The 57671-nt window shown below is 44.4% G+C and carries 45 protein-coding genes (1 of these 45 running past the window's edge); 24 read left to right on the forward strand and 21 right to left on the reverse strand.

Annotation, left to right across the window (positions count from 1 at the left end):
- Positions 1-534, forward strand: a 534-nt coding sequence (locus QUA45_RS09100; RefSeq protein WP_333220369.1) for a biotin--[acetyl-CoA-carboxylase] ligase, incomplete at its 5' end; no start/stop codon positions are given.
- 229 nt (positions 535-763) lie between these two features.
- Here the strand turns inward: QUA45_RS09100 and QUA45_RS09105 are convergent.
- Together QUA45_RS09105 and pdxA are read right to left on the reverse strand one after the other, a co-directional pair.
- On the reverse strand, positions 764-4378 hold the full coding sequence (locus tag QUA45_RS09105; protein WP_333220371.1) for an OmpA family protein: 3615 nt from the start codon (positions 4376-4378) through the stop codon (positions 764-766).
- Positions 4379-4498: 120 nt separating this feature from the next.
- On the reverse strand, positions 4499-5596 hold the full coding sequence (gene pdxA / locus QUA45_RS09110) for a 4-hydroxythreonine-4-phosphate dehydrogenase PdxA (RefSeq protein ID WP_333220373.1): 1098 nt from the start codon (positions 5594-5596) through the stop codon (positions 4499-4501).
- Between the two features lie 70 nt (positions 5597-5666).
- Between pdxA and petM the strand changes: the two genes are divergently transcribed.
- The 3 genes from petM (at position 5667) to QUA45_RS09125 (ending at position 7865) form a co-directional block, all read left to right on the forward strand.
- A complete protein-coding gene (gene petM, locus QUA45_RS09115) occupies positions 5667-5771 on the forward strand; it encodes a cytochrome b6-f complex subunit PetM (RefSeq protein WP_172189541.1) in 105 nt (34 codons plus the stop codon).
- 197 nt (positions 5772-5968) lie between these two features.
- Positions 5969-6946, forward strand: coding sequence for an NmrA family NAD(P)-binding protein (locus QUA45_RS09120; protein ID WP_333099641.1), 978 nt, complete (start codon positions 5969-5971; stop codon positions 6944-6946).
- A 1-nt stretch (position 6947) separates the two neighbouring features.
- On the forward strand, positions 6948-7865 hold the full coding sequence (locus tag QUA45_RS09125) for an NAD(+) kinase (protein ID WP_333220375.1): 918 nt from the start codon (positions 6948-6950) through the stop codon (positions 7863-7865).
- A gap of 79 nt (positions 7866-7944) precedes the next feature.
- Here the strand turns inward: QUA45_RS09125 and QUA45_RS09130 are convergent, their stop codons facing one another.
- From QUA45_RS09130 to QUA45_RS09160, 8 genes are all read right to left on the reverse strand, one after another.
- The gene (locus tag QUA45_RS09130) at positions 7945-8181 is read right to left on the reverse strand and encodes a hypothetical protein (RefSeq protein WP_333099639.1); all 237 of its coding nucleotides are present in this window, start codon (positions 8179-8181) and stop codon (positions 7945-7947) included.
- The gene (locus QUA45_RS09135) at positions 8174-8596 is read right to left on the reverse strand and encodes an aspartyl protease family protein (RefSeq protein WP_333099638.1); all 423 of its coding nucleotides are present in this window, start codon (positions 8594-8596) and stop codon (positions 8174-8176) included. Before QUA45_RS09135 ends, QUA45_RS09130 begins: the two co-directional genes overlap by 8 nt.
- On the reverse strand, positions 8589-8810 hold the full coding sequence (locus tag QUA45_RS09140; protein ID WP_333099637.1) for a hypothetical protein: 222 nt from the start codon (positions 8808-8810) through the stop codon (positions 8589-8591). Before QUA45_RS09140 ends, QUA45_RS09135 begins: the two co-directional genes overlap by 8 nt.
- Positions 8811-9191: 381 nt before the next feature.
- Complete coding sequence (locus tag QUA45_RS09145; RefSeq protein WP_333220377.1) at positions 9192-10184, reverse strand: DUF6602 domain-containing protein; 993 nt, start codon at positions 10182-10184, stop codon at positions 9192-9194.
- A 62-nt stretch (positions 10185-10246) separates the two neighbouring features.
- Positions 10247-10486, reverse strand: coding sequence for a DUF5615 family PIN-like protein (locus QUA45_RS09150; RefSeq protein ID WP_333099635.1), 240 nt, complete (start codon positions 10484-10486; stop codon positions 10247-10249).
- Positions 10487-10493: 7 nt separating this feature from the next.
- Positions 10494-10580, reverse strand: a complete 87-nt coding sequence (locus QUA45_RS29145) for a DUF5615 family PIN-like protein (protein ID WP_333099645.1) — start codon at positions 10578-10580, stop codon at positions 10494-10496.
- Positions 10577-10807: a DUF433 domain-containing protein gene (locus QUA45_RS09155; RefSeq protein WP_333220379.1), complete on the reverse strand. Its 231-nt coding sequence runs from the start codon at positions 10805-10807 to the stop codon at positions 10577-10579. The genes QUA45_RS29145 and QUA45_RS09155 overlap by 4 nt, the downstream gene beginning before the upstream one ends.
- Before the next feature lie 236 nt (positions 10808-11043).
- The gene (locus QUA45_RS09160) at positions 11044-11433 is read right to left on the reverse strand and encodes a hypothetical protein (RefSeq protein ID WP_333220381.1); all 390 of its coding nucleotides are present in this window, start codon (positions 11431-11433) and stop codon (positions 11044-11046) included.
- 75 nt (positions 11434-11508) lie between these two features.
- On the opposite strand from QUA45_RS09160, the gene ppsA reads away from it, so the two are divergent.
- Entirely contained in the window at positions 11509-14118 is a 2610-nt protein-coding gene (gene ppsA / locus QUA45_RS09165) for a phosphoenolpyruvate synthase (RefSeq protein ID WP_333220383.1), read from the forward strand.
- 768 nt (positions 14119-14886) lie between these two features.
- Here the strand turns inward: ppsA and QUA45_RS09175 are convergent.
- Complete coding sequence (locus QUA45_RS09175) at positions 14887-15714, reverse strand: TIGR02452 family protein (protein WP_333099632.1); 828 nt, start codon at positions 15712-15714, stop codon at positions 14887-14889.
- 90 nt (positions 15715-15804) lie between these two features.
- Positions 15805-16716: a GTPase Era gene (gene era / locus QUA45_RS09180; protein ID WP_333220407.1), complete on the reverse strand. Its 912-nt coding sequence runs from the start codon at positions 16714-16716 to the stop codon at positions 15805-15807.
- Positions 16717-17225: 509 nt separating this feature from the next.
- Between era and QUA45_RS09185 the strand changes: the two genes are divergently transcribed.
- Positions 17226-17657 (forward strand): hypothetical protein, encoded by a 432-nt coding sequence (locus QUA45_RS09185; protein ID WP_333149330.1) that lies wholly within the window; start codon positions 17226-17228, stop codon positions 17655-17657.
- A 441-nt stretch (positions 17658-18098) separates the two neighbouring features.
- On the opposite strand, the gene QUA45_RS09190 is transcribed toward QUA45_RS09185, so the two are convergent.
- Positions 18099-18371, reverse strand: a complete 273-nt coding sequence (locus tag QUA45_RS09190; RefSeq protein WP_333073661.1) for a hypothetical protein — start codon at positions 18369-18371, stop codon at positions 18099-18101.
- Between the two features lie 251 nt (positions 18372-18622).
- Between QUA45_RS09190 and QUA45_RS09195 the strand changes: the two genes are divergently transcribed.
- The 4 genes from QUA45_RS09195 to QUA45_RS09210 all read left to right on the forward strand — a co-directional run bounded on the left by QUA45_RS09195 (position 18623) and on the right by QUA45_RS09210 (position 21314).
- On the forward strand, positions 18623-19180 hold the full coding sequence (locus tag QUA45_RS09195; protein ID WP_333099630.1) for an NUDIX hydrolase: 558 nt from the start codon (positions 18623-18625) through the stop codon (positions 19178-19180).
- A gap of 191 nt (positions 19181-19371) precedes the next feature.
- Positions 19372-20127, forward strand: a complete 756-nt coding sequence (locus QUA45_RS09200) for an ATP-binding cassette domain-containing protein (protein WP_333220385.1) — start codon at positions 19372-19374, stop codon at positions 20125-20127.
- Between the two features lie 53 nt (positions 20128-20180).
- Positions 20181-20630 (forward strand): DUF29 domain-containing protein, encoded by a 450-nt coding sequence (locus QUA45_RS09205; protein WP_333220387.1) that lies wholly within the window; start codon positions 20181-20183, stop codon positions 20628-20630.
- A gap of 33 nt (positions 20631-20663) precedes the next feature.
- A complete protein-coding gene (locus QUA45_RS09210; protein WP_333099627.1) occupies positions 20664-21314 on the forward strand; it encodes an ABC transporter permease in 651 nt (216 codons plus the stop codon).
- On the opposite strand, the gene QUA45_RS09215 is transcribed toward QUA45_RS09210, so the two are convergent.
- The gene (locus QUA45_RS09215) at positions 21301-21936 is read right to left on the reverse strand and encodes a DUF1802 family protein (protein ID WP_333220389.1); all 636 of its coding nucleotides are present in this window, start codon (positions 21934-21936) and stop codon (positions 21301-21303) included. The two genes, QUA45_RS09210 and QUA45_RS09215, sit on opposite strands and share 14 nt — an antisense overlap.
- A gap of 486 nt (positions 21937-22422) precedes the next feature.
- Here QUA45_RS09215 and QUA45_RS09220 point away from each other — a divergent pair, with 486 nt between their 5' ends.
- Positions 22423-28350: an AAA family ATPase gene (locus QUA45_RS09220; protein WP_333220391.1), complete on the forward strand. Its 5928-nt coding sequence runs from the start codon at positions 22423-22425 to the stop codon at positions 28348-28350.
- The gene (locus QUA45_RS09225) at positions 28350-29897 is read left to right on the forward strand and encodes a response regulator (RefSeq protein ID WP_333099624.1); all 1548 of its coding nucleotides are present in this window, start codon (positions 28350-28352) and stop codon (positions 29895-29897) included. The genes QUA45_RS09220 and QUA45_RS09225 overlap by 1 nt, the downstream gene beginning before the upstream one ends.
- A 387-nt stretch (positions 29898-30284) precedes the next feature.
- On the opposite strand, the gene QUA45_RS09230 is transcribed toward QUA45_RS09225, so the two are convergent.
- The 7 genes from QUA45_RS09230 to QUA45_RS09260 form a co-directional block, all read right to left on the reverse strand.
- Positions 30285-31565, reverse strand: coding sequence for a glycosyltransferase family 4 protein (locus tag QUA45_RS09230; RefSeq protein WP_333073645.1), 1281 nt, complete (start codon positions 31563-31565; stop codon positions 30285-30287).
- A gap of 134 nt (positions 31566-31699) precedes the next feature.
- Entirely contained in the window at positions 31700-32428 is a 729-nt protein-coding gene (locus QUA45_RS09235) for a class I SAM-dependent methyltransferase (RefSeq protein WP_333099622.1), read from the reverse strand.
- 138 nt (positions 32429-32566) lie between these two features.
- Positions 32567-37924, reverse strand: coding sequence for a glycosyltransferase (locus tag QUA45_RS09240; protein WP_333220393.1), 5358 nt, complete (start codon positions 37922-37924; stop codon positions 32567-32569).
- Between the two features lie 46 nt (positions 37925-37970).
- The gene (locus QUA45_RS09245; protein ID WP_333099620.1) at positions 37971-39470 is read right to left on the reverse strand and encodes a methyltransferase; all 1500 of its coding nucleotides are present in this window, start codon (positions 39468-39470) and stop codon (positions 37971-37973) included.
- A gap of 15 nt (positions 39471-39485) precedes the next feature.
- Positions 39486-40898 (reverse strand): ABC transporter ATP-binding protein, encoded by a 1413-nt coding sequence (locus QUA45_RS09250; protein WP_333099619.1) that lies wholly within the window; start codon positions 40896-40898, stop codon positions 39486-39488.
- Positions 40899-41062: 164 nt separating this feature from the next.
- Complete coding sequence (locus QUA45_RS09255; protein WP_333220409.1) at positions 41063-41914, reverse strand: ABC transporter permease; 852 nt, start codon at positions 41912-41914, stop codon at positions 41063-41065.
- Positions 41915-42095: 181 nt separating this feature from the next.
- On the reverse strand, positions 42096-42635 hold the full coding sequence (locus tag QUA45_RS09260) for a hypothetical protein (RefSeq protein WP_333099618.1): 540 nt from the start codon (positions 42633-42635) through the stop codon (positions 42096-42098).
- 71 nt (positions 42636-42706) lie between these two features.
- On the opposite strand from QUA45_RS09260, the gene ruvB reads away from it, so the two are divergent.
- From ruvB to QUA45_RS09320, 12 genes are all read left to right on the forward strand, one after another.
- Positions 42707-43804: a Holliday junction branch migration DNA helicase RuvB gene (gene ruvB, locus QUA45_RS09265; RefSeq protein ID WP_333099617.1), complete on the forward strand. Its 1098-nt coding sequence runs from the start codon at positions 42707-42709 to the stop codon at positions 43802-43804.
- Between the two features lie 3 nt (positions 43805-43807).
- On the forward strand, positions 43808-44380 hold the full coding sequence (locus QUA45_RS09270; RefSeq protein WP_333099616.1) for a Uma2 family endonuclease: 573 nt from the start codon (positions 43808-43810) through the stop codon (positions 44378-44380).
- Between the two features lie 225 nt (positions 44381-44605).
- On the forward strand, positions 44606-46360 hold the full coding sequence (gene recN / locus QUA45_RS09275; protein ID WP_333220395.1) for a DNA repair protein RecN: 1755 nt from the start codon (positions 44606-44608) through the stop codon (positions 46358-46360).
- A 603-nt stretch (positions 46361-46963) separates the two neighbouring features.
- Positions 46964-50146 carry a GAF domain-containing protein gene (locus tag QUA45_RS09280; RefSeq protein WP_333099614.1) on the forward strand — a complete coding sequence of 1061 codons (3183 nt, stop codon included), beginning with the start codon at positions 46964-46966 and terminating at the stop codon, positions 50144-50146.
- A 453-nt stretch (positions 50147-50599) separates the two neighbouring features.
- A complete protein-coding gene (locus tag QUA45_RS09285) occupies positions 50600-51148 on the forward strand; it encodes an inorganic pyrophosphatase (RefSeq protein WP_333099613.1) in 549 nt (182 codons plus the stop codon).
- A 160-nt stretch (positions 51149-51308) separates the two neighbouring features.
- Positions 51309-52652 carry a serine/threonine-protein kinase gene (locus tag QUA45_RS09290; protein ID WP_333099612.1) on the forward strand — a complete coding sequence of 448 codons (1344 nt, stop codon included), beginning with the start codon at positions 51309-51311 and terminating at the stop codon, positions 52650-52652.
- A 20-nt stretch (positions 52653-52672) separates the two neighbouring features.
- On the forward strand, positions 52673-54070 hold the full coding sequence (locus QUA45_RS09295; protein ID WP_333099611.1) for a serine/threonine-protein kinase: 1398 nt from the start codon (positions 52673-52675) through the stop codon (positions 54068-54070).
- Positions 54061-54255 (forward strand): hypothetical protein, encoded by a 195-nt coding sequence (locus QUA45_RS09300; protein ID WP_333099610.1) that lies wholly within the window; start codon positions 54061-54063, stop codon positions 54253-54255. The genes QUA45_RS09295 and QUA45_RS09300 overlap by 10 nt, the downstream gene beginning before the upstream one ends.
- Before the next feature lie 66 nt (positions 54256-54321).
- Complete coding sequence (locus QUA45_RS09305; RefSeq protein ID WP_006634582.1) at positions 54322-54834, forward strand: inorganic diphosphatase; 513 nt, start codon at positions 54322-54324, stop codon at positions 54832-54834.
- Positions 54835-55358: 524 nt separating this feature from the next.
- Positions 55359-56267 carry an MBL fold metallo-hydrolase gene (locus QUA45_RS09310; RefSeq protein WP_333099609.1) on the forward strand — a complete coding sequence of 303 codons (909 nt, stop codon included), beginning with the start codon at positions 55359-55361 and terminating at the stop codon, positions 56265-56267.
- Between the two features lie 20 nt (positions 56268-56287).
- The gene (locus QUA45_RS09315) at positions 56288-56854 is read left to right on the forward strand and encodes a diheme cytochrome C (RefSeq protein ID WP_333099608.1); all 567 of its coding nucleotides are present in this window, start codon (positions 56288-56290) and stop codon (positions 56852-56854) included.
- 477 nt (positions 56855-57331) lie between these two features.
- A protein-coding gene (locus QUA45_RS09320) for an HPP family protein (RefSeq protein WP_333220397.1) crosses the window boundary here: on the forward strand, positions 57332-57671 show its 5' portion. 140 nt of this gene lie beyond the right edge of the window; the window shows 340 of its 480 coding nt (coding positions 1-340); it begins with the start codon at positions 57332-57334; its stop codon lies beyond the right edge, outside the window.

The raw sequence follows: 57671 nt of genomic DNA on the forward strand, positions 1-57671 counted from the left end.
GTGATTTACGCGATCGAAGATTTGGTTCCCGACTGTCGCGATATGCTGCGCCTGAAATGGCCAAACGATGTCTGGATCGATCGCCACAAATTAGCCGGAATTCTCTGCGAAGCTACCAACGGCAATGCTTTGGGTAAAACTCGCGCCGTTGTGGGAATTGGGCTCAACCGCTGCGTAGATTTCGCGGCTGCGGGATTGGATGAAAGGGATCTCGGCAAGGCGGTAAGCTTGCATTCTATTGCTAGTACAGTACCAGATGAACTGTGTTTGGTCGATCGACTGCGGCACTATTTACTCGAACTAGCCGATATGTTTTCTACCACAGACAAGCCAGCCTCCAAGTCCGGTTTAGCGCTACTTTTGCCGGAATTGCGCCGCCGCGATGGGTTGATTGGCTGCCCGGTGGCGATCGAACTTTCCTCGGAAACCATCTGCGGAGAAGCAGCCGGCATTGACGGAAGCGGCCGCTTGTTAGTATGCTTGGCGGGCGATCGAATACAACCCTTTACCTCCGGGCGAGTTAGATTAATTTAAGAGGAAGAAGGAAGTTCGGCAACGGATGTAACGGATGTCAGGAATAACGAAGAAGCAAGAAGGAAGAAGGGAAATGCAGTCAGAGCAATATTTTCAGCGATAAAAAATTTCCTAACCTTCTTGCCAGTTACTATAAATTAAGAGAAAGAAGTCATTAGTCATTAGGGAAAATTCCCAATTAACAATGCCCGATGCCCTATTCCCTATTTTCAATTACCAATTCCCTATTTTAATTTATCACCTCAAATACTACTAATCTGCTCAACCACAGCGGTTGAGTTGCCTCCACACCTTCCGGACGACCCTTAGTAGAAGCAACTTGTATTCTGTTGCCATTTATCCCTTGTCTAACCAAAATATTTTTCACATTTGTCGCCCTTTCCAGTGCCAACTTTTGATTTTCTACCGGAGTGCTTTTAAAATCGCTGTAGCCAACTATCCTTAAATTCTTCGTGCGATTTTTCTCCATATATTCCTTGACTTTGCTAAGCTTTTCTGCTACATCTTTCGCCTGCAAACTTGCCGAACCTGCACCGAAATACACGCGAACAGGCATTATTATCTTTGGCGGCGGTGGAGTTCCTATTATCACTGTATTTGTGACAGACTTCACCCCCGGAATTTTCTCAAAAGCTTGAGTTATTTTCTGAGCATCTGGCACTTTGCTCACGCTGCCTGCAACGGCGACTTTTCCCTCTGCATAGCGAGCTGAGATATTAATTCTTTCTACTTTATTCAAAAGAGCTGCTGTCCGCTTGACATCGGCTTCGACTAAAACTGGATCGGGAGGTACTTCAACGGCTATAATTTTATTTTCAATTCTTGATTGGGGAGCCACTTGCTGAGCGATTTTTTCCGCTTTCAATCGCAGATTTTGATTCGGCACTCGTCCCGAAATCTGCAATAATTTATCTTTAACATCTGCCGCGATACGATAAACCGATAACTCGGGAGCAGATTGTAATGCTAAATTCGTATCTGCTTCTAAGCTGGCTTCAACTCCGCTGCGGTATTGATGAATTCCCCAAGGTACCCCAATTAAACCTAACGCTGCCAAACCGATAATTGGTAAAATGGGACGTTTAGAAGATTTAACTTTTACCTCTGTATCGATTAATTTTTGCAATTTCGAGTTGACTTCTGGTGGCACAGTTGCTGGATCGCCGTTAAATGACCAAATTATATCTCCGTATTCTTGAACAATATTGTTGAATATCGCTCGCATTTTGTACTTAAACCACTGGCGGGTTTCTCCTTGCATCACTACTGCTAGATAACACGAACCCGCTACTTCCAATACGATCGTAGATGTGCCGTATTCTATTGCATCAATTTCTGCAATATTTCCAGACTGAGATATGCAATCGTTGACAAAAGCCCGAATAGCAGTGAGCATCCCCGCTACCATCTCTGATTCTAGCTGTTCGCGTTCAGACTTCTGCACTGCAGAAATTACTAAGCCCGATTCTGTTTGAATTAAAAAAACAGCTTTAACACTCAGAGGTGTTGTTTCTTTGATCAGCAATTCTGCTTCAGAAATGCCCTGTAATTTTGCTTTAATTTTACGACTAATTCCCTCGGGACTTAAAGATGCTTCAAGTTTTTCATTAATCTCCCGCATCATCTCGGCGATGTATTTTAAAATCGTGCTGCCGATGATCGGATAAAGTGCATCCGACATTGCTTCTCGCTTGAGATGAATTTGCTGTTTGATAGCGGTGGCCATTTCCGGCGCGATCGCCATTGCAATTTCATCGGGGGATTCACTTATTCTGTGGCTGATTCCCACAGTCAGAGCCGGCGATATGGCTACTCCCATCGATTGTCTATTTTCTCGGCTTTTCGTATTAATTATTTCATCAATTATCGGAGCTATGGTTTCGACAAATGATTTTCTAGACTCATTAATTGTTTGGAGCATCATTTCGGGAAAAATGATTTTAATTCTGGCAAGTAATTCTTCCCGATTGCCTCCCCATTCCGCATCAGTAATTTTGCGATCTAGTTCGCCTACTTTATCGTTAAGTCTGTAATTATAACTTACAACTTCATCTAACAAGGGTAAAATAGATTCGATGACAGACTTTTGCAGTTGGGCGTGATGGCTAACCATCAGCTCGTCAATCAAAGGTTTCAGTAAATCTGTAAACAAGTCTGTCGATTCATAAATCCGGTGTTCGATCGCCACAATCTTTTGTTCGATCTTCGCGAGTCTTTGATCGATCCTTTTATTCTGAATGATGGCATCGACAGCGGGGGCGATCGCAGATTCTATCTCCAGCTTTGCTTCCCCGATGTTTCGAGACAGCATTTCTAAAATCACTGGCATTATTCTTGCCATCAACCCTTCTATCTCGCCTAAAACTTGCTGCTGAACTTCGACAATTTTAGTTTCATTATTTAATATTTGTGCTGCAATACCGCTGTTTTGAATAGCTGTGTTGACACCAGGTGCGATCGCCTCTCTCACCTCTAACTTTGTCTCCTCGATTTTCCGGTTCAGCGACTCAATCATTAACGGCATTAACCTTGCCATTATATCTTCCGGCTGAGATTTTTGCTGTCGCTGAAGATTATTTAGTCTACTTTCTACATCGCTCAATTTTCCTTGAACTTCTCTTTGAAGAATTGCTGATTGTATCAAAGGTTCGATCGTCGCTGCTACTTGTAATTTTGATTCCTCGATTTTCTGATTCAGCAAATCAGTTATTGCAGGCATTAGCACCGCCATTATCTCTTCTGGCTTCTGAATTGGCGACTGTTGTGTAGCCAGTCGGCGTTCGATGATGCTCAATACTTTTTCTTCTATTTCTACCCAAGCTATTCTTACCTGTACTGAGGGGGTAACAGCTTCTACAATCTCTGATTTTAATTCACTAATTTTGCGGTTTAGCAATTCGCTAACTACTGGTACTAGCTGCTTGATTAAATCTTCCGGTTGCTGCTGGTAACGCTGTTGAATATTCGCAACTTTATCTTCAATTCTTACTACCTGTTCTTCAAGCCCGTTTTGATTGTGAATTACTTGATTGACTTTTGGTGCGATCGCCGAAGCTACCTCTAACTTAGACTCCTCTACCTTACGCTTGAGTAGCTCGCCTACCACCAACATCACCCTTTGCATTAACTGTTCTGAATTCGGCAGTTGCTGCTGGTTGAAGTTAGCAATTTTATTTTCCAAATCAGCTATTTTGGTCTGCAATTCGAGCTGATTAATTTGATCGCTGCTAGCGAGTTCGATCGCCTTTTTTAATTCCGACTTCAACCCCTCTAATTCATCTCTCACTAAGTCAGGAATTAACGGTCTCAGTAAAGTCATCAACTCTTGGGGTTCAGACATCAACTTCTCAAAAGTTTCTAACCTTTGTTCCACGCTCAAAACATTACTGTAAAATTCCGGTAAATCCCTTTCAAACAGCAGTTGCTGCAACCGCTTAAACTCCTCTACTGCTTGTTCTAACTCTTCCTCAGACGGTGGATAATTTTTGGCTACCTTCGCGGTTACAGATAAATCGGGTTCCTCATTATTACTTTTTTCTCGTCTTTGAGATGGGATTTCTTCATCATTAGTTAATACTTCCGGTACAATACTCGGTGATTCGATCAGGAAAGACAATTGTTTGCGCCGATTTTCCTCATCCTCTAATCGCTGCACAGACTTTTCCGAAAGCGGTAATTTCAGCTCGCTTGGCTCTTTTTTGGATTTCTTCAATAACTGAAATTCAGTCAGTATGGTTAGCAATTCCTGAAGTTGCTCTCCAGCTTTAGAACTTGCCTGAGTTGCATCAGAAACCTCTTTTTCTGACTGATACATTTTGCCTGAGTTATCATTAGATGCTGCCATACTGCCCTACCCAAACGTGATTTTGATCGACCGAAGAAAATTACCAGCTTGCTTGCCGCCTCACTCCAGCGACTATCAATAGGAATGACACAATTTTTCCAAGCGTCAGGCGTACTAAAGCTATCGCCTTATTTTAACTGCTGTTCTGCGACTAGCCAACTGAGCCGCCAACTGCAATGCTGCCTTCATGCTGGAGGCATCCGCAATCCCTTGACCTACAATATCAAAAGCTGTGCCGTGATCCGGAGAGGTGCGGACAAAAGGCAAGCCAATTGTAGTGTTGACTGCTTTATCGAAAGCCATCAATTTTACTGGAATCAACCCCTGGTCGTGGTACATTGCCAAGTAACCGTCGTGAGCTTCCTTGGCTAAACCGTACCAAACTTTAGCCGGTTTTACCCACAGGGTATCGGGGGGGACTAGCCCGTCTAACTGAACTTGAGGAAAGCGATCGCGCTGCGTTTCCAACCAAGGTATCATCCAGTCTTGCTCTTCATTTCCCAGTTTGCCATTTTCGCCGCTGTGAGGATTTAAGCCAGAAATCGCAATTTTCGGTCTTTCCAGCCCAAAATCTTCCCGCAAACAGTCTATCAGTAATTCTAGTTTTTCACTCAGTAATTCGGGACTCACCGCATCGGGGACTTGACGCAGGGAAATATGTGTGGTAGCGAGTAAAGTTACGAGCGTCCAGCCACTGTGTGGAGATGTGGCGGCAAACAGCATTCCGAATCGCTGCGATTTTGCTCTTTCTGCGAGGAGTTCTGTTTGTCCGGGATAATTGTAACCGGCCGCCTGCCAGCAAGTTTTGGAAATCGGGCCTGTCACGATGGCGGAGAATTCGCCGGCGATGGTACGGGCGATAGCGCTTTCCATGTAAGCAAAGCTAGCGGCCCCGCTAGCTGCACTACCGACACCGGGGACAATTTTGCCCCACTTGCTGTCTGGTTCAATATCAATAATGTTTAATGTTTCGGGATTTGCCACTTGTGCTGCGGGATTGCTCGATCGCAACTTATCGTAAGTTTCCTGCAAAACTCTCCTAGAACCTATAACCGTTACCCTCCAACCAGCAGCGGGATCTGCCAATGCCTTGAGAATCACCTCCGGGCCAATTCCCGCCGGATCTCCGAGAGTTACAGCTAGTTGTGATTCCCGATCGAGACTCAAGGCAGTTTTCTCCAACAAAATACAGCAATTTCGGCACTGAAATTTTAGCATTCATGTACATGGTTGCCCCAAATTATATTATCTTTATTTAATGCGATCGCCCAATTGGACTTATAAAACCATGAATCCTGAAATTTTCAATGCAGCCTTTTTGTCCTTTTCCCTAATTTTCGTGGGTATAGGTGGAGGCTTCCTCCTGCTCAAATTGCAAGGCGGCGAAGAATAAGTTTTTTTCAACCAATCCTTCAGAAGCCTTTTACCTTCTGCCTGCTAGAGTCTACTTGCTGCCGAAAGCCAGCCTTCTGCCGAATATCTCAAGCCTAAAATGAGAAAAATTCAGGTTTTTGTTAAGTTTTTATAAAAAACTTAACAAAAACCTGATACCATCTTATTGAAAGTTTAAGATTCATAATTAATCCCTAGATGACTTTATTGATTTTAGGTGCCACCGGCACTCTCGGCCGCCAGATAGCCCGCCGCGCCCTAGACGAGGGCTACCAGGTGCGCTGTTTAGTCAGAAGTTACAGAAAAGCTGCATTTTTGAAAGAATGGGGCGCTGAACTCGTACCGGGGAACCTTTGCCAGCCAGACAGTCTGCCTCCGGCCCTAGAAGGCGTCAGTGCTATTATCGATGCAGCAACAGCCAGTGCAGCAGATTCTGTCAGCATCAAAAGAGTAGACTGGGACGGAAAAGTATCGCTGATCCAAGCAGCAGCAGCAGCAGGCATCAAGCGTTACATATTCTTTTCCTTTCTCGACGCGGAGAAATATCCCCAAGTCCCCTTGTTGGAAATCAAGCGCTGTACCGAATTGTTCTTAGCAGAATCCGGTCTAGACTATACAATCTTGAGACCTTGCGGCTTTTTGCAAGGACTGCTGAGCCTGTATGCAATGCCGATTTTGGACAATCAGGCAGTCTGGCTGCCCAACAAGCCATCCGCCCTTGCCTACATGAACACTCAGGACGTTGCTAAATTTGCCGTCCGGGCTCTTTCCGTTCCCGAAACCGAGAAAAAAAGCTTTCCGGTGGTGGGAAATCGCGCTTGGGATGCTGAAGAAATCGTGAGGTTGTGCGAACGGCTGTCAGGGAAGCAAGCCAAAATTACGCGCACCCCAGACGCCTTGTTGAAGGCTACTCGTCAATTTGCTAAGTTCTTTCAGTGGAGTTGGAACGTAGCTGACAGATTGGCTTTTTCAGAAGTTTTGGCAGCCGGAAAACCCTTGAAAGCTCCGATGGATGAAGTTTACAGTGTCTTCGGACTCGACCCCAAAGAAACTACTACTTTGGAGTCTTATCTCGAAGAATACTTTAATCTGATTATGAAGAAGCTCAAGGAAATAGAGTACGAGCAGCTTAAGACTAAAAAACGGAGTAAACAAAAAATGCCCTTTACATTTTAAAGTGCCGAAAGCTGGGATTATATACAACGACGTTAAACCTGTGGCTTGTCGCATCGCCGCAGAGTTACAAGACAAGCTGACTGCCCGCGGCTGGGAGGTTTGCTCGGTTTCTGGTTCCGGAGGAATTCTGGGCTATTCTAGCCCCGATCGTCCCCTGTGCCACACTCAGATCGAACAACTCGTCCCCCCCGGTTTTGACAGCGACATGGAGTTTGCAGTGGTTTTGGGCGGCGACGGTACGGTGCTGTCTGCATTTCGCCAAGTCGCTCCGATTGGAGTGCCGCTGCTGACTGTCAATACCGGTCACATGGGCTTTTTAACAGAAACTTACCTGAACTTGCTGCCGCAAGCTTTGGAAAAGGTAATCGCCGGAGAATACGAAATAGAAGAAAGATCGATGCTCGCGGTGCGGCTGTTTCGAGAAAACGACTGCCTCTGGGAAGCTCTTTGTCTCAATGAAATGGTGTTGCACCGGGAACCGCTGACTTGTATGTGTCATTTTGAAGTGGCGATCGGCCAGCACGCCTCTGTTGACATTGCCGCAGATGGAGTCATCATCGCGACTCCGACAGGATCGACAGCTTACGCCCTTTCTGCCGGTGGGCCTGTCATCATTCCCGGAGTGCCGGTGTTGCAGTTGCTGCCTATTTGCCCGCATTCAATGGCTTCGCGGGCTTTGGTGTTTTCCAACACCGAGCCGGTCAAGATTTTGCCGGCGAGTCCAAACCGCCTGGTAATGGTGGTAGACGGTAACGGCGGATGTTATGTTCTGCCCGAAGATTGGGTGCAAGTCGAGCGAGCTCAATACCCAGCCCGGTTTATTCGGGTGCAATCTTTTGAGTTTTTCCACATTTTGCGGGAAAAATTGGGCTGGGGCTTGCCTCACATTGCTAAACCGAGTTCGGTTGAATTGCCTTGATAGTTGTTGTTGACACTCCCCGACGATCGAGGTACGGGGATTGTTGGCTCAACCAGTTGGCTTGCTCGTATATATCATATCAAGTCCTAGCTGTGGGAGATAGCAATTCCCGTTCCCGTTTTTCACCGATTGAAGGGATTTTGATTTCTTTATCTGTTGATAAATCGTAGAATAAAGCAGCAATTAGTGTTGGTAATGTAGGGCGACATTTATCCACCGGAATCCTTAATTCTCGATCGAGCTTCCGAATCATCTCCAAAGTCAGGCAGCGTTTGCGAGATAACGGTATAGTGGGAGTGTCTTCATTTCTATTCACTCTGCTTAGGACGGATTTCAAATTCTGAACGTGCCCGGAAGAAACAGACATCAAACTCGAAGAAGAAATTAGCTTGCCCCAAAATCAAAGGTACATTGGTTGCTTGTGTCCAGGCAAATGCCAGGTTAAGCGTTGGGAATGAACTAACTCGAGCATTAACAACGACTGCGCGGGCTTCAAATCGAGCCAAATTCCCAGCCAATACGATTGAGAGTGTCTCATTTTCCCAGACTAAGCCCAGTTGTAGCCCTAACTCGTAGGGCAAAACATTAACGCTTGCGCCTGTATCTAGTAAGCCCTCAGCGTTCAAGGATTGACCGTTCAGGCTGAGTGTCAATGGCAGATACGGCATTCGATCGACCATGCCAAGACTGGTGTCAATGATTTTGTAGGGAAATCTCTGAGCGTCAATCATTCTGTTCTTGTTGTTTTGTCGTCAGAAGATTCATTAAAACATTCGCAGCCTCAGAGCAATTGTAAGGCGACCAGACTGGATACTCTCGATCGGCAACAAAAAAGTTTGTTGCATCTTCTTCTTTGACCAGTTCTGTTACCAGAAACTGCATCAGCCGAAGCTTGTCAATTTTTGAAAGTTCCTGGATCTGTGACATTAGTTCAGCCAATGGCATTTGAGAATCTCCTCGTTTGAGGTTTGGCGAAAAGATTGGATCTACTAGCTTGTTGCATGGTGCGCGATCGAAGCGTATCTATTTATTCTACCAATTTTCTGTAGGTCAAGCTCTCGATCGAGCTTCCGAATCATCTCCAAGGTCAGGCAGCGTTTGCGAGATAACGACTCAAATCAGCGGTGGCAGACAATCTCGAACTCAGCACCAAGATTTTCTTCCGTCGCCTGCATTTGAATTGTTAACTTGTTGCGATCACCATAAGCCTTCAAAGACAGGGGCTTTCAAGGATCGCCCGCTGACAACTCTCCCAATTTCTTACTCTTATACAAATTCAAGCAAAAGATGTCAGGAGACATAAGATCGATCAAAACCACCGCTACATCAAGGTTTCATTTTTAGCTCAATTTTATCAAATACTCTCCCAAATGATGGTCTATTTTTATCGTTGTACGGCAACCCTTCGAGGGCACTCAGTAAGTTAATACAAAATTCAGAAAAATTACTTCTAGACCAGCTTAAATAGACAGAGATAGATCCCTCTTTATAAGTAACTCCATATAACTTTGATACTGACCATGTGTTTTCTGCAGTAGCGACCATAATTGCCCCACTGCCAAGTTCAGCACATTCAATATTCCCTTCTTCTGTTATGTAAATCTTTAAATCGTCGATCCTCTTAGCTAAAGGTTTGCAAGGAATACTTTCTGCTTCTGAATTGGACTCTGTATTCAAAAGAGAAATTATCCCAGTTGGTGTGTCATCTCCTTCATATCTGAGAACCATCCCTCCTGAGAATCCAAACACGTTAGCGCCTTTGCGAAGTTCTTTCAAAATTGATTCTTTATTTTTATCACTTTCTTTGAGATCTATAAATATTGCACCACAGGTATAATTTTTATTTAACTGATTACTAAAATCTTTCGTTTGATCGAGTTTACTTAATGCCTCGGCAACATTGTCTTTTGTTAAACGAGATTTGACTTCATAAACCGCGACTACGTGCTTCGCTGGAATTGCTCTATACTTCCCTTGTTCGCTATTATCTTGGTTGCCTTCTGTCCATAAAACAGGAGCTTCTAAGCGATTGTAGATAATGATGTCATAGTGATATATTTTGCCACTATTATCATACAAATCTGGGATTATATAACCAGATGTAACCGCATACTTTTTCGGTAGAAATTCAGCTAACCATTTACGAATATATGCTTCTACAGCTTGACCATGTGCCACATGAATAGGTCGGTTCGTAGTTTGCTCTAGAACTTTATCAAATTCAGTAATAATATCTTTTCTATTTCTTAGAAATTCCTTCCATCCATGCTGCCCATAACAATTATCCAAAATACTTGAACTCCTTTTTTGTTTCAGCACGTCACCTCAAACCTCAAAAGCTTTGTCAGCTAACTTATAATTATATCGCAGTTGCGGTACAATTATGATAAAGAAAGCAGCGATAAATTATCGTCTTCATAAAATAATTCGATCGCGTTAAAATTCCGACGCAGCAAATTTTCAACTTGTAATGTCGAACCGTTTCCAAGGCAAAGCCAAATAACTTTCGGTGGATTCCCAAATACTAAGCTTAGGTCGTGCATATCCGCGTCTTTCGAGACAATCATCAAATTATTGTCTTTTGCATAATCCCAAACTATTGGGTCGATCGTTGCTTTCATTCCCACATCAAAGGACGTGAAGCGAATTTGGGAAAATATCGCTCAAACGATTCGGCAACAGGGGCGACAAATTTTCATCAAAAAGTAATTTCATGCCGATAAGGTCGGGGTCATAAACCGACGCTCGCGGTCAGCAGCATAAGCAATGCAGGCTTTTAAATCTTCTCGCGTCAAATCGGGAAAATCGTCGAGAATTTCTGCTTCGGTCATCTCGGAAGCCAGGTACTCAAGCACTTCATAAACCGTAATTCGCAAGCCGCGTACACAAGGCTTACCACCGCGTTTATTTGCTTCGATCGTGATGTGGTTTCGGTAGTTCATAGTTGGAATTTTTGAGAATCTCCTCGTTTGAGGTTTGGCGAAAAGATTAGATATACTCGCTTGTTACATGGGTGCGCGATCGAATAATTGTATTGCAGTTGCCGTACAATACTGGATATAATCGAGTAATACCGCAGCTCGATAGTGTATGTCAACCCCTTCTTTATTATATTTTAGATGAGAGTCGATCGCACACTAGGGCGATCGCCAGAACCAAAGCATTTATCAGAACTTCTTCACGCACGAATAACTGTAACGGTTCGCCCCATTGGTGTCAGATGAATTTCAGTATTCAGTCGTTCTTCTAATTCGAGCGCATTCTCGCGCCGATCGAATATCACCAACCACCCTTCATCTTGTCCCAATCGAGCCAAATATCCATCTAACTGTTCCAACCCTTTACTCAAAGGATCGACTTTCCGAGTTCGCCAAACCTTCAGTTCAATTCCCAATGTTACCTCACCATAACGCAAACATAAATCCATTCTGTCGCGTCCGATCGCATATTCCCTCTCCAACGTTCCCCCACCATTAATCACCCGATGCAGAAATGCCATCAACACTAAATGAGGGACTATTTCGGGATAAGATGCACTTGTGAGTAACGGTTCGCCATGCTGTAGCAAAAATTCCCGAATCGTTTTAGCCCGAAGGATATCATCAAAATTATCAAAGAATGAATTCCCACAGGAGGTAAATATATGAGTTCCTATGTGCTTGGTTTTCAGGACATTGACAAAACAAAAATCATGGTTGTTGGGGGTAAAGGCGCAAACCTGGGGGAACTTTCCAAGATTGAAGGAATCCGCGTACCGGATGGCTACTGTATTTCTACTGAAGCCTTTAAAAGAATCATTGGGGAAACGTCGTCGATTAACGAATTACTCGATCGCTTATCCCTTCTAAAAGTGGAAGACCGGGATAAAATCGGTGAACTTAGCGGTGAGATTCGTAGGGTCATCCAAGGGATAGCCATTCCTCAAGACATTAATCAAGAGATCGCCCGCCTCCTCTCCATGCTTGATGACAAAAATGCCTATGCAGTACGATCCAGCGCAACGGCAGAGGATTTACCGACGGCCTCTTTTGCAGGCCAGCAGGATACGTATTTGAACATTATCGGAAAGGAGGCAATCTATCAGCATATCAGCAAGTGCTGGGCATCGCTATTTACCGAGAGAGGAGTAATTTATCGCCTTCAAAACGGCTTCGACCACCGTAAAGTCTACCTGTCTGTGGTTGTTCAGAAGATGGTCTTCCCGCAGGTGGCAGGAATTTTGTTTACTGCCGATCCCGTCACTTCTAATAGAAAAGTGTTATCCATTGATGCCAGCTTCGGACTTGGCGAGGCCTTGGTCTCCGGCCTGGTGAATGCCGATAACTATAAAGTGTGTAACGGCAAGGTTATCGATAAGAAGATATCTACCAAGAAACTGGCTGTTTATGCCTTAAAAGATGGCGGTACGAAAAAACAGGAAATTGAGCTTGAGAGACAGAACAGGCAAGCGCTGACGGATGAGCAGATTTTACAGCTTGAGCGCACGGGTCGAAAGATCGAAGAACATTTCGGCTGTCCCCAGGACATCGAATGGTGTTTGGTTGATGATACATTTTATATTGTCCAGAGTCGGCCAATCACTACTTTATACCCCATCCCTGAAGCGAACGATCGGGAAAACCACGTCTATGTATCTGTCGGTCACAACCAAATGATGACCGATGCCATGAAACCATTGGGATTGTCTTTTTTTCTGTTAACGACCCATGCACCCATGCACACTGCTGGTGGAAGGTTATTTGTTGATGTTACAGCGACGCTGGCTTCACCTGTCGGCAGAGAAACTATATTAAACGTCACATTGGGAAAATCCGATCCGCTCATGAAAGACGCACTTACAACCATCATAGAGCGGGGAGATTTTATAAAATCGTTACCCGACGATCGGAGTCCCGGCAAAAGCAGTAAAGGTCGATCGCCTGCGGATTTTCAAACCCTAAACGACTACGATCCGGCGATTGTTGCTGATTTGATTCAACAGAGTCAAACCTCGATCGAAGCGTTAAAACAAACCATCCAAACGAAATCAGGATCGGATCTGTTTGATTTAATCCTGGAAGATATCCAGCAATTAAAGAAGACCAACTCTGATTCACCGAGTTTTGGTGTGCTTATGACTGGTATGAATGCTTCCTCCTGGATCAATGAGAAAATGATGGAGTGGTTAGGTGAAAAGAACGTAGCAGACACGCTTTCTCAATCCGTATCCAACAATATTACTTCGGAAATGGGTCTGGAGTTGTTGGATGTTGCAGATGTGATTCGCCCGTATCCAGAAGTAATCAATTACTTGCAATATGTAAAAGAAGATAGCTTTTTGGATGAGCTGGTTAAGCTTGATGGTGGACAGGAAGCCCAGGACGCCATCTATGCTTTTCTCAACAAATACGGAATGCGATGTGGCGGAGAAATCGATATTACTAGAACTCGTTGGAGCGAAAAACCAACGACTCTTGTTCCCATAATCCTTAGTAACATCAAAAACTTTGAGCCTGGTGCCGGCAAGCGGAAATTTGAGCAGGGGCGACAGGCGGCTTTGAACAAAGAACAAGAGTTGTTAGAACGATTGAAGCAATTACCGGATGGTGAACAAAAAGCCAAAGAAACAAAGCGGATGATCGGCCTAGTCCGGAATTTCGCAGGCTATCGTGAATATCCAAAATACGGCATCGTTAATCGCTACTTCGTTTATAAGCAGGCGTTGCTGAAAGAAGCCGAACAACTCGTACAAGCCAACGTTATTCATGAAAGAGAGGATATTTACTACCTCACTTTTGAAGAACTGCACGAAGTTGTACGCACAAATAAACTGGATTACCAGATAGTCAGCAAACGAAAAGACGAGTACAGATCATTTGAAAAACTAACTCCCCCACGTGTTCTCACGTCTGATGGTGAAATGATTGCCGGTGCGTACAAACGAGAAAATCTCCCGGCTGAAGCTATTGTAGGCCTGGCTGTTTCTTCCGGAGTTATAGAGGGACGAGCACGTGTCATCCTAAACATGGAAGACGCCGATTTAGAAGATGGAGATATATTAGTCACCTCGTTTACTGACCCTAGCTGGACACCATTCTTTGTATCCATAAAAGGTCTAGTCACCGAAGTTGGTGGACTGATGACCCATGGAGCAGTTATCGCACGTGAATATGGCTTACCGGCAGTTGTCGGAGTAGAAAATGCGACCAAACTGATCGAAGATGGGCAACGAATTCGCGTACATGGAACAGAAGGGTATGTAGAAATCCTTTGACACTCCCCGCCCGGTCGGTACGGGGATTATTAAGACATTTCTGTCAAAATATCCCTATTGCTAGGGTTCCCAGGCTGACTGCGTTTCCACTAAGAAGTGCGCAGTCAGATCTTTTGCATAATCCCAAACTATTAGGTCGATCGTTCCTTTCATTCCCACATCAAACGACGTGAAGCGAAATTGGGAAAATATCGCTCAAACGATGTGGCAACTCGGGCGACAAGTTTTTATCAAAAAGTAATTTCATGCGGATAAGGGATCGATCGTAAACCGACGCTCGCGGTCAGCAGCATCAGCAATGCAGGCTTTTAAATCTTCTCGCGTGACAATCGGGAAAATCTTTGATAATTTCTGCTTAGGTCATCTCGGAAGCCCGGTACTCAAGCACTTCCTAAACCGTAATTCGCAAGCCGCGTACACAAGGCTTACCACCGCGTTTATTTGCTTCGATCGTGATGTGGTTTCGGTAGTTCATAGTTGGAATTTTTGAGAATATCCTAGTTTGATGTTTGGTGAAAAGATTGGATATACTAGCTTGTTGCATGGGTACGCGAGCGAAGCGTATCTATTTATTCTACCAATTTTCTGTAGGTAAAGCTCTCGATCGAGCTTCCGAATCATCTCCAAGGTCAGGCAGTGTTTGCGAGATAACGCTCCCAATCGCCTGCTAAAAACTACCTCAAACTCCAGCCGATGACCTCCTGAAAGTCGGCGTGCGTTGGGATTGTTAGAGGCATTGACGACAGCGAGGCTGAGAATGCAATACTTTTACTTAAATCTATTTTTAAATGCCTTCAATGTATCCTTACTCTTAGCCGAATCGTATATACCAAAAACTACACGATCGAAACATCCATGAAATCGCGGACTCTCAAGCCACTGACCAAAAGCATCTGCTACCATACTGGCATCGTTGCAAAACACGCCACACCCCCATGCACCGAGTAACAACGATCGATGTCCATTATCTTGTGCCACCGCAAGTACATATCCAGCACGTCGCCGCAATGCTTTTTCAATATCGGGAAGCGCATTGGGATCGCGACGCAATACTTGACCTGCATTTGGTGCGGGCGCAGTAATAACAGATGCTAAAAAATAATCATCGAGCAATTCACGACTGCGGATTCTAAACCAAGGAACTTTTGGAGAATAAATCAGGTAATCGGTGTAAAGAAGAGAATCTTGCGATCGGTTTGCTTCATAATACTCGGGCTGTGTCAATTGACAGGGATATAACCCGGAACAGCGAGCCAAATCTTCTTCTTGTGCTTTTGCACCATTAATAAATCCGCCGCCAGGATTTCGAGCGGAGGCATAGTTTAGGATCACGAGATCGCGGCAACCTTCACCTTTTACCAAACGGTAGGCGGCTACTTGAGTGGTCTCATCGGTAACTTCCACCAAAAGACTCTGTTTCGCATCACATTGCGTATTTTGCAATAAATTTTCAACTTCTTCGGGTCGATACAACTTAGTATTTTTCTCTGCCAGCTTCTGCTCGGTAGCAAAATTAATAACATGGCCGTGCTTTGAAATGAACTCGCCTTTTTCTAGAATCTGTAATGTTTCCTTGGCTATACCTGTTAACGACATACACTCCTCCTTGGTGGTTTCGATGAAGTTCTCAACTCTGCTTCTGAGCACATGAGGATTAAGAGAGGGAAACTGCCAACTGACAAAGTTTTATTCTTCCACCCGATATCCCAATTCCGCCAAACGAGTGCGCGACTGCCGCCACTTCGGCTGCACCTTGACAAATAACTCCAAATATACTTTGCCTTCAATTAACTTTTGAATCTGTTCTCGCGCCGCACTGCCGATCGACTTGAGCATACTGCCGCTTTTACCGATTAAAATGCCTTTTTGGGAATCCCGTTCGACGTGAATTGTCGCCAGAATGCGCGTAATTTTTGCTTCTTCTTGAACTATGTCGATCGCAATTGCTACCGAATGCGGCACTTCTTCCCGCGTCAGCAGCAAAATCTGTTCCCGAATCAATTCGCCCATAATAAAGCGTTCCGGCTGGTCAGTCACCAAATCTGGCGGATAATAATAAGGCCCAACCTCCAAATGTTCGATTAACAATTTTTGCAGCGGCTCGACACCCTCGCCCGTGAGAGCCGAAAATTTCACTACAGGCCACTCAGGATTGACAATTTGCTCGTAAGTTCGATCGATCAACACGGAATCCTCCGGTTGTTCGTCCAACTTATTCATCCCCAAAATCACCGGAACTTTGCAATTGCTGAGAATTTCGACAATATATCGATCGCCCCCTCCCGATTCCACCGAACCATCCACCACAAACAGCACCACATCCACCGACTGAATCGCTGTGCGGGCATTCTGCACCAAAACCTTGCCCAGTTGGTGATGCGGCTTGTGAATTCCGGGAGTATCTACAAAAATAATTTGTGCTTCCGGTGTCGTTAGGATGCCCCGCAGCCTGTTACGTGTCGTCTGAGACACCGGCGAAGTAATCGCAATTTTCTGCCCCACCAACTGATTCATCAGCGTTGATTTTCCGACATTCGGGCGTCCGACAATACCCACAAAGCCGGATTTGTAACCCGCCGGAGCCACGGGAACACCCATGATGTCCGATACGTCGATAAATTTACTATCTTCCACTAAAATCACCTATTTTCAAGCCCCTTCTCTGTCTATTGTCGCCTGAAAATACTCAAACGCCCATCGATGCACTGTAGCATCTTTCTCGCCCTGGTATAGGGCGCCACACTCAAACATCGATCGAGCCGCAAACCAGTGTTAAAACAGGATACGCGATCGGCAAAACTTGATATCTGAGACAAAATTTGATAAAGTTCCAGTGACATCGCTCAAAAATGAATCATTCTGGTAAAACCGACTCCCCAATGCTGTAACAACTTCAGATGTGTAAATATCTAACTCAACTGAAACTTTTCTACAGTTTGTCAGGCAAACCAGTTTTAACATTTTTGAAGATGTTTGGTAATAAATTAGGTAAGTTGAACTCGAACTCAAAAGCTCAATATCATCAGGCGCTTTCTCAATAAAAGCTAGTGTCTTTTGAGCATACCTAAATTAGTGCTAATCGTCATAAAGTTGAGGAGATGAATCAGATGAAATCGAAATTATTTTGGAGTTGCTGCACCGTTTTGGTAGCAAGCTTGCCTGTTTCCGCCTTGGCTCAAACAAGCCCTCCCACAAGCCCTCAAGCAGGTATTGACTACAAGGGTGGCTCGAAGAATTACCAGTTGCTACCGGGCCGAATCCAGGACAGAACATTACCCAGAGCCTTTGACTTTCCAATTATTACCAATGTTGCTACTGACACTAGCATCACCTCGGATTTCCTAATTACCGATCAGTTTCGCGCCCCAGCGGGTCGTACAGAATACACCGGAGCTCTCACCGCCTGGGCAGCATCAATCAGAGAATGTCTCGCCAAACAACCACTTTTGATTCGAGCCAGCACTAAAAACCCGATTCAGATTAATGGTAGAGTAGGCACGATTGTCAGAAACGCAAATAACCGTGCAGTTTGCAAATAAGCCAGCAATATCACAGGGGCTAAATTGGCCGTAATTGCTGTAAGGGCGGGTTCACCAATATCTCCCATGCAAGCATCGATACAGTAAACCCGTCACCGCAGCGATATTGGGGTCAATCGAGGCCAGTTGATATAACTTCCGCTATCTTAAAGATCAAAACTAGAGAGTGTTTTTGAACAAAAAGAGCAATAGGTTTTCTATTGCTCTTTTTGTTGGCCAAATTTCAATTAATATCTATTAGGACTTATATGAGATCGGCTGAAGCGACGCCATATAAGAGGTTTGTAGTGATGAATGCAAGTCCTTATCAAAGTTTAAGGACTTGCATTCATCACTGCAAACGACATAATTACGCAGAAACCAGATTTTTTCCAAAAAATCCCGTGCAACCCGATGGATATGGATTTTAACACCTGGCTTATCAAAGTTTGTCTGCGTAATTCACGATTTAGTAGCGCAAAATTCATGTGTACTCAGTAAAATTTCGCCATAATCAGGAATCCAAGCTAGCCACTGTTCTTCCGAACATTCACACAACAGCCACGCTTCGTCAAAGCTGAATGCGGTTGGCGGATTAAACAATTTAACCCACATAGAAGGAGCCAATTTTGGTGCAGGTACGGCGCAGCCAAATTTTTCCCAGTCGCGGACACTGGCGAAGCTTCCGGGCGTTGGTTGGGATTGCCAAGTACGAATATCTGTTTGCAGTTGCATAATTACTCCTGTCTAGCTAAGAGTCTGCACCAGGGCCCGGTTGAAACAACGCAGAGCGAAGGCGCAGATAAACTTTGATTATGTAGTCTATGTTACGGAATTATCTAGGCGAATGTGTAAGGTTGTAGCAAAAATTTACAATCGAGAGGAAAAAACTGGCTCAAAGCTGAAAAGCTCGATCAGTATTGTTCAGCTCGGCAAAAATCGCCTACCATAGCAAAAAACATCTGATTTATTTCAAAAATTCTGACATGAACCAAACTGCCAAATCCCAGTGGAAAACTCTAGATCGCTTTGTAGAAATCAACTCTCATTGGGTAAAACTAATCGCCGAACATCTCGAAACAACCGAAGGAAAAACAGTAGAATATTGGCGAGTAGAAAGAGCAGATTCAGTGGTAATCTTGACCATTCAAGCTGACAAATTGCTATTTCCCCCACCGATGTATCGCCCCGGCGTGGCAGAAGCAACCCTGGATTTTCCCGGCGGTCGCGTAGAAGCGGAAGCCATACCAGCAGCGGAAGTTCCAGCTATACTCAAGAAAGAACTAGGCGTGACAGAAAGTGCGATCGCCCGCATCGAACCGATCAACACCATTGGCTGGGCAATAAACAGTTCCTTCTCCAATCAAAAACTCTACGGTTTTGTTGCAGAATTGCACCCTACAGCAACAGTAAACGTCGAACTGATCGGTGCTGAATATCCTCTCACCCCAGACGGAATTCGCGACTTGCTCAAAGAATTAACTTGCCTCCAATGTCGAGCCTTACTGCTAGAATGGCAAAATCAAGTCTATTTTAGATTTTAGATTGTAGATTTTAGCATTGGCAATTGTCCCCCGATGTTCGCTGATTTGAATTTTAAGACTTACGCTCATCAACCCGGTTTCTCTGAGAAATCTTAGGTGAAGCCGCAAATTATCTAAGAAAAAAAACTGGTTTCTAGCCCCTTGTATGTAAGTCCTAAGATTCCTGAACACCCAAATCACCGGAACTAATCATGCCTCTCAATAATGAAGTTGCTGTCGAATGCCTTGACGTTACATATCGCCTCAACCGCAGGTATTTAGTAGACAAACTCAATTTCAAAGTGCTGCAAGGAGAAGTTTTAGTATTGCTGGGACGCAGCGGGAGTGGCAAAACTACTACCATGAAATTGATTAACAATTTACTAACGCCAAGCAGCGGCGAAGTTCTTGTCATGGGAAAACCGACAACTCAGTGGAACCCAATTCAACTACGCCGAAAAATTGGCTATGTGATTCAAGAAATTGGCTTGTTTCCTCATTTTACCGTCGAGCAAAACGTCGGTTTAGTGCCGAAATTGGAAGGTTGGGAGGGCGATCGTATTCAATCTCGCGTCCGGCGACTGTTAGAATTAGTCAACCTCGACCCCCAGCACTTCGCCAAACGCTATCCCCATCAGTTATCCGGGGGACAGCGGCAGCGAGTAGGCGTCGCTAGATCGCTGGCTGCTGACCCTCCGATATTGTTAATGGATGAACCGTTTGGTGCTTTAGACCCGATTACTCGTCTGGAATTGCAGCGGGAATTCGGTCAATTGCAGCAGCAACTGGGCAAAACTGTGATTTTTGTGACTCACAGCATTCAAGAAGCTTTTTTGTTAGCTTCTAGAATAGGTTTGATGCAAGATGGACGGTTGGTTGAATTGTCATCGCCCGATGATTTTATGAAATCTCAGCATCCAGAAGCTCGCGCATTTCTTGAATGTTTGCAAGTAGCTAGATTTGAATAATTTTAGCAAAAATCTGATAATATAGTTTTAATAACTAAGCTGATAATCAAACGATGCACAGTCTTTACGAAACAGACTTCTATGCTTGGACGCAAGAACAAGCCAAGTTACTTCGCAAGTGTCAGTGGAGCCAACTTGACTTGCCAAATTTAATTGAGGAGATTGAATATTTGGGCAAACAGGAACGTCAAGAACTTAGAAATCGTTTGAGCATTTTACTGGGACATTTGCTGAAGTGGCAATATCAGCCCCAGCAGCGGAGTCGTACCTGGCTGTCTACAATTCGAGTGCAGCGACGGGACACTCAGAGACTGATACAAGATAACCCAAGTCTGAAACCTTACTTCCAAGAAGCTTATCAAAACGGTAGAGATTTGGCAGTAGGAGAAACCGATTTACCTCTCAAAACATTTCCTCAAAATTGCCTTTACAGCTTAGAGGAAATTCTGGATTCTCGCTTCTATCCTGGGGAACCAAGTCCTGAAATGGAAAATGATTTATAAGATTGACAGCAATCAGTAATAACGAATTACCCAATGATAATTTTTATCAACCGCTATGGCGCTGAGATTATTCAGCGCGCCAGTGAACACTTATATTTAGTAACTGTTGCAATTTTTATCGCTATTATGGTGGGGATGCCCCTAGGAATTTTAGTCACCAGAAAACCAAAACTGAAAAAGCCGATTTTGGGATTTGCTAATATTATGCAAACAATTCCCAGTTTAGCTTTGTTTGGCTTACTAATCCCGGTGCCAGTAGTGGGTGGAATAGGCGATCGCACGGCAATTATCGCCCTCACTCTGTATTCTTTACTGCCAATTATCCGCAATACTTATACTGGTATTGTCGGCGTCGATCCAGCGATTACGGAAGCAGGAAGAGGCATGGGGATGACTGATATGCAACTGTTATGGCAAGTGGAAATTCCCCTGGCGCTGGGCGTGATTCTGGCGGGGGTGCGAGTTGCCGCAGTAATTGCGATCGGACTTGCTACAATCGCCGCTGCAATTGGCGCGGGTGGCTTGGGGGTGTTTATTTTTCGTGGCGTTGCTACCGTCAACAATCAGTTACTTTTGGCTGGGGCAATTCCGGCGGCTTTAATGGCCTTAGCTGCGGATTTTGGGCTGGGTTTGGTAGAAGCGCGCCTCTCGAAAAGTACCTTAAAAACTATTAATGAGGACTAAAATCCTGGCTACCTTCCGTTAGCGTTGTCACTCTCTGCGAACCAGAAGCATTCGCAGGACTTGCTATCAGATTGCGGATTTCATTTGATCGTTCAATGTACTCGCGATCGCTCAAAACAGCTTGGCTTCCCTCCAGCGAAATAGCATCAGCCAAATCGATCCAAGAACGGCAACCGCCGTATTCAGGAAGGTAGGGAACTTCGCAGCTTTCTGCAAGGCGATAAGCCCGCAGCAATAAAATATAAATTGGCTGAGTTTGTTTCCATTTCAGGCGATCGCAGACAAATTTTTCATTCCAAATATGATAAGGAAACAACGCGGTAATGGCTGGTTCCCAAGCTACCAAAAAAACATCAGTAATCTCCGCCCAACTGCCAATTATAATAACTTCAGGATGCCAGCCAGATTCGACAGTCTTGACTTGATGTGCAAACTCCGGCTTTAATAAATCCGGCTGTTGGTGTTCAAAAGTTGGATACAGCAAAACCTGTTTGTCAGTGACATTGAACTGTCCTGCTTGCTCGCGAATTCCCCCCTTCCGCAACAGCACAATCGTTTGACCTTGTTCCAAAGCATTAACTGCTACATTCCATTCTTTCAGAGCCCTAGTAGTTGATTTCATAAAAATTTAGTTGAGTTTTAACCAAAATAACAAAAATCGGTACTTTCAAGCAAGTACAGCCATTTATTCCTGTTAAAATAAGGTAGTGCTGACTATGCAAGACTACGTTATTTTGATAAAGAAAATAATTGGTTAGACTACATAGTGAGCTACCTACTTTTTTCTTTATTACTCTAACCGATAAAATAATCGTCTCTTCTGTGTCCAAGCTATACTATACTATCACCCCCGGTAGATTCAGCAATTTTGTCGTTAATTTTTTCAGGAGTTTACTTAAATACTTAATAAAGTTTAAAGATTATCGCATATTAAGTACCAAACAAGCATATTGAGATTTGTTAAAATTTAAATATTATTCAAAAAGCTTAGATTATACTTTTTTAAAGTGCATAGAAAATAGTTTTTTAATTCGGTTCTGTCATAAATATCAGTATCCTTACTAAAATACCGCCTGCTTTTCAATTTTTTATTAGTGAAATTACGCACATGAGTATTACTATTTTCGGTTACAACCTCCGTGAAGCCATTTACGAAAGTGTAAATACTATTATTTATCGCGGCACCAAAGATATTGATCGAACCTCAGCAATTATCAAAACCTTCAAAGCCGAGCATCCGACAATCGAAGAAATTTCCCGCTTAAGACACGAACATAAAATCCTCAGACATTTAGACAGTGAAGGAATAGTTAAGCCCATAGCGTTAGAAAACTATAATAACGGTTTAGCGCTGATAGTAGAAAATTTTAGCGGTCAATCTTTGAAAGATTTTCTTAACAATCAACCATTGGCTATAAACGCATTTATAACAATCGGAATTCAGTTAGCAACAACTCTTGGAGATATCCATCAGAGTAATGTTATCCATAAAGACATTAAACCCCAAAATATATTAATCGATCCAGACACAAAAGAAATAAAAATTATTGACTTTAGCATTGCTTCTCTTTTAGAGCGAGAAAATCAAACTATCACAAATCCCAACTTATTAGAAGGAACTCTTGCTTATATGTCGCCGGAACAAACCGGCAGAATGAACCGCTCAGTTGACTACCGCACCGACTTTTACTCCCTCGGTATTACATTTTATGAAATGCTGACAGGTAAACTACCTTTTTCCGCAAAAGACCCCCTGGAATTCGTTCATTGCCATATAGCTAAAGCACCTATACCACCTCAAAAGCTGAATCCCGAAATCCCGGATGCAGTTTCTGAAATTGTAATGAAATTATTATCTAAAACTGCTGAAGATAGATATCAAAGTGCTTTCGGAATAAAAATTGACTTGGAAACCTGCCAGCAAATGCTTTCTGCTGGAGAGATTTTCCCCTTTATTATAGGTCAACTAGATTCCTACAGCCAATTTATGATTCCGCAAAAACTCTATGGACGGGAAAGAGAAGTTGCTAGTTTGCTAGAAGCCTTCGCTCGCGTCAGTGGTGGGACAACGGAAATGATGCTAGTTTCGGGTTATTCAGGTATCGGCAAATCTTCCTTAGTTAACGAAGTTTATAAACCTATAGTCGTAGCACGAGGGTATTTTATTTCTGGTAAATTTGACCAATTTAAGCGGAATATTCCTTATGCTGCTTTAATTCAAGCATTTCAAGGATTGATGCGGCAACTGCTCACTGAAAATTCGGCTCAAATAGCAAGTTGGAAAGCTAAAATTCTCCAAGCACTTGGTGGCAATGGGTCAATTATTATTGAGGTTATTCCCGAAGTAGAAAAGATTATTGATCCACAGCCTGCGGTTTCGACTTTGGGACCCACTGAATCTCAAAACCGATTTAATCGAGTGTTTCAAAAATTTATACAGGTGTTTAGTAAACCCGAACACCCCCTAGTGATATTTTTGGATGACTTGCAGTGGGCCGATTCAGCTTCGCTTAAGCTTATCCAGCTAATAATGACCGATCCAAATAGTAAATATCTGCTATTAATTGGGGCTTATCGGGATAATGAAGTCAGTGCCACTCATCCCTTAATTTATACTTTAGAGCAAATTCAACATACCAGGGCGATAGTAAATAATATTATCCTCCAACCTTTAGATATATCTCATGTCAACCAATTAGTGAGCGAAACCATTCGCAGCAAAATTTCCCAAGTTTTGACTCTGGCTGAGTTAGTTTTTAAGAAAACCCAGGGAAATCCCTTCTTCTTAACTCAACTGCTCAAATCCCTTTATCAAGACCAACTCCTCTCCTTTGATTTCAATCAAGTTTGTTGGCAGTGGGATATCCAACTGCTTCAAGACATTGATATCAGCGATAATGTCGTCGAATTGATGGTCAGCCAAATTCAAAAGCTATCGTCCCCGACGCAGAATGTCTTAAAATTAGCTGCCTGTATAGGAGACATATTCAGTTTAGAAGTTTTGGCAATTGCTAATAAAAAATCTCAGTCAGAGACGGCAAGAGATTTATGGGAAGCGCTACAAGCTGGTTTTGTTATCCCGCTAAATAATTCCTACAAAATTCCCCTGCTATTTGACTCGGAAATATCTACACAAAAGTCAACCGAGCAGTTTGATGTCATTTATAAGTTTTTGCACGATCGAGTGCAGCAAGCATCTTATTCTCTAATTCCCGACTATCTTAAAAAAGAAACTCACCTAAAAATCGGTCAACTACTGCTGCATTCTACAAGACCAGAAGAACGAAAAGAAAATATTTTTGCACTGGTTAACCAACTAAATTACGGGACCGATTTAATCACTTTGGAGTTGGAAAGATATGAGTTGGCAGAACTCAATCTGATCGCCGGACAGAAAGCCAAATCAGCCACAGCTTATGAGTCGGCTGTCAAATATTTGAATGTGGGTTTAGGACTTCTCCATCAGGATAGCTGGGAGAGTCAATATGAGCTAACATTTAACCTGCATCTGGAAGCAGCCGAAACTGAATATATAAACACTAACTTTGAGCGATCGCAACATTTGTCTGAGACGATGCTGAAACAAGCGAAAACCCTTCTGGAAAAAGGCAAGGTCTACGAGCTGAAAGTTCAATTAGAGATATCTCAAAATAGGATGCAATCATCTATAGATAATGGAATCGCATTTCTAGAAATGTTGGGAGTTGGCCTAGAGGAAAAACCCCCTCAAGAACTAATCTTTGAGGATTTAGCTAACTTGTCTCCAATGAAAGCTCCCGATAAACTCGCAGCTATGCGAATATTGACTCTTATTATAACACCAGCTTTTATTGTAAACCCTGCGATGTTTCCGCCAATTGTTTATACAAAAATAGCCTTGTCTATTAAGTATGGAAATTCGCCTGAATCTGCTTTTGCTTATCTTTGGTATGGAGTGTTACTCTGTGGAGGATTAGGAAACATAGATTCTGGATATCAATTTGGTAAACTAGCTATTTTGCTCTTAGACAGGTTTAACACACTCACTCTTAAATCGAAAATATTTTGTGTATTTAATTCTTTAATCAGATGTTGGAAAGAGCCGCTTAATACTACGCTCGAACCTTTAGTAGAGGCTGTCCAAAGCGGTTTAGAAAATGGAGATATAGAATTTGCTTGTCATAGTACAGTCAATTATTGCAATCAGTTATTTTTAAGCGGTAGAGAATTACAAAAACTTGAGCAGGAGCAGGCAAAATATGTTGTCATGACAATTAATTGTAAACAAAAATTTGATACTTTATTTGTCCAACTTTACCAGCAAGTAGTTGATAATTTACTAGACAAAAACTCAAATAAATACCGTTTACTAGGTGAAAGTTTTAATGAAGAAGAACTACTCCCAGGAATGGAAGCCTCTAATAATGGGACGTTACTTTATGCTTACTATGTCGGCAAAATGATCCTCTCTTATCTATTTAAAGAACCAGATAAAGTAGTATCGAGTGCCGATTTAGCATTAAGATATGCCGACACAGGGGCAGGATTAATGCACATGAGTATCTACAACTTCTACCATTCTCTGGCTCTCATAGCCCTGTATCCAAAAGCCTCGGCAAAAGAGAAAGAAAAATATCTAAGTGCAGTAGCAGCAAATCAGGAAAAAATGCAGACTTGGGCGTTCCATGCACCGAGTAACTTCCAGCACAAGTATGACTTAGTAGAAGCAGAAAAAGCCCGGATTTTGGGACAACCTTTAGAAGCGAGCGATTATTACGATCGCGCTATAGCCGGAGCCAAAGAACAGGGATATATTCAAGAAGAAGCATTAGCCAACGAATTAGCAGGAGACTTTTATTTTTCCCGTTCTAAAGATAAAATCGCTCGCATTTATTTAACCGATGCTCGCTACGCATATATTCGCTGGGGAGCTAAAGCTATAGTCAAAGATTTGGAAGCCAGATATCCTCAAATATTTTCCCGGATAGCAAAGCCCGAAATTCAAGGTAGCCCGGTGACTATGACCGCTAGCTCGACGAGTGGAGGAAGTGCAGGATCTCTAGATTTAGCTACTGTGATCAAAGCATCCCAAGCTCTTTCTGGTGAAATCGTACTGAGTAAGCTGTTGGCGAAATTGATGAAAATTGCGATCGAGAATGCGGGCGCTCAAAGTGGCATTTTCATCTTAGAAAAAGCTGGAACTTTACTAATAGAAGCCTATGGAAGCGTAGATAGCGATGTAGAAGTGCTGCAAACAATACCAGTGGAAAACAGTCATCAACTACCCATATCTTTGATTAACTATGTTGCCCGAACTCAGGAAAATGTTGTATTAAGTGATGCGAATTGTGAGGGAACCTTCACTGCGGATACTTATATCGTCAACCAAAAACCCAAGTCAGTATTATGTACTCCCATCGTCCATCAAGGAAAACTTACTGGCATTCTTTACTTAGAAAATAATCTCACAACAGGTGCTTTTACTCCCGACCGTTTAGAAGTTTTACAAGTTTTATCTTCTCAAGCAGCTATTTCGATTGAAAATGCCCGTCTTTATAACGATTTAGCAGCAGCCAACGCTACTTTAGAAGCGAAGGTGGTAGAAAGAACGCAACAGTTACAAGAAAAAAATATCCATTTACAAAAAGCAGAAGAATTAGCGAAAGCCGCCAACTCTGCCAAGAGTGAGTTTCTTGCTAATATGAGCCACGAACTCCGAACGCCACTTAATGGCATTTTAGGTTACACGCAAATCCTCAAACGACAAAAAAACTTGGCTGACCAGCAAAAAGATGGTCTGAACGTCATTAGTCAGTGTGGCGATCACCTCTTAACCCTGATTAACGATATTTTAGACCTGTCCAAAATCGAAGCCCGAAAAATGGAAATCCACTTGAGTAATTTCCATTTCTCACAATTTTTGGAAAGCATCGCTGAAATTTGTAATATTCGGGCCGAACAAAAAGGAATCTCCCTGATTTACGAGCCCATTACCCAACTACCTATTGCCGTCCAGGGTGATGAAAAACGATTGCGGCAAGTTTTAATCAACTTACTCGGCAATGCGATTAAGTTTACCGAAAAAGGTGGGGTGGTATTCAAAGTAGGATATCAGGAGGGCAAAATCCGGTTTCAAGTGGAAGATACCGGATTGGGTATGGCACCAGAGCAATTGCAAGACATATTTTTGCCTTTTCATCAAGTAGGAGATACTCACCACAAGGTTGAAGGAACCGGGTTGGGGCTGGCAATTAGCCGCCAATTAGTCCAGATGATGGGCGGTGAAATAAAGGTGAATAGTACATTAGGACAAGGGAGCGTTTTCTCGTTCGATTTAGATTTGCCAGAGGTATCGGAATGGGAGACTAATGCAGCCAAAGCCAATGCCCACACAATCGTTGGTTTCAAAGGCCGAAAGCGAAAAATTCTCATAGCTGATGACAAGTGGCAGAATCGCTCGATCATAGCGGGAATGCTTCAGCCGTTAGGATTTGAAATTCTGGAAGCAACGGAGGGTCAGGACTGTTTAAACAAGGTGGTCGAGTTTAAACCAGACTGTATTTTAATGGACTTGATGATGCCCGTAATGAGTGGCTTAGAAGCAACGCGCCGGATTCGCAAATCACTAGATCAGGCTAAGTTAGTGGTGATTGCTACTTCTGCCAGCGTTTTTGATTTTGATCGACAACAAAGTGTCGAGGTAGGTTGCAATGATTTTATTCCCAAACCCATAGGAATCGAGGAGCTTTTAGAAAAATTACGTACTCATTTAGGGTTAGAATGGATTTATGAAGAAAATCTGAAAGAAATTAGGAAAGCAGAAGGAGAAAAAAAATCTCTAAGTTCTGAAATCTTAGCTCCCCCCGATGAGGTAATCGCCGTTTTATTCAATTTAGCGATGATGGGCGATCTTCGAGCTATTGGGGAGGAAGCTAAAAAGTTAGAAGAACTCAATGAGCAATGGGGGCCCTTTGCTACCCATCTACGCCAGTTAGTGAAAGGATTTGAAGAACAACAAATCTTGGAGTTTATTAAGAAATATAGGATTGCCAAATAATGAATAACGAACTTCTCGAACAAAGCACAATTTTAATCGTAGATGACACTCCGACTAATTTAGGTGTCCTGTTCGATTTTTTGGCAGATTTTGGCTTCAAGGTATTGGTAGCTAGGGATGGGCAAAGTGCTCTCCAGAAGGTAGAATATGCCCCACCGGATCTGATCCTGTTGGATGTGCTCATGCCCGGAATAGATGGGTTTGAAACTTGTCGCCGTTTGAAAGCGAATGATTTAACGAGAGACATTCCCGTGATTTTTATGACTGCTCTTGCTGACACGGTGGATAAGGTTAAAGGTTTGAGTCTTGGTGCGGTGGATTATATTACTAAGCCTCTTCAGCATGAAGAAGTTTTAGCTCGTGTTAATGTCCACATGAAGCTCCGCAACCTGTCGAAAAAACTCCTAGAGAAAAATGTGTGTTTGCAAGCAGAAATCGAACAGCGTGTCGAAGCGGAATCCTCGCTGTTGAAGCTGGCATCGGAGTTGGAAAGGCGAGTGGAGGAAAGGACGGCTGAACTTTTGCAATCCAATCAATTGCTCAAACAGGAGATTCAAGAGCGTCTGCAAGCAGAGGCGGGATTGCAACAATCGGAAGCTCAATTGCGAAGCCAAACTAATTGTTTAGAAAAGGCTTTTCGAGAATTACAAATCACGCAGACTAAACTTGTGCAGAGCGAAAAAATGTCTTCTCTAGGTCAGCTTGTTGCAGGTGTAGCCCATGAAATCAATAATCCAGTTAATTTTATTTTTGGGAATGTTTCTTACGCTCATGATTATACCCAAAATTTGATCGATCTAGTCAATCTTTATCACCAAGAATTCCCGGAGGCAGGTCCAAAAGTTGAACAGAAAATAGACGAAATAGAACTAGATTTTTTGGTGGAAGACTTACCTAAATTGTTGAGTTCAATGAAGGTAGGTGTAGACCGAATTCGCGAAATTGTTCAGTCGCTGCGAATCTTCTCGCGATTGGATGAATCTGAGATGAAACCAGTGGATATTCACCAGGGTATTGATAGCACTCTGTTAATTTTGCATAACCGTGTTAAAGGAAGGGGCGATCGACCTGCAATTGAGGTGATAAAAGAATTCGGCAATCTGCCTCTGGTAGAGTGTTATGGGGGTCAGCTTAACCAGGTGTTTATGAATCTTGTTGCTAATGCTATTGATGCCATAGATGATTATAATGCGACGCGCTCGTTAAGTGAAATGAAAGCTAATCCTTCTCAGATTTTTATTCGCACTGAGGTCACGGAATCTAATCGAGTGTTAATTTATTTTAAGGATAACGGGCCTGGTATGACAGAAGAAATTAGCCAACACCTATTTGAGCCATTTTTTACTACTAAACCTATCGGGAAGGGTACTGGTATTGGGCTGTCAATTTCCCATCAGATTGTAGTGGATAAACACGGGGGCCAGCTCAATTGTATTTCATCTCCTAATCAGGGGGCAATCTTTATTATTGATATTCCAATTCACCAGAAAAATTTTGCTAAAAATAATTTAATTACGATGTCTGAAACAGCTTTGGGTATTTCTTAGTTGATTTTAACTTAACAGGACTTAAACAAATTTTAAGCCCAAATAAGTCCCAAACGGGCTTGATACGCAATAAATACGTCCATCTTTTCTTGCAGCCCGTGCACAAATCTATAAAATATAGCTATTCTCAAAGCTGACCAAACAGAGGGTAAATGTGCGTAAATTGAGGAGGCGGCAATCATAATTACTCAAGACCGTAATCAGGGTTTTTCAGCTACCCGATCAAGTACAACTGAATTCAAACTTCAGAGCTGTCAAATTATTTAATTGGGGAACTAAAACGTCCAGATGTTCCGATGTTTATCGTCTATTGGGTGGAGTCTCCTGTGCGGTTTAGTCGCACAGAAGAGCTGATGACCAGACGTTTAGTGCGGAACAACTTTATTGCTAAATTCTCACTGCAAAAGATGCTGCTAATTCCCGTTCTGGTTCCATACCAACTGTAGGTGGCATGGAACGATTTGCTACTTGCTCAATTAGTTGTAAATGTTGCGGCAGCATTTTAGCTAAACTGTAGCGTTCTAGAGCGGTTTGACGGGCTTTGATGCGAATTTCTGCCATGCGGGTAGGATGGTCTAAAACTTCATCAATGCGATCGGCTACTTGTTTCGGTGAGAAGTAATCGACTAGCAAACCGTTTTCTCCGTCGCGGATAACTTCTCTGACTGGTCCTGTGTCGGAACCGATTACTAAACATCCGGTTGATAGAGATTCAATCATGGACCAAGATAGCACAAAAGGTCTGGTCAAATAAACGTGTACGTCGGATGCTTGAATTACTTTTAAATACAGTCCGTAAGGTAGGGGTCCGACAAAGTGAACTCGCGACAAGTCTAGGGGGACTTTTTTGAGCATATAGTCTTTGTAAGACTCGCCGTTGGGTAAAGAACGCCCGTAACAAACTCTTTCGGAACCAACGATTACGACGTGACAGTTGGGGCGGCGTTCTTGCACATAGGCGATCGACTCAATGAATTCAGGAAAACCCCGGTAAGGTTCCATTCCCCGCGATACGTAGGTGACAATTTCATCCACGCCAGACAAGTCTAAGTTAGGTAAAACCAGTTTAGCACCGGGGTCTGGTTTGAAGTAATCGGTATCTACGCCGTCGTGGAGTGTGGATAATTTTTGTTGTAGTTCGGGCGGGAATTGCGATCGCTGCCAATAAGTGGGAGACAAACCCCAATCACAAGAATATAAATCGATCAGAATCGGCGCATTTTTGATTCTAATTCTAGCCATATCGTCAACTGTTAAAGGTTCCGCTGGGTCGAAATCTGCGTCTGAACCAATAGCATGATAAAACCACTCGAAATAGCACAAAAGCGGCGTATTTGGAAAGGCTTCTTTGACAAACAATGTCGGCCCCCAACCGGAATGTCCGCAGATAATATCGGGGACAAAACCATCTGCTTTGAGTTGTTCTGCCATTCTAAATACGGCTTGTCCGTAGATGACGGCACTTTCTAAAGGGCGGACGTATTGGTGAGTCTGGGCGTGGGGTTCCCGGCTGGGGGTAAATGCTGCTTTGCGAACGCCGGGAATGTTCCACTCTGGGCGCTCGTTTTTAGTGCCGAAAACAATTTGATTTTTGGGATCGGCGCCTAAAGCCGTGATAATGTGGCGGTATTGGGCGGGAAAGTTGGGATGGAGAAATAATGCTTTCATTGACTGTTGTCTGTTGTCTGTTGACTGTTTTCTGTTAACTGGTGACTGTTTTATGTCATTAGTTGGAATAAAATATTTGGATTCACCTAAAAAGCTTTGGTTTTATTCATTGATTCACCTAAAAAGCTTTGGTTTTATTCATTGGGGGTTGGTGCTTTGCAGATCCAGACGCAATCTCGCGGTACAGAAGATGTATTTTTCAGGATGATTTCATAGTTTAAATGATGGAGAAATTTTTCCATAATTGTATCAGTCATAACTGAAAAGGCTGTGCCGTCTCTGTGCCCTAGCAAGTTTTTGTCCCACTCGGTGGCGAATTTTTGCCACCCTAATTCGCTAAAAATATTTGTGTGGTGAAACACGCAAATTCGATCGCCTCGCAGCAGTTTGGGAATTCGAGTCAGATAGTTGAATATATCTACCGGCTCTACGTGTACCATTGTATCGTAACAAAAGCAGACATCGGCTGAACCGGGGGCAATGCCGTCTAATGTTAAACCGTCGAGTTTGACGTAAGAAACGCGATCGTCTCCCAAGCGCGATCGCGCCGCTTGCAGCATTTGACTGGAAATGTCCGCACAAATTAGTCGATCGCAATATTTCAGCAGCAGCGAACCAGTTTTTCCGCCGCCAATACCAATTTCTAATACCCTATGTTCTTTTTTGATGTAGGGTGCAATAAATTGCTCTTCTATCAGGGCTTCGTATTCGGCTAAGGAGTTGGCGGCACCTGCAGCTTTACCTATCCATTCGTCGCCAATATGGGCAAGTTCGGCATTAGTTTTTTGCCACTGTTGGGCGTAACTGTCCCATGCCCTTTCATAATCTACTCTTGGGCGATCGGTCATTTTTTCATCGTTCATTTTTGATTATTTTATAGTATTGATGGCTCAATTTTCAATAGGTTCCGCAATTCTTGGCAAATTATATTAAATCCTGCCAAAAGTCTACGAGGTGAGTTACTGCCCTTCACTGGGGCGGAGGCTGGCACTGTAACATGACTAATGACGGCTGAAATATGCTTCGCAGAAAATCTCTGCATAAGCTTGAGTCATTTCCTCAAAAGTATTAAGTGAATCCAAGACATATTTAGCATTTTCAGCTAACTGCTGTCGCAATAGTTTATCCTCCAATAAAGTAATCAAAGCTGCAACTAATTCATCCGGGCGATCGGGCGTATAAAACAAACCATTAATTCCAGGTCGCACTTGTTCTTTAATCCCAAAAACCGGCGATGTAACAATTGGCAAATCGCAAGCCATTGCCTCCAAAATCACTCTGGGAAAACTTTCGACGCGAGAAGTGCAAACAAAAATATCCGCCGATTTGTAATATTTTCCCGTCTCCCCAGTTTCCGGGACTACTGTCACCCTTTGCCGCAACTCTTCTGGTAATTCCCCCACTAACTCGGCTAATTTATTGCTGTAAATACTCGGGCGATCGCCCACAATAAAACACCTAATTTTATTGTGCCATTTGTCAGGCAAAAGTGAAAGTGCTTTAACTAAATCCTGCTGACCTTTGCGTTCGCATACCGTTCCCAGCAGCAAAATAACCACGTCTTCCGCTGCAACACCTAAAGTTTTTCTAGCCAATTCAGAATTCTGTGAATTTTCCAGTTTGCTCAAATCTAAGCCGTTGTGAATCACCGTAAAATTATGGTGGCTGTTGAGAGGCAAATACCTGTCCCGCGTTGCATCCGCCACAAAAATTACCTTGTAAGGAAAGCGAAAACACTCTAAAGCTCTCGCCGCAATCTCCGAACCAAACCTGTTAAAATAAGTTTGCCAAGGTTCGCTTTCGTGCACGTTCCACACCACAGGAATTCCGATTTGGTGCGCGGCATCAACTACAAAAAAGTTTTCTAAAGTATTGGCATAAATTGCATCTACTTTTAAACCTGCAATTTCTGTGCTAAAACTGCGGATGGCTTCATCATAAGCATCGCGCTGGTAGATGTGTTCGAGAGGATTGTCGCGCACAATTACTTCAATTCCCTGCTGTTGGTAAGCTTGACGCAGGGGCCCGTCTGTTGTGCAAAGTACGATCGGCTTAATCATACCCTCAGTCGCCAATTTCACCGCGATTTCGTACTGATGCAGCGGCGCACCAGTGAAATCCAGCGAATTGCTGCACATTAAAACTTTGATAGGATGGATAGAACTGTTTGCTACTGATAACCAACCACACTCAGCAAATTCTAATTCTTCCTTGTTCCTGACATCAGTTACATCAGTTACATCCCGTACATTGCTTGTTGCCGCACTTCCTTCTTCTTTCATAAAAACCCGTCGAGGTTGAATATGAAAATACTCATCTTCTAAAGACAAGTGAGGACTGTAAAAACTGTCATTTTTACCCGCATACTTGCGCCTAAAAGCCGCCACTTCTTGAGGATTGTCGGTAAAACCCCTAGAAGTTCCCTCTTTGTGCAATAACTCCGCATCGGGACAGTATACACACCGATAACCCCGTTCTAACAGCCGATATCCGTAATCTGCATCATTGTAAGCAACAGCAAAATTATCCTCATCAAAACCGCCCAATTCTAAGAACAATTGACGCGGAGTAATCGTGCAAGCGGCTGTTACCGCAGAGTAATTTCGCGTTACCATCGCTTGAGAAAGATAGCCTCGATTTTCGCTGTTCATCAGCTTAAAAGCGTGACCCGCCAAACCGTGATGGAGACCGTGAATTACGCCCGCGTGCTGAATTCTGCCGTCTGGATATAACAGCCTCGCGCCGACTGCACCCACGCCAGGGATTTGAGCGTATCCCACCATTTGACTCAGCCAGCGGGGGTTAATTACTTCAGTATCGTTGTTCAAAAACAACACATATTCGCTATCAACTTGTTCGGCAGCGCGGTTGTTAATTGCTGCAAAACTAAACTTACCACCAGGATTTTTTATATGCAAAACTTGGCAATTTAATTGCTTTAAATATTCCAGAGTTTTCTGGTCGTCGCTTTCGTTGTCGATGACGGCAACTTGATAATTTTTATAGGTTGTAGTTTCTAGAGAATCCAGACAGGCTTTCAGCAATTTAAGCTGATTCTTAGTAGGAATAATTACGGTTACTGATGGACCATTATCCGGGAAATCCTGGGCAAATATGCCCAAATTTTCTTTAATCGCCCATGCGTGCTGAGCGACATTGCCATTAATTTTTCGGCGGTTTAGTGCGTCTTGAATGGCTTGTTGACCGGCGGCAAAACTGGCGGGTTTTGCCGCCCCAGATATGGCGGTAGAACCGGGTGCGGTTCGCCAGTGATACAGCACTAACGGCAGGTGCGCGACGTGGCGAGAAATTTCGGTGGCTCTCAAGGCAAAGTCGTAATCTTGCGAGCCTTCAAGACCTATCCGCAAACCTCCTATTTCTTCAAAAATGTGTCTTTTTACGGCGCACAAATGACCGAGATACATATAGGAAAGCAGCAGTTCCGGCGACCATTCCGGTTTGAATTGGGGGGCAAATCGGCGACCTTTAGTGTCGATTTTGTCGTCGTCTGAGTATAGAAAATCGGTGGCTGGATGCGAGGCAAAATATAAGGCGACTTCGCCTAATGCGTCGGGAGTTAGTTCGTCGTCGTTGTCTAAAAACAGGATGATGTCGCCTGTTGCGAGGGCGGCGGCGCTGTTGGTGGCTGCGCTGATGTTTCCGTTTTCTGTACGAAAGGTGATGCGGATACGATCGTCCTTTTGAACCCAGTTTTTCAAAGTGTCAGCAACAGTGAAATCGGTGCTGCAATCGTCGGCAATGCAGAGTTCCCAGTTGGCATAAACTTGATTGATTACGCTATCGATCGCACTTTCGAGAAAATCTATCTGCGGGTTGTAAACTGGCATTACTACCGAAATTTTTGGCAGGGGTTCACTGCAGGATTTTAACCTAGAAATTAAGTAATCGCGCGCGCGATCGTTCCACTGATTCACCTCCAGCCATGCGTCATACCTATCAATAGGTTTAGGCACGATAAAACCCGCAGGTGGCAGCAAATCTCCCGGCGCAGTAAACTGTTTTTGCTGCCGATAAATCTTCCCCAACTGGCGAATCACCTTCACAATTTCCCAAGGCATCGGCACAATTCTGCCGAGACGCTGTTTTCTTTCCTTCGCCCGCTGCTGAATTGCGGCTGTAAACCTTGATAACTCCTCAAATTTATCTGCACTTCGCTGCCAGATATGGTAGCGCCGCACAGTCAATTTTTTAGGCGCTTGAAAAGACAAAATTTCCCCGGTTTCTAACTCAGCTTGCAGAGACACGTGCCATTCCCCTGGCGGCAAATCGACAAGGGCCTCAAAACCGCTTTCCGAACTGTTAACCCAGTCAGGAAACACTTCGCCGACATCTTTTCGCCGCAAACCGTAGGCGCATTCTACAGAAGTATCGCCACACAACAAGCTTAATTTAGCAATTTTGCGATCGTGGTGGCAGCACCAACCTGCAAACAAAATTTGACCCTGACGCTGTTCCCACACCACCGGTACATCTAACGATGCTTGAATCGTTGAAACTAACAACGGATAAGCTGCCAAAAGATACCATTTACCTCGCTCATCTTGCGCTTCCAGTAGCACTTCGTGTCGTCCTGCAGGCGCTTCCAATTGAATTATAAAACCTGATTTATTCGCAGCGGCAATATTAGAGTGTGCTTGCGCTATATCACTTCTATCTATGCCGTAAACGCCTGCAAAACTCTGGTGTTTAATTCTGGCGCGAACTGCTGTAGTCTCTCTTTTTTGGTGAAAAACCCAGCCGATAATTAGCAGGTTGGAATCGCAAACTTGCCAAGTAGTAGGTTGATCTAACGAAAAAATAAATTTAGGGAACAAGTCGCGGATTTTGCGCTGAACTTCCCACAACTTTTCTCTCACTTGCCACCATATTGAAGACTTGATTATGGCAAGTTCTGCCCGAAAAGTTTCATTTTCTTGGCGGGAGTTTTCTAATTTTTTCAGAGTATCCTTTAATCTTTCCTGATTTTGAGTTTGTGCTGTTTCTAGCTGAATTAACTCAGCTAACTTTTGCTGCAATATAAATTCAGTCTCTTCAGATTGTACCTGAGTTTGCCCTAATTCTGCTTCTAATTCTAATACTTTCGCTAAAGCTGTTTGAAATTGCGATTCTTTGCCTGCAAGCTGTACCTGAGTTTGTCCTAATTCTGTTTCTAATCCGAGGAGTTTCGCTAACGCTTCTTGAAATTGCGATTCTTTGCCTGCAAGCTGTACCTGAGTTTGCCCTAATTCTGCTTCTAATTTTAAGACTTTTGTTAAAGCTTCTTGAAATTGTGATTCTTTGCCTGCAAGCTGTACCTGAGTTTGTCCTAATTCTGTTTCTAATCCGAGGAGTTTTGCTAAAGCTTCTTGAAAATTTGATTCTTTGCCTGCAAGCTGTACTTGAGTTTCTCCTAATTCTGCCTCTAATCCCAGCACTTTTGCCTGGGCCTGGTGAAATTGTTCTTGCCACTGTTTGAGTTCTGAAGAGCTAGTTTTTTGCTGTTTTTCGAGCAAGCGGATTTTTAGCCAATCTTCAAATGGCCAGATTGGAGATGCTGGGAAATGAATAACTCGATCGATCGCACCTTTCGATTCGCTGCTCAGATTGCCAGCTTGGGTTTCCAAAAGTTCATATAGTTCTAATGCTTCGGGAAAATATTTTTCTATTAAACTCGGTCTGTGACTTTTGACAATATCGTTGACTAATAAAGATTCTTCAAAATTGTCGCCCGGTATTGCACTTAAGTTAACATTAAATTTTTCGTTTACTCGTTCGATAAAAAGTTCGGGAGTGTGGCCGATGGGGTAAACGTTGGCTAGCAGACAGCGATGGGGAAAACGTTCGTAAAGTTCTAAAACTTTTTGATTGTAGTGAATCCACATTTTTACTGCCATTTCGGGATTTTGCAGCAAGCTGAAATCGGTTCCCCGGCGGTAAAGGGAATCGACTACTTCCCAGGGCGATCGATAAACACAGATAAAATTAGCTTCAGGGAGTAAAGTCAGCCAAAAATCCCAAAAAAGGGCTGTTCGCGGGTCTTTCCAACCCCAATGTTTGTGAGTTTGTTGGTTTTGGTCGATCGCCCTTTTGGCGATTTCCACGTATTCCGCTGCTACCGGAATCGTTTTTTCAAACGTACATCCGAGTTCATCAATACCGTGCGATCGCAAAACACTTTTGTGAAACTCCACAAAATCAACATTCTCGAAATGACCTTTCACATTTCCGTCGGCCGGGCCCACTAATTTTTTGCCAATATCAACCCCGACTTTCTGAAACAAAGAAGCTGTTAAAGACGTACCGGAACGGTGCATTCCGGTAACAATAAAAACCGACGGTTTGCTGTCATTTGTACTCACAATTTCTCTCCCTCGCCCTAATTCCCACACCAACCAAATTTACTCGCTACTCTCCCGCCAAGCCCAAGGAGTGCCTGACTTGAAACCACGCGGCTCTCAGCTTCCAGAACTTGCTGCTTTCCATTGCCAAAACCCGACACTTCGCTTGCTCTAGTTCTTGCTTGACATTAATTAGTTGATTTTCAGTTTTCTCTAACTGCATTTGCACAGATACTAACTGATTTTGAGTTTGCTCCAATTGCGTTTGAGCAGAAACTAATTGAGTTTGAGTTTCTTGCAACTTTGTTTGAGTAATCATTAACTTACTTTGACTTTGCTCCCATTCTATCCTAGCCGACTCTAACTGAGTCTCGAGTAATTTGAGTTTTGTCTGAGTAGAACCCAATAAAGACTGCGATTGCCTTTGGTTAACCAGCGATTTAACAGTGCAAGTTTCCAAAATCCATTCCAAACCATAGTTATTGATTGCTTTGACTATTAACACATCCTCCAGCGCCACAGTGTTTTTGGGTAAATAACAGCTCCACCCCGACTGCAAAGCCCCATCATTTTCAAAATATCCAGCCACATCCGGGCGATTGTAAAAAGGCTCGCACCTCTGTACAACCTCGCCGTTTACCAGCACTTGCAGCTCCTCAACTCGACCGTGGAGATTCACATCAGCCACCCATCCTTCCAGATACAAATTCTCCTTATTCGTAAAAGCAGCCACATCAATATATCCTTCCGGGTGATGATTAAATTTCAACTCCGAAAAATCTCTAACTAGCTCATTAGTGACAACATACAAATCCTGAAATCTGCATATGCCTTTTTTGATGCGGTGAACAAAAGCTTTGCCTCCGCTAACTCGCTCGACACATTCTCTCACAAACTTTTCTGTTACATAAGTTGTGCCGTATTCCTCCTTATCTAAAGACTGACTTTCGCTTTGAGGACTAAACAAAATACCATTAGCCGGCATTTCTATATTGGCTAGGCACAAACACTCATCGTGAACGCTGAACATCAAAATGCCGTTAGGAGTCAACAAATCGTACAAATTTTGCAACCAACTTGTAAAAGTCCTTTCCGGCATATGGCTGAAAAAAGAATTAGCCAGAATGCAGTCAAACTTGCGGTCAATTAAATAATTTTCTGGCTTTCCAGTTGAGACAATACCGTTGACCCCCAAGTATTCAGTTTGAAACTTAACAGCGTTAGCATAAATATCAGAAACCCAAATTCGTTCCGGCGGTATTTCCTGAATCAAATATCTTGTAAATCGACCGTAACCGCAGGCAAAATCTAGAAAAGAAGGTACATTTTCAAAACTGCCAAAATGCCATTCCACAACTTGTTTAACTGTATCCAAGATGCGACGCCCGATCGAATAATAGCGCACCAAAGCCCGATCGCGATCGTCTTTGACGTTGTTCAAGCTGAACAAATACATTTCATCGTCTTCGCAGATATTCAGTTTAAAATTTTCTGGAAACTTAGCTTGATCTTGAATAAATGCTTTGATTACGGAATTTTCGACTAAATCTAAATTGATATCGCTCATTGTTTTTACAGAATTTTAGATAACCTCTGTTGACTGCTCTTTCACTAGAAAATCAGCATTAACAACAGTTAAACACGGTTCGATCAGCAAGTCAACGATGCCGTTACCGCAGGACTCAGTACAAGACTGAACTCTAAACATCGCCACATCAACACAGCGATCCAGATACGTTAAATCTCCATCAACGCTTCCCACAACCCCAGCATTCAGAAAATAAACACCGGGATTCAGCAAACATTTAAAATGAAACTTTACTACAATTGTCGTTCCTGCTTCCACATATCTAACTGACTGAGTAGAAGCCTTCAAAGAAGCACCCGCCAACTCAAAACCGCTAATTGTTTTAATTAACATTCCAAACCTAACTTTGGAAGTTGAGCGGGAGAAAGTGACAGAGTAAGTATAAATATAATCTTGACGACCGATCAAGTGATTTACCACATTTCCCTTCAGCGTCTCAATGTGGGGGTTGATAATTTCCGCTCCGCGAGACGGATACCTTACCGTATTCGACGGTATCATCCCCGGATCGTAAAATTCATCATAATATTCCTTGGGTTTAGAGAGATGTTGCTCCGGTTTAACTTCCCTCTTTGTGCTTTCTAAATTAGCCTCCTGAAGCTGGTCTTGATTTTCCTGTTTTGTCAGTTGGTTCAGAGCTCGAATATCTGACTTCAACCCCAGAACCTGATCCGGATCGGCATAAATCAGCTTTTGATACTTAGAAATTACCACCTTCGGCGTGTGAGCGAGCAGCAATTCACCGCTATCCATTAAAATCGCAGAGGTACAAAGTTGCACCACAGAAGTAGCAGCGTGAGAAACAAATAAAATTGTTCCGCCACCTTCCTGAATGCTTTGCAAGCGGGCAAAACACTTGCGTTGAAACGCTTCGTCTCCCACCGAAAGCGCCTCGTCAACCACCAAAATATCTGGCTCTACGCTAGTCGCAACGGCAAAAGCTAGTCTGACAAACATACCGCTAGAATAAGTTTTGACTGGCTGTTCTATGAAATCGCCAATATCAGCAAAAGCAGCTATATCGTCAAATTTTTCTTCAGTTTCTTTTTGATTGAATCCCAGTAACTGAGCGTTAAAAAACACATTTTGTCGCCCGGTAAATTCCGGGTTAAACCCGCTTCCGAGTTCCAACAAAGCGGAGACTCGCCCTTTAACATCCACGCTTCCTGTGGTAGGAGTCAGCGTCCCTACAATTATTTGCAGTAGAGTGCTTTTTCCCGAACCGTTGCGACCGACTATTCCCAGAGTTTGTCCTTGAGGAATTTCCAGATTGATGTCATGCAGGGCCCAAAATTCGTCAGCCAGTTTTTTGCTGGGGTAAATAATTTCCTTTAAGCGGTCTCCTGGACGATCGTACCGCTTAAAACATTTGGAAACATTTTTTAGTGAAATTACATTTTCTGTCATCCGATTTTAGATTTTAGATTTTAGATTGATATTATGCCTGCTCTCACTAAAAATAGATTTGTAATGAGGACTTTAGTTCTCTGATTTTTATGAGGACTAAAGCCCTCACTACAAACCTTTATTGGGATTTTAGATTTTAGATTGACTGTAGATATCAAACAAATTTACAGCACGTCAGCAAAAGCGGGACGCAAACGCCGGTAAACCGTCAAGCCTCCACAAAATATAGCAGCAGAAATTAGCGTTGCGACACCCCATTCGCCCCAATGCTTAACTTCTCCAAGCAGTATGAGGTCTCGATAAACCTCAGAGATGGCGGCCATTGGATTCAGCCAAAATATCCACACTCGCCACTCTTGGGGGATGATTGATGCTGGGTAGACGATCGGCGTCAAATAAAACCAAAAATTTAGAATAACACCTAATGTCTGAGGAATGTCTCGCAAAAATACAGTCAAGCCGGCTGTCAAATATCCCAAACCCGCTGTGATTAGCAACTGAGGCACCCACACCAGCGGCAGCAAGCATAAAGTAGCGTTGAGCTTTTGCGACGACGCTACTACTATCACAATCAAAGCAGCTAAACCCAGAGAACTTTCAATAAAAGCTGTAAAAATCGGCACTAGCGGCAGCAAACCGAGAGGAAATACCACTTTTTTCACTAAATTCGGCTGCCCGACCACCGATACTCCCGACTTGATCAAACCGCTGGTGAAGGCACTCCAAGGCAGCAAACCTGCAAATAGCCAGACTCCAAATGTAATGTTGCTGTTTTCTGAGAAGCCTGCAAGGCTGAGCTTTACCTTGAGGACGATCGAAAATACGTATGTGTAAATCACCAATTGCGATAGCTGATTCAGCAGCGGCCACAAATTGCCCAGAATCGAGCCTTTGTATTGAGCTTCCAAGTCCCGGCGCACCAATGTTGCCAGCAGATTCAGCTTCGCCCACCGCCGGGGCGTATTTGTCGGCCGCCGGCCGCCCAGCCTTCGGACCTTTTGGGCAACTCCTTTCACAGTTCTCTGCAATTTTTTCGCCCTCGTTCACTCGCTTCACACCTAAATCAACTCAAGCTACAATTGTGCAGCTTTTGTTAAACCGCAATTATTCCACAGCCCCGCCGCTTTGATCAAGCATCTGTCACCCTGGCTTTGGCTTCTTCTTTCTTTCTTCTTTCCCCTTCCTTCGGAGGTTATTTTAGCCGATCGCCGATCGAACTGCCGAACCGATCGCTAGTTTTTGCTCGTCGTCGTAGCCCCACCGCTGGAAAAATTTTTCATACTCGCCGTTGGCATTCTGCAAACTTTCTAGCATTTGCGACGCTATAGTTTGACAGGTTGGGATTTGCAGCATTTGAATTAAATTGCGCGATCGCTCCTGCACTCTAGCAGAATCGGCCGCCATTTCCTCCTTTTGCTGCCGCGAATGATGTACAACCATTGCCGCCGACATCGCCAAATTTTTCACCAGCAGTTCTGCTACGATCTCAGGAGCCGATCGCAGCGCCTCGACTACTCCGGGTGACGGGTGATCTGCCTCCGGTCGATCGTCCGTTAGATAGGTGACAAAAAACCCCCTAGCACCGTTCTGTGTTTTCACCAGAGATGTAACAGCTTGCTGGATGTCGGCTTGTAAAAGTCGATCGGCCTCAATGAACGACAGTAAAGATTGAGTGAGCTCGATCGCCCCCTCAAAAGTTATGCTTTCCGATGCTAACAAAGAAGATGGAATACTCATAACGAACTCAATAATTGTCAAGATTCTGCCAATAATTGTAAACAATTCCCGCTGCCCGATCGCAGATAAATATGGCTATTATCTCCTCCAAACAACAGCCCTCCGACCAAAATCTACCCGAAGACATAGCCCCGGCCCGTCGCAAAAAAGTGGCCAAACCCCAGGCGGAATCTCTGGTAGAAGCGCAAGAACTACCCGACGAAATCAATAGCAAACAAGACGACAAAATCCGACCCCAGCGCTTAGCTGAATACATCGGGCAAAAAGACTTGAGAGAAGTTTTGGCGATCGCAATTGCAGCAGCTAAATCTCGCGGCGAACCTATGGATCACCTGTTACTCTACGGGCCTCCAGGGTTAGGAAAAACCACAATGTCGCTAATTCTAGCAGCAGAAATGGAAGTTGAATGCAAAATCACCACCGCCCCAGCTTTAGAAAAACCGCGAGATATTGTCGGATTGCTGATCAACCTCAAAGCAGGTGACGTGCTGTTTATAGACGAAATTCACCGTTTATCTAAAGTTACAGAAGAAATCCTCTATCCGGCGATGGAAGACTGTCGGTTAGATATTACGATCGGTCAAGGCAAAAGCGCCAAAATTCGCAGCATTCCCCTGAAACCCTTTACCTTAGTAGGAGCAACCACAAAAGTTGGGTCGCTGACATCTCCATTGCGCGATCGCTTCGGCTTGATCCAAAGATTGCGCTACTACGAAATAGACGAACTTAGTCTAATTGTCCAAAGAAGTGCCCAAGTTCTCGACACTCAAATCACCCCAGAAGGAGCCACAGAAATTGCCCGCAGATCGCGCGGAACCCCCCGGATCGCTAACCGCTTGCTGCGACGAGTTAGAGACTACAGCGAAGTCAAAAAATTAAAGCCAATTAATGGCGAAGTTGCCTCAGTCGCCCTCGAACTGTTCAACGTCGATCCGCTTGGTTTGGATTGGACCGATCGATGCCTTTTGACAGCAATGATCGAAAACTTTAACGGCGGCCCGGTGGGTTTAGAAACTCTCGCAGCTTCCACAGGAGAAGACTCTCAAACAATTGAGGATGTATACGAACCGTATTTAATGCAAATCGGATTTTTGCAGCGGACAAGTCGGGGCAGAATTGCCACAGCGGCTGCTTGGAAACACTTAGGTTTACTCGATGAAAAGGAGTAAAAAATGGTACAGATACAACCAACGAAAACACTAACTTTGTCAGAATTTCTAAAACTGCCAGAAACAGAACCAGCTAGCGAATATATTAACGGTCAAATTATCCAAAAGCCTATGACACAAGGAAAACATAGCCGGATTCAATGTGAATTAGTCCCCGCCATCAATGTCGCAGTTAAAAATCAGAAAATAGGCTTAGCTTTTCCTGAATTGCGGTGTACTTTTGGCGGCAGATCAATCGTGCCAGATGTCACAGTATTTACTTGGGAAAGAATACCACTTGATGAAAATAGGGATGTTGCGAATGTATTTGAAACTTACCCTGATTGGACAATTGAAATTCTGTCTCCTGGCCAGAGTCAAACTAAAGTAACTGGGAATATTTTACACTGTCTGAAAAACGGCACTAAAATGGGTTGGCCGATCGATCCGATGGTGCGCTCAATCTTAATTTATCCCCCTGGAAAGCAACCGGAACTTTTAGCCAAACCCGAAGAATTGTTGCCAGTTCCAGATTGGGCAGCAGAATTGCGGCTGACGGTAGGAGATTTGTTTGGGTGGTTGAAACTAGGAAGTTAAAATATCAAAAAAATGAAGAAGGAAACCCCCCCTACAAGGGCAAACGCATCTTATTTTTAGAATACTTGCGGGATAAAGGTTTCAGTCATTATTTGAGTTTAGTTGCCAAAAATGGAACCCCTGATAGCGTAAAGCTTTCAGAATTAAGATGCGTTTGCCCTGCCCTACCCCCCAAGGGGGAAAGGAAGAAAGATTAATTATGAAATAATAAATAACAAATTCCCCATGTTAATATCCCTCAGAATAGAAAACTTTGCCTTAATTGACTGCCTGGATCTAGAATTTGGCCCGAGTTTGAACGTATTTACAGGGGAAACCGGCGCTGGTAAATCGATTATCCTAGATGCGATCGATGCAGTGTTGGGCGGCAAGGTCGATCGCCGATCGATTCGCACCGGAGCAGCGCGAGCAATATTGGAAGCTACCTTTGAATTGGACAAAGCCGCAGCTTTGTGGCTGGGCGAGCAAGAAATCGAACCCATAGACGGAAATTTAGCCGTTTGCAGCCGGGAAATTAACGCATCGAGCGGTGCTCTACGCACCAGATCCCGCCTGAACGGAATTCTCGTCAACCGCCAGTTAATGGATCAACTGCGCGATCGGCTTGTGGAAATTACCGCCCAAGGCCAAACCGTCCACCTCGGACAAGAAACCCTCCAGCGAGAATGGCTCGATTTATACGGCGGCAAAAAGCTCACTGAAGCGCGATCGATCGTCGCCTCCGCGTGGCTGGCCGCCAACAACGCCAAGACAGCCCTCAAACGCAGGCGTCAGTCGGAACAGCAGCGACTGCAAAGACTTGATTTGTTAGAATACCAAGTCCGAGAACTCGGCGAAGCCCATATCGAAGACGCCGACGAACTCGAACAGCTAGAACACGAATCAATCCGGCTGGGCCACGTCGTCGAATTGCAGCAGCAGAGTTACCAAGTCCACCAAGCCCTGTACCAAAACGACGGCGACAGCCCATCAGCCGCCGACTTGTTGAGCAAAGCCGAAGTAATTTTAAGCGACATGGCGGTTTACGATGTGCAGTTGCAGCCAATCCTAGAAATGGTCAGCGATGCTTTAGCTCAAGCCACAGAAGCCAGCAGGCAAATTAGCAGCTACGGCGAACAATTAGAAGCAGATCCCGAAAGACTCGAAGAAGTAGAAGATCGGATTCGGGAACTCAAACAAATTTGCCGCAAATACGGGCCGCTCAAAGAAGCGATCGCCTACTACCAAAGCATTCAAAACGAACTAAATGAACTTTTAGAAGGAGGCGAGTCAATGGAAGCCTTAGAACTCGCATATCAGACCGCTTTAGAGCAATTAAAAGACGCTTGCAGCCACCTCACCACCCTGCGGCGCGAAGCAGCCCTCAAACTAGAAACGCACCTGGTAGGAGAACTTAAGCCGTTAGCAATGGAAAAAGTGCAATTTCAAGTCGAGATCTCGCCTTCTACCCCAACCGCTAGCGGTGCCGACCAAATCGCCTTTTGTTTCAGCCCCAATCCGGGCGAACCTCTGCAACCCCTAGGCGCGATCGCCTCCGGGGGAGAAATGAGCCGCTTTCTACTTGCCATCAAAGCCTGTTTTTCCCAAATAGAAAGTGCCGGTACGCTGATTTTTGACGAAATCGACGCCGGAGTCTCCGGGAGAGTTGCCGGGGCGATCGCCAAAAAACTCTACCAACTCTCGGACAAACACCAAGTTCTCTGCGTCACCCACCAGCCGCTGATCGCCGCCATGGCTGATTTTCATTTTCGCGTCAACAAACAGACGATCGAAGCAGAACCAAGTATCGAGGAACCCGCAGCCAACTCCGAACCAATCGAACGTACAGTAGTCAGAGTTGCCGCCCTCAACAGCGAGCAGCGGCGGGAAGAACTCGCCCAACTCGCCAGTGGCCGCTCAGCAACAGAAGCAATCGCCTTCGCCGAATCCCTGCTTGTCGAAGCAGCCGGATTGCGCCAAACTCAGTCAGCCCAACCCTGATTGCACCCTCAAGCCGATCGGGGGGTTAAAAGGCGGAGTTTTTTCAGAGTCGGAGGTTACACTAAAAATATCCACCGCAAATTTTACAAAAAAAGCTGAAAACCCCGTTAATTTAGTGGGATGAAAGCTAAGAGCAGCAAAATAGAGAGAAATTCGAGTTAAAAACCACAATTGTGTAGAGAAGGGCACACATCACTAGCAACTGGTAGTGTCACAATTGCAGCTAGTCCCACAAGGCCACCCCTCTTTCAGCAGTCCTCCCGCCAGTACGCATTCCTGTTCCTGCGGGCGATCGGATCTTAGATCGGTAGAACCTACTTAAACCAGGCACGCACAATGTCAAAATCAGTTAATAAACCATTTAAACAAGATTCGCATTCTCTAAAAAGAGTGCACCAACACTACAGCAGCGTTATCGTCGCACCCACAGTTCACCAGCAAGCCATGCAAACTGAATTTACCTTCCCCTGTCGCCGGAGTTCTGTAAACTGGGAAATACTTTCACACATACTTGAGTTTTGTGCGACAAGTGACTAACTAATGAACTTCCCCGCTATCCTAGCTTAGAGACAAACCCTTACGCTTAAGATTCTGTAAAGGTCTATGAAATCTGCATCTCCCAATGTGTCAGAAGTGGAAAACGAGAGAGAGGGCGCTGTTGTAGGTAAAATTTATCACGAACAGCCTTCTCACTATTCCTCTAACAGTAGTCAACTTGCCAAAAGCCAACCAAGCTTCGCCAGTGTTCTGGCACCCCTAAATAAGCAAAGTTTCACAGTAGTAGTTAAGGAAGTAGAAGAGAAACTTAAGGTTGTCAATCAAACCCTGGGAATGCTCGACAATATCCTTGACCGCCAGGGATTCGATGCCATCCTTAATGAAATGTTGCAGTCGATTACCCTCAAAACAGGGGAATTGCTGAATGCTGCTCGCAGCACGATATTTTTATTAGACGAAGAAAAGAATGAACTCTGGGCGATCGTCGCTAAAGACGAAAATGGCAAAAGTCTAGAACTCCGATTCCCCGCCCATGTGGGCATTGCGGGAGAAGTAGCCACAGAAAAAAAAGTGGTGAACATTCCTTATGATTTTTATAACGACCCTCGCTCGACTAACGCAAAAAAAACTGACAAAGAAACAGGGTATCGCACTTATACAATGCTGGCGATGCCCCTGATCAACGAAGAAACAGGAGAGTTAGTAGCAGTCGTTCAACTGATTAATAAACTCAAGCCCAACCACGAACATTACGGTATTTTAGAGGAACAGATTGACAAGGCAGGATTTACTCAAGAAGACGAACAAGTTTTTCGAGAATTTGCCCCGTCGATTCGCCTAATTCTAGAATCTTCTAAATCATTCTACGCAGCAAGTCAAAAACAACGGGCCGCCACGGCGCTGATCAATGCCGTCACCGCCCTTTCTAAGAGCAGTCTAGACTTAGAAGATACCCTAAAAAGCGTGATGGATCAGGCCCAAGAACTGATGAACGCCGATCGCAGCACCCTGTGGCTGATCGATGAAGATAAAGACGAACTCTGGACGAAAATCCTGATTACAACAGGTCAACTTCAAGAAATTCGCATGCCCAGAACAGCAGGTTTTGCAGGCATCGTCGCCCAATCCGGCGAACCGCTGTTGATTCCCTTTGATGTATACGACGACCCCCGGGCCGAAAATGCAAAAAAAATAGACAAACAAACTGGCTACCGCACTTGCAGTATGCTTTGTATGCCAGTGTTTAACTCAGACCAAAAATTGATTGGCGTCACCCAGTTAGTTAATAAAAAACGACAACAAGGAGAATACCCCCCCTACAACCGGGAAGATTGGCCGCACGCCCCCGATCAGTGGAAAGCGAGTTTCAATCGCAACGACATGGAATTTATGAAGGTGTTTAACATCCAAGCAGGAGTCGCCCTACAAAACGCCAAACTGTTTGCTGAAGTCAAACAGCAAGAACAAAGACAAAAAGATATGCTGCACGCCCTGACTAATGGCGTGATTTCTACAGATAAAAAAGGCAATATAGTAGCGACCAATCCTAGTGCCAAAAAATTATTACTGGGTGACAGCGATACCGAATTAGCCGAAGGTCAATCTTTGCGCGAGTTAATTAAGTTAGAAAAAGGCGATTTTGCCAAATGGTTTGATGCGTCTTTGTCTCCAGAAGACGATAAGGATCGCCAGCAGTATTACCCGGATCAAGTTTTGCTATCCTGCCTAGGAGAACCCCAGAGTATCAATCTCTCGATTAATTCAATGACCGACGCTACCGACCCCAGCAAGGTCAACGGCGCGTTAGTCGTCATGGAAGATATTAGCGAGGCCAAGCAAGTCAAGAACTTGATGTACCGTTACATGACGCCAGAAGTAGCCGAAGCGCTGTTAGCTTCAGGGGATCATGGATTGGGCGGTAAGCGCAAAAACGTTTCGGTGCTGTTCTCAGACATTCGCAGCTATACCACACTTACGGAAAAATTGCAAGCCGAAGAAGTGGTAGTGATGCTCAACAAATATTTTGAAGTGATGGTAGATGTCGTCTTCGAGTACGGAGGGACTCTCGACAAATACATCGGTGACGCTCTGATGGCAGTTTTTGGCTCTCCAGCACCCTTAGAGGATCATGCTTGGTGCGCCATGCAAACGGCAGTGAAGATGCGGGAAAAACTGGCTGAGTTTAATCGAGAGCGTATGGCACATGGGGAATTGCCGATCGGCATCGGTATGGGCGTGCATTCTGATGAAGTTGTCAGCGGCAACATCGGTAGTAGCAAACGCATGGAATTGACTTCGATCGGAGATGGCGTAAACCTCGCCTCTCGCTTGGAAGGCGCTAGCAAGCAGTACGGCACCGACTTGATCATCAGCGACAATACTTACAGAGATTATGCCGATCGGCTGTACGTGCGAGAACTCGACTTTATTACTGTCAAAGGCAAAAGCGAACCCGTAATCGTTTACGAACTCGTCGGCATCCGCGAGGGATACTCACCAGTGGGCAAGTCACTAACCGAAACACAGCAGCAAATGATAGAACATTACACCAGGGGGCGCGAATATTACAAAACTCCAGTTAGCCAAAGACTCTCAGAAAGTGAGGTAAAAAACATCTTAAAGGATGTCGCCGAAATGCCAGAGGCAGAGATTAAGAAACTGTCCTACAATGTAGAGCAACAGTTGGAACACGAACTAAGGAACCTGTTATATCAACTGAAAAAGCTGTCAGAGTACGACCCGAAAAACCTGTCCGAAGCAGACAAACTCATCGTACTGTTGCAGCCAGAAATCCAACTGCTGAAATTGGAAGGCATCAAAAACCTCTCGGAAGATGAAGCCAAAATGCTGCTGCAAGCAAAAATCAAGCCCCTATCAGCAGATGATATTAAATACTTGCAAGAAGGCGAAGTCAAAAAGCTGTTGGAAGCAGACATTTTAGAACCGTCAAATCCCCAAATCAAGCGGCTGAAACCTGCCGAAATCAGGCAGCTATTGCAGGCGAAAATTAAAAGTCGGGCCTGCGAGACAGTTGCAGAAATGTTAGATGAAGAATTTGAAAACCTGGGACTCGATCGGGTGAAAAAACTGCTGAACGAGTTTAAGAAAGCCCTAGAACCAAAAGCCAAGCAAGCCTTTAAAGACGCTGAAAGCGAATTTAACGCCGTTCTGGAAGTTGACCCGAAAAACAAAGCAGCTAAATTGCACGTCGATCGCTGTATGTTATTTCAGCATGGGTTTTCAGATGTACTCAACTGGGATGGTGTGTGGAATCTCACAGAAAAATAGCAGTGGCCCACAGCAAATCCTCGTGGTGGTGCCAGGGTTCGGGGTGGGGGCGATCGCGATCGGGGGTGCGCCTCCCATCTCACCACCAATTAACCTAAATATCCTATTGAAGTAATCGTAAATAAGCTCCAACAGGTATTATGGTTATATAACCGGATTTGAATTTGCAAGCGAGATGGCGGGGTTTCGCCCTAGGTGTTTCCTTCGCACTACCTACCGCAAAAAACTTAGCACTTCTATTATTTGAAGCGCTTAAAAATAGTTAGGACTGGGAGCAGCGTTACCAGGTTTCTGAGAAAAATCTTGGAGAAAGGCGACGAAACATCCGCTCAAAAACCGGGTTTCTCACCCCGCCCGCGTAAGTCTTAATAGCGTTAGCTGCTCCTAAAAAGAGCTGACTTCGCAGATAGTCAATGTTCTAGTCTTAGATATAGAAAACCACTAGCGTCAGTTATGAATAATTGGAATTCGCAATCGGGAGATGTTGAGTGGGTAGATCAGGTTTACCAACTATTGCTGGAGATTGCTCGGAGCTCCCTGTCAGATATCCCCAGAATCCCGGAAAACATCACTGTTAAGGCTATCCCTCTGATCCAGAAGGTACAAAGCATTCAGCAAAGACCTGACGGACAAGTGTTCAAATCCGGTTCCTTTTCAGTAAACGATCACGAATGGGTCGATCGAGTCTGCCAACTATTGGTAGAACTAACCAGCGCGTCTTTGTCGGAACAGCCCAAAATGCCGGAAAACCTGGCAGGCAGATCTTTAGCCCTGGCCGATCGAGCACAAAAAATTAAAGAAGATATCGAAGAAAATGCAGCCCAAACCCCAGCAGATGAAGAGGAGAATTCCTTACAGCCTCCAGACGCGCTGCTTTCCCTCTTGCACCACAGTTTGAAAACTCAGCGCGCCAAAAGCTACAACCCCGATGCCCCCGAATGGCAGCAAGTCTTGAGCCTGCTTGACGTAGTGCAGTCAATTTACAAGCAAATCCAAAATTAAATTCAACCTTAACTCAGGCCGGTCTTTATGGTGCGCGATCGCTAGGTCTTAAAGGCAGTTACTCTTTGACAAAAAATGTTTTTTGCTGTAGCGCGAACCTTTCCGATTATTGCACTTTTGTCAACTACACTAGGTTTAATCGGTTCTAGGGCAAGAGAACATGAGCGGAGAAAACATCGGCGATTTGTCAAAAGAAATATTAGCCGATCGCTATCAGTGCGATCGGCGCCTCGGCAAGCAAGCAGGACGGCAAACTTTACTCGCCCGCGACTTAAAAACCCAACAGCAAGTAGTAGTCAAACTCCTCTCATTCAGCAGCGACTTTAACTGGGAAGACTTAAAACTTTTTGAGCGAGAAGTCGAAACCTTAAAATCCCTATCCCATCCGGCAATTCCCCGATATCTCGACTCCTTTGAAATCGACACGCCCAAGCGCAAAGGATTCGCCCTAGTTCAGAGTTACATCGAAGCCAAATCCCTACAAGAATATCTTTCAGACGGCCGCACCTTCAGCGAAAGCGAAGTCAAACAATTAGCCACAGCATTATTAGACATCCTCGCCTACCTGCACCAGCGACAGCCCCCAGTGATTCACCGCGACATTAAACCCAGCAATATTTTACTTAAAAATCGATCGGGTAACAGCGTCGGGGAAGTCTACCTCGTAGATTTCGGTGCAGTTCAAACCCTAGCCACGCAACAGGGAAAAACAGTCACAGTTGTCGGAACTTACGGCTATATGCCGCCGGAACAATTTGGCGGGAGGGCGGTTCCCGCTTCCGACTTGTACGGGTTGGGAGCAACATTAATCGCCTTAATTACCAAGCAGCATCCAGCCGACTTGCCGCAGAAAGATTTGCAGATCGAATTCGAGCAATTCACTCAACTCAGTCCCGGTTTTACCAATTGGCTCAAGTGGATGACACATCCCAGTTTAGATCGCCGTCCCGCTTCAGTCCAAATAGCAACAGAAGTTCTAGAAAAACCACAGGAAATACATAAATATTCCCAAACATTGAGAATGGGGAAAATTGTGAGTAGCGGCAGGTTGTTCGCAACTGCGATTTGGCACAGCACTGGGACAGGAGCTATAGCTGTAGGAATTTGTGCAGCATTTTACGCTACCTTTCTGTTGCCCATTCTGGGGACAGTTGCGGGAGGAATCCTCGGCTTTTTTCTCGGCGCAATGCTGGGTTTGGAGAACGGAATTATCATCTCACTTGTGACGATCGCGTGGTTTTTTCCCCTAACTAATCCCCAGCTTCACCGACAGGTTTTAACTGGGATAGGTATGGCAATCTGTACTTTTACAAGCATCCTCTTTATGAAGACGCTCGGTTTGGAGTCTCTTTTTTTTGACCCTTGGGACGATACGTTTAGTTATGTACCCTCATTGACTGATTATATTTTTGTAGTTGTGGCACCATCGCTCATTGCAGGGCTGTCAATGGGTATAGGTAGCAAGTCTTTTGCCCGGTGGTATCAAAAAGAAAGTGGACTTTAATTTAAATTAATAGAAAAAACATGAGTGGCAAAATATTAGCAGAACGCTACGAAATGCAGCGGCAACTGGGAAAAAAAACTGGTCGCCAAACACTGCTAGCTCGCGATTTGGAAACTCAAGAATTAGTTGTCATCAAACAGCTCTTCCTCGGCAGCGATTTTGAATGGCAAGACATCAAGCTATTTGAACGGGAAGCGGAAACTTTAAAAACACTTTCTCACCCAGCAATTCCCCGCTACCTCGATTACCTGGAAATAGACGAACCAGACAATAAAGGATTTGCCTTGGTACAGACTTATGTAGGGGGAAAAACTTTAGAAGAGCATTTGCTATCCGGCCGTAACTTTAGCGAAAGCGAGGTAAAAGAATTAGCTAAATCGCTGTTAGAAATTTTGATTTATTTGCACGAGCGCAATCCCCCTGTCATCCACCGCGATATTAAACCCAGCAATATTTTACTGCACAACAGATCCGGTCACACTATTGGACAAGTTTATTTAGTTGATTTCGGTTCGGTGCAGAACCAAGCTGCAAAATTTGGCGGTACGATTACAGTAGTTGGAACCTACGGATATATGGCGCCGGAACAATTTGGCGGGCGCTCCGTTCCCGCTTCGGATTTGTACGGTTTGGGTGCGACTTTAATTTATTTGGTAACGGGTTTGCATCCCACCGAACTGTCGCAGCAGGATTTAAAAATTCTATTTGCCGATCGAGCCACGTACCTCAATCCTAATTTAATTGATTGGCTGGAGTGGATGACCGAACCGAGTTTGGAAAAACGGTTATCTTCGGCTGGGGAAGCATCGAAGTTGCTCGCAAGTCCCCGCGAGATATCCAAAAGTATTATGTCCGTGCAGCCGCGAGGCAGCGATATTAAATTAACAAAAAATTCGGGGTTGATAGAGATTGTAATTCCGCCGCATGGATTCGCTTTTGATTGGGTTTCCATACTTTCGGGTGCGGTTGCTGCGAGTATCGCATTGTGGACTAATTATTACCAAAGTCCGATAAATCCATTGATTTTGAGGATGATATCAGGCAGTTTTTTACTGGCGGCTGGAGTAATGTCGCTCTTTGCAATATTTCGGGAATTACATCTGGTAATTGATCGCCAACAAATATCCTATAGCAGCCATCTGCTGGGGCTGAGATGGAATCATTTCCAGCCAGCTCCCAAGCAGGATATTTGTCAGTTGGAAATTGAAGAATTTGAAGACACTAGGGGTGACACCAAACAAAAATTTGACCGTGGTTCTCAGTTGATTATTCAAGCCGGCAACCAAAAATATCGACTAGGAGTGAAGCAGGGACTAAGTGAAGCAGAAATCGAGTGGTTAGCGACAGAACTAAGCCAGTGGTTGGGATTGAAAATTCAAATAACTTTGAGAGAGGGTAAAAAGAAGAAATGGTTCTGAAAATATCTCCCTCGCCCTCTCAAACCATAGCCCCCTCAAACTGCGAGATGGGCGTCGGGCCTTTCCGGTGTATTTGCCACGCAGGCGGGACACCCCACAAACATCATCTTCAAATTGTGCAACCCCGATCGCCCCCGTCCGCTTTCGGTCAATCTCATGCAACCGTCGGCCCCGATCGCCCGTAAAATGCTATCAAAGGGATTTGGCAAGTAGCACTCATCCCAATCATCTGTTAACTTGGAGATATTGTTGTGGACTTATCGCTAATTCCGGCACAGCCGAAACCAGGACTGCTCAACGTCCTCATCGAAATTACCGCCGGTAGCAAAAACAAGTACGAATTTGATAAAGACTTGCAAGCCTTTGCTCTCGATCGGGTGCTTTCTTCCTCAGTCCAATATCCGTGCGACTACGGCTTCATACCCAATACCTTAGCCGATGATGGCGACCCCCTCGACGGCATGGTAATGATGGATGAGCCCACATTTCCAGGGTGCATAATCGCAGCCCGTCCGATCGGAATGCTAGAAATGATCGACGGAGGCGACAGGGACGAAAAACTGTTGTGCGTTCCCGACAAAGACCCCCGCTACGCTCACTATAAGTCCCTCAAAGACGTAGCCCCCCACCGCTTGGACGAAATAGCCGAATTTTTTAGAACCTACAAAAATTTGGAGAAAAAAGTCACCGAAATTCTGGGTTGGCAAGATGTCGATCAAGTAATGCCCTTAGTCGAAAAGTGCATCGCAGCCGATCGCAAATAAGCCCCTAACCCGCACTCCTCGACTACAACCCGACTAAAAACTCAGGAGGCCGAACTTAAGGCGACCGCTGCACGTCTAGGGATGCAGTCGAGGAACGGGTAGCTAGAAGGTCAAATCAGTCGTGAATGCCGAGTCACCGGAACGGCATTCCTCAAAACCCCACCCCGGCCCCAATCTTGAAAAAAATACTACTCCTAGAGTAAGATTAAGCGCAAATTATACGCCAGGGGAATGCGTTCTACGTTTGAGGAAATTTTACCCTAACACTTAGATAGATCGGCGCTATCTTAATCTCAGAACACAGAACACGCCGGGCAGCCCGCAGGATGCAAAAAATAATCTCTCAAGCGTGACATCTCCTACACGAATCGGTAAGGTTGAGAATTCTAACAGCCCAAGTGTTCGGCACTCGGATGGTTTGCTGATAAAGCGCTTGACTATAGTACAGATTGCTAAAAACTAAAAACTAAACACTAAAAACTAAGATTTCAACTCCCAAGTTCCTGCCGCCAAAACTAAAAAAAATGCCAGATTCCGCACCCTCTCTACCTAATTCACAGCCTTCCGATCGCAAAGCCACAATGGAAAATAGTCCTTTGACCGAGTTTGTCGTTCAGTTTTGGGGCGTGCGGGGCAGCATAGCCACCCCCGGCACTAAAACACTTCGCTACGGAGGTAACACCTCCTGTGTAGAAATGCGCTTGGGTAAAAAACGCCTGATCTTTGACGGCGGTACGGGCCTGCGAGTTCTCGGCCTCAACCTGCTGCGGCAAATGCCAGTGGAAGCCCATATGTTTTTTAGTCATACTCACTGGGATCATATTCAAGGGTTTCCGTTCTTTACTCCCGCCTTTATCCCAGGGAACTGCTTTCACATTTACGGTGCGATCGCCCCCAACGGCACTACCATCAAACACCGTCTTGCCGACCAAATGCTGCACCCCAATTTTCCCGTTCCCATCCAGGTAATGCAGTCAGACCTCAAATTCAACGATTTGACGCCTGGGGATATTCTCGAACTCGACGATGTGAAAATAGAAACGGCATTGCTCAACCATCCCAACACTGCGATCGGATATCGAGTCACCTGGGAGGGACACACGGCCGTGTACTGCACCGACACCGAACATTTTCCCGATCGCCTAGACGACAATGTGGTACACCTAGCTCGCAACGCCGACGTGCTGATTTATGACGCCAACTACACCAACGAAGAGTATTACAACTTCAAAACCCCGAAAGTCGGCTGGGGACACTCGACTTGGCAAGCAGGAGTAGAAGTAGCGAAAGCTGCTGGAGTCAAAAAAATCGTGATGTTTCACCACGATCCGGGTCACGACGACAATTTTCTCGATCGTACAGAAGCAGAGGTGCAGGCAGTTTTCGCCAATAGCTGCTTAGCCCGCGAAGGCATGAGCATACCAGTGATTTAACCAAAAATAAATTCAGAATTATGAAACAGGAAAAACCCCGCAAACGTCGCAGAGTAGGCTTGCGGGGGCTTTACTCAACGTTGCTAGTATTGATAATAATTTGTTGTACCTGCGGCGGATGGGTTGCAGCTCAGACTGCCTATTCTGACACTCCCGCACGACTGGCTCAGGTTTCTTCGATCGATGATACTGGTACAGTCGATCGCATCCCCGAACGCTACCAACTGGGACAGCAACTGTACCTAGAAAACTGCGCCACCTGTCACATTGCTTTACCGCCCCAAGTATTACCTACAGAAACTTGGCGCAGATTGCTGCAAGATTCCCAACACTACGGACAAACCATCAAACTGCTAGTAGACCCGCCCCGCATCCTAGTGTGGAACTACCTGCAAACTTTTTCTCGTCCCCAAGCCAAAGACGAAGAACTCGCCTACCGAGTCGCCAGTTCTCGCTATTTCAAAGCACTGCACCCCAAAGTCAAACTGCCACAACCCGCAAATATCAGCAGTTGCGTTACTTGTCACCCCGGCGCGTCTCAATACAATTTCCGCAAGCTTACCGCCGAGTGGCAAAACTCTCCGTAACGAAGATTAAATTCGTAATTATATCTGAGTGCGAGGGAGACGCTCGCACTAACCAAAAAAGGGCGATCGCATTCTGAACTAGAAACTTATCCAAAGTGTGGGTGCGCTCTTTCAATTCATGCTTACTGGGCATCGCACCTTACAAATAACCTCTCGCTTTACCCTCATCAATAACTCTGGTGGCTCAGGGTGAAGTTGGGCGACTGCCGATAACGTCTGTTGAAAAACCCACCAAACTTGCTAGTGGGTTCCAAGCGAGTGGTTAGCTGCAGCTTGAGTAGCATAGAAGTAAAAAATCTGTGCCTTTAACTACTTTTTGAGCAATTGTTATGATATCTTAACTTTACCGGAGGCTAGTTCCGACAATTTAAGAAGTCTGGTTATCAAGTAACCTAATTTATGATTGACAGTAAAAAAATTCGACTGAAATGGGAAAGTTATTGGTTTAAAACCTTTGGGAGATGGCGCTCGTGTGCATTGACCTGCCCAGTAGACAGACCTCATCCTCGGCATATTGTTTGGAGTTGGATTGGCAGTTTTTTGGCAATTACTGCAACGTCCTATCTTGCTGTAAAAACTAATTCTCCTTTACTAATGGCTCCGTTTGGCGCTACCAGCGTTCTCATCTTTGGTGTCCCTGACAGCCCTTTGGCTCAACCCCGGAATGTCATTGGGGGCAATTTCTTAGCTGCTCTCACCAGTTTAATGATTCTGCATTTTCTCGGTTCTTCTCCCTGGGCGATGGGAATGGCTGTTTCTAGTGCGATCGGAATTATGCAGATTACCAGAACTCTACATCCGCCTTCGGGAGCAGTTG

This window comes from Microcoleus sp. Pol12A5, from assembly GCF_036701435.1.
In the GTDB taxonomy this organism is placed as follows: domain Bacteria; phylum Cyanobacteriota; class Cyanobacteriia; order Cyanobacteriales; family Microcoleaceae; genus Microcoleus.

Coding starts and splice junctions, on each gene's coding strand:
- QUA45_RS09105 (WP_333220371.1), bottom strand. CDS start 4,378: ATGGCAGCATCTAATGATAACTCAGGCAAAATGTATCAGTCAGAAAAA.
- pdxA (WP_333220373.1), bottom strand. CDS start 5,596: ATGCTAAAATTTCAGTGCCGAAATTGCTGTATTTTGTTGGAGAAAACT.
- petM (WP_172189541.1), top strand. CDS start 5,667: ATGAATCCTGAAATTTTCAATGCAGCCTTTTTGTCCTTTTCCCTAATT.
- QUA45_RS09120 (WP_333099641.1), top strand. CDS start 5,969: ATGACTTTATTGATTTTAGGTGCCACCGGCACTCTCGGCCGCCAGATA.
- QUA45_RS09135 (WP_333099638.1), bottom strand. CDS start 8,596: ATGATTGACGCTCAGAGATTTCCCTACAAAATCATTGACACCAGTCTT.
- QUA45_RS09140 (WP_333099637.1), bottom strand. CDS start 8,810: ATGCCATTGGCTGAACTAATGTCACAGATCCAGGAACTTTCAAAAATT.
- QUA45_RS09150 (WP_333099635.1), bottom strand. CDS start 10,486: ATGAAAGCAACGATCGACCCAATAGTTTGGGATTATGCAAAAGACAAT.
- QUA45_RS29145 (WP_333099645.1), bottom strand. CDS start 10,580: ATGAAATTACTTTTTGATGAAAATTTGTCGCCCCTGTTGCCGAATCGT.
- QUA45_RS09155 (WP_333220379.1), bottom strand. CDS start 10,807: ATGAACTACCGAAACCACATCACGATCGAAGCAAATAAACGCGGTGGT.
- ppsA (WP_333220383.1), top strand. CDS start 11,509: ATGAGTTCCTATGTGCTTGGTTTTCAGGACATTGACAAAACAAAAATC.
- QUA45_RS09175 (WP_333099632.1), bottom strand. CDS start 15,714: ATGTCGTTAACAGGTATAGCCAAGGAAACATTACAGATTCTAGAAAAA.
- era (WP_333220407.1), bottom strand. CDS start 16,716: ATGGGTGTTCCCGTGGCTCCGGCGGGTTACAAATCCGGCTTTGTGGGT.
- QUA45_RS09185 (WP_333149330.1), top strand. CDS start 17,226: ATGAAATCGAAATTATTTTGGAGTTGCTGCACCGTTTTGGTAGCAAGC.
- QUA45_RS09190 (WP_333073661.1), bottom strand. CDS start 18,371: ATGCAACTGCAAACAGATATTCGTACTTGGCAATCCCAACCAACGCCC.
- QUA45_RS09195 (WP_333099630.1), top strand. CDS start 18,623: ATGAACCAAACTGCCAAATCCCAGTGGAAAACTCTAGATCGCTTTGTA.
- QUA45_RS09200 (WP_333220385.1), top strand. CDS start 19,372: ATGCCTCTCAATAATGAAGTTGCTGTCGAATGCCTTGACGTTACATAT.
- QUA45_RS09205 (WP_333220387.1), top strand. CDS start 20,181: ATGCACAGTCTTTACGAAACAGACTTCTATGCTTGGACGCAAGAACAA.
- QUA45_RS09210 (WP_333099627.1), top strand. CDS start 20,664: ATGATAATTTTTATCAACCGCTATGGCGCTGAGATTATTCAGCGCGCC.
- QUA45_RS09215 (WP_333220389.1), bottom strand. CDS start 21,936: ATGAAATCAACTACTAGGGCTCTGAAAGAATGGAATGTAGCAGTTAAT.
- QUA45_RS09220 (WP_333220391.1), top strand. CDS start 22,423: ATGAGTATTACTATTTTCGGTTACAACCTCCGTGAAGCCATTTACGAA.
- QUA45_RS09225 (WP_333099624.1), top strand. CDS start 28,350: ATGAATAACGAACTTCTCGAACAAAGCACAATTTTAATCGTAGATGAC.
- QUA45_RS09230 (WP_333073645.1), bottom strand. CDS start 31,565: ATGAAAGCATTATTTCTCCATCCCAACTTTCCCGCCCAATACCGCCAC.
- QUA45_RS09235 (WP_333099622.1), bottom strand. CDS start 32,428: ATGAACGATGAAAAAATGACCGATCGCCCAAGAGTAGATTATGAAAGG.
- QUA45_RS09245 (WP_333099620.1), bottom strand. CDS start 39,470: ATGAGCGATATCAATTTAGATTTAGTCGAAAATTCCGTAATCAAAGCA.
- QUA45_RS09250 (WP_333099619.1), bottom strand. CDS start 40,898: ATGACAGAAAATGTAATTTCACTAAAAAATGTTTCCAAATGTTTTAAG.
- QUA45_RS09260 (WP_333099618.1), bottom strand. CDS start 42,635: ATGAGTATTCCATCTTCTTTGTTAGCATCGGAAAGCATAACTTTTGAG.
- ruvB (WP_333099617.1), top strand. CDS start 42,707: ATGGCTATTATCTCCTCCAAACAACAGCCCTCCGACCAAAATCTACCC.
- QUA45_RS09270 (WP_333099616.1), top strand. CDS start 43,808: ATGGTACAGATACAACCAACGAAAACACTAACTTTGTCAGAATTTCTA.
- recN (WP_333220395.1), top strand. CDS start 44,606: ATGTTAATATCCCTCAGAATAGAAAACTTTGCCTTAATTGACTGCCTG.
- QUA45_RS09280 (WP_333099614.1), top strand. CDS start 46,964: ATGAAATCTGCATCTCCCAATGTGTCAGAAGTGGAAAACGAGAGAGAG.
- QUA45_RS09285 (WP_333099613.1), top strand. CDS start 50,600: ATGAATAATTGGAATTCGCAATCGGGAGATGTTGAGTGGGTAGATCAG.
- QUA45_RS09290 (WP_333099612.1), top strand. CDS start 51,309: ATGAGCGGAGAAAACATCGGCGATTTGTCAAAAGAAATATTAGCCGAT.
- QUA45_RS09295 (WP_333099611.1), top strand. CDS start 52,673: ATGAGTGGCAAAATATTAGCAGAACGCTACGAAATGCAGCGGCAACTG.
- QUA45_RS09300 (WP_333099610.1), top strand. CDS start 54,061: ATGGTTCTGAAAATATCTCCCTCGCCCTCTCAAACCATAGCCCCCTCA.
- QUA45_RS09310 (WP_333099609.1), top strand. CDS start 55,359: ATGCCAGATTCCGCACCCTCTCTACCTAATTCACAGCCTTCCGATCGC.
- QUA45_RS09315 (WP_333099608.1), top strand. CDS start 56,288: ATGAAACAGGAAAAACCCCGCAAACGTCGCAGAGTAGGCTTGCGGGGG.